At 65.0% G+C, this 57,007-nt stretch carries 59 protein-coding genes and 2 pseudogenes (1 of these 61 cut by a window edge); 57 read left to right on the top strand and 4 right to left on the bottom strand.

Features of this window, described 5'->3' with window-relative positions; genetic code table 11:
- The 34 genes and pseudogenes from rpsE to P4L93_03590 form a co-directional block, all read left to right on the top strand.
- A protein-coding gene (rpsE, locus tag P4L93_03755) for a 30S ribosomal protein S5 (protein MDR3686059.1) crosses the window boundary here: on the top strand, window positions 1-105 show its final stretch. It extends 408 nt beyond the left edge of the window; 105 of the gene's 513 nt are visible here — the last part of the coding sequence; the start codon falls outside the window, past its left edge; the stop codon is at window positions 103-105.
- 3 nt (window positions 106-108) lie between these two features.
- The gene (gene rpmD / locus P4L93_03750; GenBank protein MDR3686058.1) at window positions 109-306 is read left to right on the top strand and encodes a 50S ribosomal protein L30; all 198 of its coding nucleotides are present in this window, start codon (window positions 109-111) and stop codon (window positions 304-306) included.
- A 159-nt stretch (window positions 307-465) separates the two neighbouring features.
- A complete protein-coding gene (gene rplO / locus P4L93_03745) occupies window positions 466-915 on the top strand; it encodes a 50S ribosomal protein L15 (protein MDR3686057.1) in 450 nt (149 codons plus the stop codon).
- The gene (gene secY, locus P4L93_03740) at window positions 909-2,165 is read left to right on the top strand and encodes a preprotein translocase subunit SecY (GenBank protein ID MDR3686056.1); all 1,257 of its coding nucleotides are present in this window, start codon (window positions 909-911) and stop codon (window positions 2,163-2,165) included. Before rplO ends, secY begins: the two co-directional genes overlap by 7 nt.
- A gap of 36 nt (window positions 2,166-2,201) precedes the next feature.
- A complete protein-coding gene (locus P4L93_03735) occupies window positions 2,202-2,831 on the top strand; it encodes an adenylate kinase (GenBank protein MDR3686055.1) in 630 nt (209 codons plus the stop codon).
- A 7-nt stretch (window positions 2,832-2,838) separates the two neighbouring features.
- Window positions 2,839-3,588 carry a type I methionyl aminopeptidase gene (gene map / locus P4L93_03730; GenBank protein MDR3686054.1) on the top strand — a complete coding sequence of 250 codons (750 nt, stop codon included), beginning with the start codon at window positions 2,839-2,841 and terminating at the stop codon, window positions 3,586-3,588.
- Between the two features lie 93 nt (window positions 3,589-3,681).
- Window positions 3,682-3,903: a translation initiation factor IF-1 gene (infA, locus tag P4L93_03725; protein MDR3686053.1), complete on the top strand. Its 222-nt coding sequence runs from the start codon at window positions 3,682-3,684 to the stop codon at window positions 3,901-3,903.
- Window positions 3,904-4,031: 128 nt separating this feature from the next.
- Window positions 4,032-4,145, top strand: a complete 114-nt coding sequence (rpmJ, locus tag P4L93_03720; protein ID MDR3686052.1) for a 50S ribosomal protein L36 — start codon at window positions 4,032-4,034, stop codon at window positions 4,143-4,145.
- Window positions 4,146-4,162: 17 nt separating this feature from the next.
- Window positions 4,163-4,537, top strand: a complete 375-nt coding sequence (gene rpsM, locus P4L93_03715) for a 30S ribosomal protein S13 (protein ID MDR3686051.1) — start codon at window positions 4,163-4,165, stop codon at window positions 4,535-4,537.
- Window positions 4,538-4,539: 2 nt separating this feature from the next.
- Entirely contained in the window at window positions 4,540-4,941 is a 402-nt protein-coding gene (rpsK, locus tag P4L93_03710) for a 30S ribosomal protein S11 (protein ID MDR3686050.1), read from the top strand.
- 19 nt (window positions 4,942-4,960) lie between these two features.
- Window positions 4,961-5,587 (top strand): 30S ribosomal protein S4, encoded by a 627-nt coding sequence (gene rpsD / locus P4L93_03705; GenBank protein MDR3686049.1) that lies wholly within the window; start codon window positions 4,961-4,963, stop codon window positions 5,585-5,587.
- A gap of 23 nt (window positions 5,588-5,610) precedes the next feature.
- The gene (locus P4L93_03700; protein ID MDR3686048.1) at window positions 5,611-6,549 is read left to right on the top strand and encodes a DNA-directed RNA polymerase subunit alpha; all 939 of its coding nucleotides are present in this window, start codon (window positions 5,611-5,613) and stop codon (window positions 6,547-6,549) included.
- 10 nt (window positions 6,550-6,559) lie between these two features.
- Window positions 6,560-6,904 (top strand): annotated as a pseudogene (gene rplQ / locus P4L93_03695) (50S ribosomal protein L17).
- 112 nt (window positions 6,905-7,016) lie between these two features.
- Window positions 7,017-7,832, top strand: coding sequence for an energy-coupling factor transporter ATPase (locus tag P4L93_03690; protein MDR3686047.1), 816 nt, complete (start codon window positions 7,017-7,019; stop codon window positions 7,830-7,832).
- On the top strand, window positions 7,823-8,662 hold the full coding sequence (locus tag P4L93_03685) for an ATP-binding cassette domain-containing protein (GenBank protein MDR3686046.1): 840 nt from the start codon (window positions 7,823-7,825) through the stop codon (window positions 8,660-8,662). Before P4L93_03690 ends, P4L93_03685 begins: the two co-directional genes overlap by 10 nt.
- On the top strand, window positions 8,659-9,453 hold the full coding sequence (locus P4L93_03680) for an energy-coupling factor transporter transmembrane component T (protein MDR3686045.1): 795 nt from the start codon (window positions 8,659-8,661) through the stop codon (window positions 9,451-9,453). The genes P4L93_03685 and P4L93_03680 overlap by 4 nt, the downstream gene beginning before the upstream one ends.
- Window positions 9,450-10,280 (top strand): tRNA pseudouridine(38-40) synthase TruA, encoded by an 831-nt coding sequence (gene truA, locus P4L93_03675; GenBank protein MDR3686044.1) that lies wholly within the window; start codon window positions 9,450-9,452, stop codon window positions 10,278-10,280. Before P4L93_03680 ends, truA begins: the two co-directional genes overlap by 4 nt.
- Window positions 10,281-10,428: 148 nt before the next feature.
- A complete protein-coding gene (rplM, locus tag P4L93_03670) occupies window positions 10,429-10,863 on the top strand; it encodes a 50S ribosomal protein L13 (GenBank protein MDR3686043.1) in 435 nt (144 codons plus the stop codon).
- A gap of 3 nt (window positions 10,864-10,866) precedes the next feature.
- Window positions 10,867-11,265 carry a 30S ribosomal protein S9 gene (gene rpsI / locus P4L93_03665; GenBank protein MDR3686042.1) on the top strand — a complete coding sequence of 133 codons (399 nt, stop codon included), beginning with the start codon at window positions 10,867-10,869 and terminating at the stop codon, window positions 11,263-11,265.
- An 88-nt stretch (window positions 11,266-11,353) separates the two neighbouring features.
- Complete coding sequence (glmM, locus tag P4L93_03660) at window positions 11,354-12,688, top strand: phosphoglucosamine mutase (GenBank protein MDR3686041.1); 1,335 nt, start codon at window positions 11,354-11,356, stop codon at window positions 12,686-12,688.
- A 500-nt stretch (window positions 12,689-13,188) separates the two neighbouring features.
- Complete coding sequence (glmS, locus tag P4L93_03655) at window positions 13,189-15,015, top strand: glutamine--fructose-6-phosphate transaminase (isomerizing) (protein ID MDR3686040.1); 1,827 nt, start codon at window positions 13,189-13,191, stop codon at window positions 15,013-15,015.
- 4 nt (window positions 15,016-15,019) lie between these two features.
- Complete coding sequence (locus tag P4L93_03650; protein ID MDR3686039.1) at window positions 15,020-15,508, top strand: holo-ACP synthase; 489 nt, start codon at window positions 15,020-15,022, stop codon at window positions 15,506-15,508.
- A 60-nt stretch (window positions 15,509-15,568) separates the two neighbouring features.
- A complete protein-coding gene (locus tag P4L93_03645) occupies window positions 15,569-17,101 on the top strand; it encodes an NAD(P)H-hydrate dehydratase (GenBank protein ID MDR3686038.1) in 1,533 nt (510 codons plus the stop codon).
- A gap of 36 nt (window positions 17,102-17,137) precedes the next feature.
- Window positions 17,138-17,605, top strand: coding sequence for a CBS domain-containing protein (locus tag P4L93_03640; protein ID MDR3686037.1), 468 nt, complete (start codon window positions 17,138-17,140; stop codon window positions 17,603-17,605).
- A gap of 5 nt (window positions 17,606-17,610) precedes the next feature.
- Window positions 17,611-18,720 (top strand): alanine racemase, encoded by a 1,110-nt coding sequence (gene alr / locus P4L93_03635; GenBank protein MDR3686036.1) that lies wholly within the window; start codon window positions 17,611-17,613, stop codon window positions 18,718-18,720.
- A 171-nt stretch (window positions 18,721-18,891) separates the two neighbouring features.
- Entirely contained in the window at window positions 18,892-19,263 is a 372-nt protein-coding gene (locus tag P4L93_03630; protein MDR3686035.1) for a V-type ATPase subunit subunit G family protein, read from the top strand.
- Window positions 19,264-19,299: 36 nt separating this feature from the next.
- A complete protein-coding gene (locus tag P4L93_03625) occupies window positions 19,300-21,336 on the top strand; it encodes a V-type ATPase 116kDa subunit family protein (protein MDR3686034.1) in 2,037 nt (678 codons plus the stop codon).
- 110 nt (window positions 21,337-21,446) lie between these two features.
- Window positions 21,447-21,656 (top strand): ATPase, encoded by a 210-nt coding sequence (locus P4L93_03620; GenBank protein ID MDR3686033.1) that lies wholly within the window; start codon window positions 21,447-21,449, stop codon window positions 21,654-21,656.
- A 44-nt stretch (window positions 21,657-21,700) separates the two neighbouring features.
- Window positions 21,701-22,279 carry a V-type ATP synthase subunit E gene (locus P4L93_03615; GenBank protein ID MDR3686032.1) on the top strand — a complete coding sequence of 193 codons (579 nt, stop codon included), beginning with the start codon at window positions 21,701-21,703 and terminating at the stop codon, window positions 22,277-22,279.
- Window positions 22,276-23,370, top strand: a complete 1,095-nt coding sequence (locus tag P4L93_03610; protein ID MDR3686031.1) for a V-type ATPase subunit — start codon at window positions 22,276-22,278, stop codon at window positions 23,368-23,370. The genes P4L93_03615 and P4L93_03610 overlap by 4 nt, the downstream gene beginning before the upstream one ends.
- Entirely contained in the window at window positions 23,363-23,695 is a 333-nt protein-coding gene (locus P4L93_03605; protein MDR3686030.1) for a V-type ATP synthase subunit F, read from the top strand. The genes P4L93_03610 and P4L93_03605 overlap by 8 nt, the downstream gene beginning before the upstream one ends.
- A 1-nt stretch (window position 23,696) precedes the next feature.
- Window positions 23,697-25,457 (top strand): V-type ATP synthase subunit A, encoded by a 1,761-nt coding sequence (locus P4L93_03600; protein ID MDR3686029.1) that lies wholly within the window; start codon window positions 23,697-23,699, stop codon window positions 25,455-25,457.
- A gap of 3 nt (window positions 25,458-25,460) precedes the next feature.
- Complete coding sequence (locus tag P4L93_03595) at window positions 25,461-26,906, top strand: V-type ATP synthase subunit B (protein MDR3686028.1); 1,446 nt, start codon at window positions 25,461-25,463, stop codon at window positions 26,904-26,906.
- Between the two features lie 3 nt (window positions 26,907-26,909).
- Complete coding sequence (locus P4L93_03590) at window positions 26,910-27,563, top strand: V-type ATP synthase subunit D (protein ID MDR3686027.1); 654 nt, start codon at window positions 26,910-26,912, stop codon at window positions 27,561-27,563.
- An 81-nt stretch (window positions 27,564-27,644) separates the two neighbouring features.
- Here the strand turns inward: P4L93_03590 and P4L93_03585 are convergent, their stop codons facing one another.
- Window positions 27,645-28,016 (bottom strand): hypothetical protein, encoded by a 372-nt coding sequence (locus P4L93_03585; GenBank protein ID MDR3686026.1) that lies wholly within the window; start codon window positions 28,014-28,016, stop codon window positions 27,645-27,647.
- A 176-nt stretch (window positions 28,017-28,192) separates the two neighbouring features.
- On the opposite strand from P4L93_03585, the gene P4L93_03580 reads away from it, so the two are divergent.
- From P4L93_03580 to P4L93_03550, 7 genes and pseudogenes are all read left to right on the top strand, one after another.
- Entirely contained in the window at window positions 28,193-28,708 is a 516-nt protein-coding gene (locus tag P4L93_03580) for a nitroreductase family protein (GenBank protein MDR3686025.1), read from the top strand.
- The gene (locus tag P4L93_03575; protein MDR3686024.1) at window positions 28,699-29,442 is read left to right on the top strand and encodes a uracil-DNA glycosylase; all 744 of its coding nucleotides are present in this window, start codon (window positions 28,699-28,701) and stop codon (window positions 29,440-29,442) included. The genes P4L93_03580 and P4L93_03575 overlap by 10 nt, the downstream gene beginning before the upstream one ends.
- Window positions 29,442-29,960, top strand: a complete 519-nt coding sequence (tsaE, locus tag P4L93_03570) for a tRNA (adenosine(37)-N6)-threonylcarbamoyltransferase complex ATPase subunit type 1 TsaE (GenBank protein MDR3686023.1) — start codon at window positions 29,442-29,444, stop codon at window positions 29,958-29,960. The genes P4L93_03575 and tsaE overlap by 1 nt, the downstream gene beginning before the upstream one ends.
- Window positions 29,957-32,271, top strand: a pseudogene (tsaD, locus tag P4L93_03565) (tRNA (adenosine(37)-N6)-threonylcarbamoyltransferase complex transferase subunit TsaD). Before tsaE ends, tsaD begins: the two are co-directional and overlap by 4 nt.
- A 253-nt stretch (window positions 32,272-32,524) precedes the next feature.
- On the top strand, window positions 32,525-32,815 hold the full coding sequence (gene groES, locus P4L93_03560) for a co-chaperone GroES (protein MDR3686022.1): 291 nt from the start codon (window positions 32,525-32,527) through the stop codon (window positions 32,813-32,815).
- 57 nt (window positions 32,816-32,872) lie between these two features.
- Window positions 32,873-34,507, top strand: coding sequence for a chaperonin GroEL (groL, locus tag P4L93_03555; protein MDR3686021.1), 1,635 nt, complete (start codon window positions 32,873-32,875; stop codon window positions 34,505-34,507).
- Between the two features lie 163 nt (window positions 34,508-34,670).
- Window positions 34,671-35,069: a hypothetical protein gene (locus P4L93_03550; GenBank protein MDR3686020.1), complete on the top strand. Its 399-nt coding sequence runs from the start codon at window positions 34,671-34,673 to the stop codon at window positions 35,067-35,069.
- On the opposite strand, the gene P4L93_03545 is transcribed toward P4L93_03550, so the two are convergent.
- A complete protein-coding gene (locus P4L93_03545) occupies window positions 35,066-36,211 on the bottom strand; it encodes a glycosyltransferase (protein MDR3686019.1) in 1,146 nt (381 codons plus the stop codon). The two genes, P4L93_03550 and P4L93_03545, sit on opposite strands and share 4 nt — an antisense overlap.
- A gap of 205 nt (window positions 36,212-36,416) precedes the next feature.
- On the opposite strand from P4L93_03545, the gene ychF reads away from it, so the two are divergent.
- From ychF to P4L93_03485, 12 genes are all read left to right on the top strand, one after another.
- A complete protein-coding gene (ychF, locus tag P4L93_03540; protein MDR3686018.1) occupies window positions 36,417-37,481 on the top strand; it encodes a redox-regulated ATPase YchF in 1,065 nt (354 codons plus the stop codon).
- A gap of 324 nt (window positions 37,482-37,805) precedes the next feature.
- On the top strand, window positions 37,806-38,978 hold the full coding sequence (locus P4L93_03535; protein MDR3686017.1) for a GuaB3 family IMP dehydrogenase-related protein: 1,173 nt from the start codon (window positions 37,806-37,808) through the stop codon (window positions 38,976-38,978).
- Window positions 38,978-40,534, top strand: a complete 1,557-nt coding sequence (gene guaA, locus P4L93_03530) for a glutamine-hydrolyzing GMP synthase (protein ID MDR3686016.1) — start codon at window positions 38,978-38,980, stop codon at window positions 40,532-40,534. The genes P4L93_03535 and guaA overlap by 1 nt, the downstream gene beginning before the upstream one ends.
- Window positions 40,535-40,714: 180 nt before the next feature.
- The gene (locus tag P4L93_03525; protein MDR3686015.1) at window positions 40,715-41,263 is read left to right on the top strand and encodes a hypothetical protein; all 549 of its coding nucleotides are present in this window, start codon (window positions 40,715-40,717) and stop codon (window positions 41,261-41,263) included.
- Between the two features lie 105 nt (window positions 41,264-41,368).
- Window positions 41,369-42,646 (top strand): D-alanyl-D-alanine carboxypeptidase, encoded by a 1,278-nt coding sequence (locus P4L93_03520; GenBank protein MDR3686014.1) that lies wholly within the window; start codon window positions 41,369-41,371, stop codon window positions 42,644-42,646.
- A gap of 95 nt (window positions 42,647-42,741) precedes the next feature.
- Window positions 42,742-43,023, top strand: coding sequence for a chorismate mutase (locus P4L93_03515; protein ID MDR3686013.1), 282 nt, complete (start codon window positions 42,742-42,744; stop codon window positions 43,021-43,023).
- Window positions 43,023-43,820 carry a 3-deoxy-7-phosphoheptulonate synthase gene (gene aroF / locus P4L93_03510; GenBank protein ID MDR3686012.1) on the top strand — a complete coding sequence of 266 codons (798 nt, stop codon included), beginning with the start codon at window positions 43,023-43,025 and terminating at the stop codon, window positions 43,818-43,820. The genes P4L93_03515 and aroF overlap by 1 nt, the downstream gene beginning before the upstream one ends.
- Before the next feature lie 554 nt (window positions 43,821-44,374).
- On the top strand, window positions 44,375-44,500 hold the full coding sequence (locus P4L93_03505; GenBank protein MDR3686011.1) for a hypothetical protein: 126 nt from the start codon (window positions 44,375-44,377) through the stop codon (window positions 44,498-44,500).
- 13 nt (window positions 44,501-44,513) lie between these two features.
- Window positions 44,514-45,758, top strand: a complete 1,245-nt coding sequence (locus tag P4L93_03500) for a family 1 glycosylhydrolase (protein ID MDR3686010.1) — start codon at window positions 44,514-44,516, stop codon at window positions 45,756-45,758.
- A gap of 40 nt (window positions 45,759-45,798) precedes the next feature.
- On the top strand, window positions 45,799-48,066 hold the full coding sequence (locus P4L93_03495; GenBank protein MDR3686009.1) for a UvrD-helicase domain-containing protein: 2,268 nt from the start codon (window positions 45,799-45,801) through the stop codon (window positions 48,064-48,066).
- 65 nt (window positions 48,067-48,131) lie between these two features.
- The gene (locus P4L93_03490; GenBank protein MDR3686008.1) at window positions 48,132-49,757 is read left to right on the top strand and encodes a putative manganese-dependent inorganic diphosphatase; all 1,626 of its coding nucleotides are present in this window, start codon (window positions 48,132-48,134) and stop codon (window positions 49,755-49,757) included.
- Between the two features lie 8 nt (window positions 49,758-49,765).
- Window positions 49,766-50,467 (top strand): phosphatase PAP2 family protein, encoded by a 702-nt coding sequence (locus P4L93_03485; protein ID MDR3686007.1) that lies wholly within the window; start codon window positions 49,766-49,768, stop codon window positions 50,465-50,467.
- Here the strand turns inward: P4L93_03485 and P4L93_03480 are convergent.
- Together P4L93_03480 and P4L93_03475 are read right to left on the bottom strand one after the other, a co-directional pair.
- On the bottom strand, window positions 50,464-52,224 hold the full coding sequence (locus P4L93_03480) for an ATP-binding protein (protein MDR3686006.1): 1,761 nt from the start codon (window positions 52,222-52,224) through the stop codon (window positions 50,464-50,466). The genes P4L93_03485 and P4L93_03480 overlap by 4 nt on opposite strands.
- Complete coding sequence (locus tag P4L93_03475; GenBank protein MDR3686005.1) at window positions 52,221-52,943, bottom strand: response regulator transcription factor; 723 nt, start codon at window positions 52,941-52,943, stop codon at window positions 52,221-52,223. The genes P4L93_03480 and P4L93_03475 overlap by 4 nt, the downstream gene beginning before the upstream one ends.
- Before the next feature lie 234 nt (window positions 52,944-53,177).
- Here P4L93_03475 and pstS point away from each other — a divergent pair, with 234 nt between their 5' ends.
- The 4 genes from pstS to pstB form a co-directional block, all read left to right on the top strand.
- Complete coding sequence (gene pstS / locus P4L93_03470; GenBank protein ID MDR3686004.1) at window positions 53,178-54,284, top strand: phosphate ABC transporter substrate-binding protein PstS; 1,107 nt, start codon at window positions 53,178-53,180, stop codon at window positions 54,282-54,284.
- Between the two features lie 102 nt (window positions 54,285-54,386).
- On the top strand, window positions 54,387-55,358 hold the full coding sequence (pstC, locus tag P4L93_03465) for a phosphate ABC transporter permease subunit PstC (GenBank protein ID MDR3686003.1): 972 nt from the start codon (window positions 54,387-54,389) through the stop codon (window positions 55,356-55,358).
- Window positions 55,355-56,236: a phosphate ABC transporter permease PstA gene (gene pstA, locus P4L93_03460; GenBank protein ID MDR3686002.1), complete on the top strand. Its 882-nt coding sequence runs from the start codon at window positions 55,355-55,357 to the stop codon at window positions 56,234-56,236. Before pstC ends, pstA begins: the two co-directional genes overlap by 4 nt.
- A partial coding sequence (pstB, locus tag P4L93_03455; GenBank protein MDR3686001.1) for a phosphate ABC transporter ATP-binding protein PstB occupies window positions 56,233-57,007 on the top strand: 775 nt, incomplete at its 3' end. The genes pstA and pstB, both read left to right, overlap by 4 nt.

The following is a 57,007-nucleotide window of genomic DNA, read 5'->3' as shown; positions in this document are numbered from 1 at the left end:
ATGGTCAAGGCCGCCGCCGAGGGCCTGCGTTCGCTGTCCAGCCCGCAGGACGTGGCGCGTCGCCGCGGCATGTCGGTTGGCCGGATCTACGGGTGGGAGGAGTAGTCGATGGCAAAGAAAGAAGCTGTCAAGACGCTTAAGATCACTCAGATCAAGAGTTACATCGGCACTCCTCAAGATCAGAAGCGCACCGTCAAGGCACTCGGTCTCAAGCGCATCGGCCACTCGGTCGAGCAAGCTGACTCCGCAGTGATCCGCGGAATGGTGTTCAAGGTCAAGCACCTCGTCAAGGTCGAGGAGCTCTAAGGACCTTCTGAATTGAGCAGTACTGGAGGCCCGGCTCACGCCGGGCCTCAGGGCGTCTGATACGATGCCAGTCTATGGAAGTCAGTCGGCGGCGAGCGGCCGGCAGCACGAGGCGACAAGGTGCTTCGTGACAGCGAAACGAAAGGGAGTACTTCAAAGATGCAGATCAACGACCTCTTCCCGGCCCCGGGCTCGCGCAAGAAGCGCAAGCGCGTTGGCCGCGGTAACGGCAGCGGCCACGGTTCCACCGCCGGTCGCGGCGACAAGGGCCAGGGCTCGCGTGCTGGCGGCACCAAGGGTCCCGGCTTCGAGGGTGGCCAGACGCCGCTTGCCATGCGTCTCCCCAAGCTCCCCGGCTTCAAGAATCGCAACCGCGTTGAGTTTGCGGTCGTCAACGTCTCCCGCCTCGAGATGCTCTACGCCGACGGCGACGTCGTCGATGGCGAGTCGCTCGTAGCCAAGGGCGTCACCAAGTCCGTCACGGAGCCGGTAAAGGTTCTGGGCGATGGCGAGATCACCAAGAAGCTCACGATTCGCGTCGACAAGGTCTCCGGCCCGGCGAAGCAGAAGATCGAGGCTGCGGGAGGGACGGTCGAGGCACCGTGCTAACCGCGATCTCCAACGCTTTCCGCGTACCGGAGCTTCGCCGCAAGATCATCTTCACTCTGGCGATGATTGCGCTGTACCGTCTCGGCGCCTTCATCCCAGTTCCGGGCATCGATCCGGCGAGGGTGCTTGCGGTTATCAACAGCAGCGCGGCCCTCGGACTTCTCGGCCTGTTCTCGGGCGGAGCGCTCGAGAAGCTCGCCGTGTTCTCGCTGGGCATCATGCCCTACATCACGTCGTCGATCATCATGCAGCTGCTGCAGGGCGTCATCCCGAAGGTCGAAGCTTGGGCCAAGGAAGGCGAGTCCGGCCAGCGCAAGATCACGCAGATCACACGCTACATGACGCTGGGTATCGCGCTTCTCGAGTCCATCGGACTTCTCGCGACGTTTCGAGCAGCCATGTCCGGCAACGCGACCATGCCGCTGTGGGTGACGCAGATCGTTATCGTCATCACGCTGATTGCGGGCACGGCATTCATCATGTGGATGGGCGAGCTCATCACGCAGCACGGTATCGGCAACGGCATGTCGCTGCTCATCTTCGCGAGCATCGTCTCCCGTTTTCCGCTCGCCATTGCGCAGTCGGTCACCTTCGGCAACGGTGTCTTCACCGGCCTGCTGCTGATCATGACTCTGTTCATCATCGCGGCGATCGTCACCATGGAGCGCGCACAGCGTCGCATCCCGGTACAGTACGCCAAGCGGGTCGTCGGTCGCCGGGTCTACGGTGGCTCGGGCACGTACATCCCGCTGAAGATCAACGGCGCCAACGTCGTGCCGATCATCTTCGCCTCGGCGATCCTGTTCTTCCCGTCGCAGATCGCGCTGATGCTCCCCTCCGTGGGCTGGCTCCAGCAGACGGCCAACGCGATGGCAAAGGGCCCCATCTACTGGGTGCTCGACTTCGCACTCATCATGTTCTTCACGTACTTCTACACGGCCCTCGTGTTCAACCCCATCGACCTCTCCGACAACCTGCGCAAGAACGGCGGGTTCATCCCAGGGGTTCGTCCGGGCAGCGCAACCACGCGCTACATTGAGAACGTGCTGAACCGCATCACGCTTCCGGGCGCAATCTTCCTGGGCGTCATCGCGGTCATCCCGAACATGATGTTCTACGCCACGAACAATCAGCTGGTTCAGCAGTTCGGCGGTGCGTCGATCCTGATCATGGTCGGCGTCGCCCTCGAGACGATGACCCAGCTCGAAAGCCAGCTGAAGATGCGCCACTACGAGGGCTTCTTCAAGTAGGTTGCACGGCGAACTGACCACAAGGAGGGGCACGAGATGAACGTCGTCTTGCTCGGAGCGCCGGGTGCCGGAAAAGGCACGCAGGCGCAAAAGATGATCGACGCGTACGGGATCCCACAGATCTCGACCGGCGACATCCTGCGCGCATCGGTTGCGGCCGGCACGGAGCTGGGCCTTGAGGCCAAGCGCTATATGGACGCCGGAGATCTGGTTCCCGACGAAGTGGTCATCGGTCTGGTCAAGACCCGACTCGCCGAGCCGGATGCCGAGAAGGGCTTCATCCTCGACGGCTTTCCGCGCACGACAGCTCAGGCCGAGGCCCTTGATGCCGAGCTCGAATCGTTGGGCAAGGCGATCGAGTCGGCCATCGCGATCACGGTCGATCCCGAGGTGATCGTTGCTCGGCTCACGTCGCGGCGGGTCTGCCGCGCGTGCGGTGCAATCACCAGTGCGTCCTCTGGTGCCGCATGTCCAAAGTGCGGTGGCGAGCTCTACCAGCGCGACGACGACAACGAAGCGACGGTTCGCAACCGCCTCGACGTCTACGAGCGTTCGACCGCGCCATTGATTGACTACTACCGAGCCAAGGGCCTTCTGCACGAGATCGACGGCGACCGACCGGTCGACGCCGTTTTCGCCGAGGTCCAGGCCGCTCTGGAGGGCTAGGCGTCACGTGATCGTGCGCAAGTCGCAAGCCGAGATAGAGATCATGCGAGAGGCCGGGCGCGTAAGCGCCCGGGCTCTTCGTTTGGTGGGGGAGGCCGTCGCCGCAGGCGTCACGACCTTCGAACTCGACGAGATCGCCGAGTCGGCCATTCGCGCCGACGGCGGCGTTCCCGCATTCAAGGGCTACCATGGCTTCCCCAAGACGCTTTGCACCTCCATCAACTGCCAGGTCGTTCACGGCATCCCGTCCGAGATGATCAAGCTGCGCTCAGGCGACATCATCTCCGTCGATGTGGGCGCGATTGTCGACGGCTACTACGGCGACAACGCCCGCACGTTCCCGGTCGGAGTGATCAGCGACGAGGCGACTCGGCTGCTGGCGGCTACCAAAGCGTCCCTTGATGCTGGAATCGAGCAAGCGCGCTCAGGTAACCACCTGTTCGATATCGGCGCCGCAGTTCAGGGAGTGGCCGAAGGTGCGGGGTTCTCGGTGGTTCGCGAGTACGTCGGCCACGGGATCGGGCGCAACATGCACGAGGACCCCAACGTCCCCAACTACGGCGTCGCCGGCAAGGGCCCACGCCTCGAGGTGGGGATGGTGCTCGCGATCGAGCCGATGGTCAACGCCGGAAGCGCGAGCGTCGATGCACTTCCGGATGGCTGGACGGTGGTCACGCGCGACGGTCGGCTCTCGGCGCACTTCGAGCACACCGTGGCGATCACGGCTGACGGTCCGATCCTCCTGACGGTGGAATAGTGCGACGGCCTGACAGTTTGGTATAGACGGCAACATGACAACTAAGATAAGATATCCGCTTGCGGGTTCAGCCCTTGTGAGGAGCAGCCTTTCGTGACGAAGCGCGACGATGCCATTGAGCTCGAAGGAACGGTAGTAGAGCCCCTTCCCAACGCGATGTTTCGCGTGGAGCTTGAGAATGGGCACAAGGTGCTCGCGCATATCTCGGGTAAGATGCGCATGCACTACATCCGAATCCTTCCGGGTGACAAGGTGGTCGTTGAGCTTTCTCCGTACGACCTCACCCGAGGCAGGATCACCTACCGCTACAAGTAGGAACGAACGTTGTCCTTCAGCTAGTGGACACTCCCGGCGGCGTGTTACCGGGCTTTTGAATGGGAAAAACGGCGCCTGCGGCTGGGCGTTCAGATAGATCTGAAGATCAGCACCGAAAGGAAAGAACGATGAAGGTACGTCCTTCGGTCAAGAGAATGTGTGACAAGTGCAAGGTCATCCGGCGCCACGGGCGCGTTCTCGTCATTTGCGAGAATCCCCGTCATAAGCAGCGCCAGGGCTAGCAGGAGGGAGTCAACCGTTGGCCCGAATCGCAGGTGTCGACCTTCCGCGCGAGAAGCGCGTCGAGATCGGCCTGACCTACATCTTCGGCATTGGTCTTACGACCAGCCAGACTATCGTTCGCGAGACCGGTATCAACCCGGCGACTCGCGTCCGCGACCTCACGGAAGAAGAGGTTGTCCGTCTGCGTGAGTTCATCGATCGCAACCTCAAGGTCGAGGGCGACCTCCGCCGCGAGGTCTCGCAGAACATCAAGCGCCTCATGGAGATCGGCTGCTATCGCGGCCTTCGCCACCGCAAGGGCCTTCCGGTCCGCGGTCAGCGCACGCACACGAATGCGCGTACCCGTAAGGGTCCGCGTCGCCAAATCGGTGCGAAGAAGAAGGGCAAGTAGCAATGGCAGCCAAGAAGAAAGTGGTCCGGACTCGACTGAAGCGCTCAGAGCGCAAGAACATCGCAGTCGGTCAGGCCCACATCAAGAGTACATTCAACAACACCATCGTCAGTATCACGGACCCCTCGGGCAACGTGATCTCCTGGCAGTCTGCCGGCACTGTGGGCTTTAAGGGCTCGCGCAAGTCGACGCCGTTCGCGGCGCAGATGGCTGCTGAGGCGGCTGCCAAGATGGCGCAGGAGCACGGGCTTCGCAAGGTGGCAGTGTTCGTGAAGGGCCCTGGTTCGGGTCGCGAGACCGCAATTCGTTCGCTTCAGGCCGCCGGCCTGGAGATCTCGAGCATTCAGGATTGCACTCCCGTCCCGCACAACGGCTGCCGTCCGCGCAAGCGTCGTCGCGTGTAACTCGGGAGGAACCTAGCTTATGGCTCGATACACCGGGGCGGACTGTCGTCTGTGCCGCCGTGAAGGCATCAAACTGTTCTTGAAGGGCGATCGCTGCTACTCCGACAAGTGTGGAGTAGAGAAGCGCCCGTATCCCCCTGGTCAGGCTGGCAAGAAACGCCCGCGTGACTCGGAGTATCGCGTTCAGCTTCGCGAGAAGCAGCGCGCAAAGCGTATGTACGGTCTGCTCGAGAAGCAGTTCCGCGGCTACTACACCATCGCATCTGCCCAGAAAGGCATCACCGGTGAGAACCTGCTGCGTATCCTCGAGAGCCGACTGGACAACGTTGTCTACCGTCTCGGCTTCGCGAAGTCTCGTGACGAGGCTCGCCAGGTCGTGCGTCACGGTCACATCACCGTGAACGACCACCGCGTCGACATTCCTTCGTACCGAGTTCGTCCCGGCGAGGTCGTAGCGGTTCGCACGAAGTCCAAGGACCTGCTGGTCATCAAGACGGCGCTCATCTCTTCGGAGAAGATTGAGGTTCCGGGCTGGCTCGAGGTCGATATCGAGAAGCTGCAGGGCAAGGTACTGTCGCTGCCGACGCGTGAGCAGATAGACGCACCGGTTCGCGAGCAGCTGATCGTCGAGCTTTACTCGAAGTAGCGGGAAGCCAAGGAGGCTATTTGATGACAGAGTTCATGAGGCCCCAGGTTACCGTCGACCGTATCGACGATCGCGTAGCTCGCTACGTCGTCGAGCCGCTCGAGCGTGGCTTCGGGTACACCCTCGGCAACTGCATGCGTCGCGTGCTGCTGTCGTCGCTCCAGGGTGCTGCTGCGACCTCGATTCGTATCGAGGGCCAGCAGCATGAGTTCGCTTCGATCGAGGGCGTCCGCGAGGACGTCACCGACGTGGTGCTCAACGTGAAGGGGCTCGTCTTCCGCGAGACCGGCATTGGTGCCGGCGACGCGGTTGCGACGCTGTCCGTCACGGGCCCAGCAGTTGTGACCGGCGCGGACCTGAAGGTCCCGTCGGAGTTCGAACTGGTCAATCCGGAGCACGTCATCGCCAACCTGAACAAGGGTGCGAAGCTCGAGATGGGCGTTCGTATCGGCGTGGGTCGCGGTTACGTCTCGGCCGACCGCAACAAGCGTCCGGAAGATCCGATCGGCGTCATCACCGTCGACTCGTTGTTCAGCCCGGTCTCGCGCTGCACCTACGTGGTTGAGAACACCCGCGTCGGCCAGCGTACCGACTACGACAAGCTGACCATCGAGGTTGAGACGAACGGCTCGGTCGATCCGGGCGATGCCGTCGCTCGTGCAGGCCGCATCATCGACGAGCACATGATGCTCTTCGTCGAGCAGGCCGGTACGCCGATCGAGGGCGAGGGCATCTTTGCCGCCGCCGTCGACGAGGGCGAGAGCGTGCTGGACACTCCGATCGAGGAGCTCGACCTCTCGGTCCGCTCGTACAACTGCCTGAAGCGTCAGGGTGTCAACACCATCGGGCAGCTCAACGAGTGCTCGGAGAACGACCTGCTCAACATCCGGAACTTCGGCGCCAAGTCGATCGAAGAAGTCAAGGACAAGCTCCAGCAAATGGGCTTGGGCCTGAAGCAGTAGGAGAGCTCATATGCGACACAAGGTTAAGGGCCGCAAGCTCGGCACCGATGCGAGCCACACCAAGGCCATGCTCAAGAGCCTCGCGCTTGCGCTGTTCAAGAGCGAGCGCATGAAGACGACCGAGACGCGGGCCAAGGAAGTTCGTGGCCTCGTCGACAAGATCATCACGTGGGCGAAGAAGGGCGACGTGCACTCCCGTCGTCTGGCAATCGCTGCACTCGGTGACAAGGATCTGGTCGCCAAGATCTTCAACGACAAGGAGCGCTACGAGGGTCGCCCCGGCGGCTACACGCGCATCTTGAAGCTCGGCCCCCGTAAGGGCGACTCGGCCCCCATGGTCATCATGGAGCTCGTCGACTAGGTCAAGCTTGTGAACGGCACCAGCTGTACGATATGAGGGCCTCCTTTCGGGGAGGCCCTCTTCATGTCTCCCAACCGCCCGACGTGCCAGGGAAGATCGCGCTGACGTGATCCGCTTTTCCGACATCAGCTTCTCCTACGCCGGGGCACAGGGTGCGCCCGCACTGTCCCGTGTCAGTTTCGACGTTCAGCCCGGCGAGCAGGTTGCGGTGCTCGGCGCGAACGGCTCGGGCAAGTCCACACTGGTGCAGCTCGCCAACGGGCTGCTGCTTCCGGACTCGGGCACGGTCACCGTCGACGGCATCGACACGCGCGACGTGTCTCGCACTCGAGACGTGCGCGAGCGTGTCGGGATGGTGTTCCAGCGGCCTGACGACCAGATAGTCGCCACGAGCGTTGAAGACGACGTCGCCTTCGGGCCCGAGAATCTCGGGCTGCCGCGCGAGCAGATTCGCGAGCGAGTCGACGAGGCGATTGCGGCCGTGGGGCTGCCAGGCCTCGAGCGCCGAGAACCCCACCTGCTCTCTGGCGGCCAGAAGCAGCGCCTTGCGATGGCTGGTGCGCTCGCGATGCGGCCAGCCTACCTGGTGCTGGACGAGCCCGCCTCGATGCTCGATCCCGACGGGCGGCGCGACGTGCTCGCGATCGTGCGTGCGCTGCGTGCATCGGGAACGGGCGTCATGCACGTTACGCACGACCTCGCCGATATCGTCGACGCGGATCGCGCTATGGTGCTCGACGCCGGCCGCGTGGTCTTTGCGGGTTCGGTCGTCGAACTCTACGGTCGCGCGGAGCTGCTGGCGGCCAGCGGCCTGGAGCTGCCACCTCTTGCGCGGCTCGCGGTTGCGCTGCGGGTTCGGGGCGCTCGGCTACCCTCCGGCGTCATGGACGTCGAGACGATTGTGGGGTCGCTGTGGCCCTGACGCTGACTAACATCGGCTACCGCTACCCGGTTGCCTCGGCGCCTTCGGACGCGCCTGCGCTCGATGGCGTCTCGCTGACGGTCGAGCCGGGCGAGCTCGTGCTGGTGCTCGGCGCGACGGGCTCGGGCAAGTCGACGCTTCTTCGCATCGCCTCTGGGCTGCTCGGCGCGAGTGCCGGCGGGGCGGCGATCGACGGGGAGCCGCTCACTGGCCGCTCGGCCCGCGGCGCCGTGGGCATGGTCTTCCAAGACGCCGAGGCGCAACTCTTCGCCGAGACGGTCGCCGACGACGTCGCATTTGGGCCGCGCAACCTTGGGGCGAGCACGTCGGACGCAGCCGCTGTCGCTCGCGACGCACTGCGCCGTGTTGGGCTCGATCCGGACGTATACGGCACGCGCTCGCCGTTCGGGCTGTCCGGTGGAGAGGCACGCCGAGCAGCGATCGCCGGCGTGCTGGCTATGTGTCCGCGCTACCTACTGCTCGACGAGCCAACCGCCGGTCTAGACGCGCGCGGGCGCACCGCCGTGCGGACGCTCATCGGCGCGGAGCGGAAGCGCAGCGGGATAGTGGTCGTGAGTCATTCGGCAGCCGAGTTCCTCGGCGAGGCAGATCGAGTGCTGTTGTTGGCGGGCGGACGCACGGCGTTCGAGGGAGCGGCAGATCGGCTCGTCGCGGATCCAAGCGCGTTCGAGCGAGCCGGACTCGCGGCGCCCGACGTGTTGCGCGTGCAACTGCTAGCGACGCAAGCGGGCGCTACCCTAACGGGGTTCTCGCTCGAACCCGATGCGGCCGCGAGCCTGTTGACGCCCGAAGGCGGGTGGAGTCGATGAGCGTTCCGGTCCCCTTCGGGCAGTACGTCCCGGGCGATTCACCGGTGCACGCGTTGGACCCACGTGCCAAGCTCGGGCTCGCGCTGGCCTTCACCGTTGTGCTGTTCTCGGCGCGGGGTTGGCTTGCCATGGGAGCCGCTGCGATCGTTGTACTGGCCGTCATCGCGCTCTCGCGCGTGCCTTGGCGGCTCGTAGCTCGCGGCCTCGTGCCCATCCTCTGGCTTCTAGCCTTCACGCTGGCCGTGAACGCGCTGCTGTGGCGGCCGGTCTCCGCGCTGCTCACGCTCGGGCCGATCGGCATCTCGGGACCCGGCCTCAGCCGCGGACTGTTCTTCGCGTCTCGTATCGTGCTACTGGTCCTGGGAACCTCGCTCGTCACGCTGACTACCTCCCCGGTTGCGCTCACCGACGCACTGTCTCGCCTCATGCGGCCACTGCGCTTCGTGCGTGTCCCAGTCGATGACGTCGCGATGATGTTCTCGATCGCCCTTCGCTTCATCCCCACCACCGCCGAGGAGGCCGAGAAGATCATCGTGGCTCAGACGGCGCGCGGAGCGGTCTTCGACGAGGGCGGGCCGGTCAAGCGCGCACGGGCGTGGGTGCCGGTGCTCGTGCCCTTGTTCGTCAACCTTTTCCGACGCGCAGACGACCTTGCTATCGCTATGGAGTCTCGGTGCTACACGGGACAGGGGCGCACGCGTTTGCACGAAGCGCGCATGAGGTTCGCGGACTGGACCGCACTGGTAGTCGGCGTGACTGTGGCGCTGGCGGCGGTGATACTGCTCCCGTGAGCGAATCAACTACACCTCCCGGCGCCGGCCTCGGTGCCACACCCGCCGAGTCGGGCGCTACCGCGCTGACCGTTGCGTACAACGGCCAGCCGTTCGCTGGGTTTGCTCGGCAGCCAGGACAAGATACCGTGCAGGGCCGCCTCGAAGTGGCGCTCTCGACGATTCTGCGTCGCGAGATCGTGACGGCGTGCGCCGGGCGCACCGACGCCGGCGTACACGCGCTGGGGCAGGTGGTCAGCTTCCCGACGATAGGCGGCGAGCCCGACGACGTAGCGCTGCTGCGATCCCTGAACGCGCTGGTGGGCGAGGACATCTCGGTGCGCGAGGTTCGACGAGCGCGGCAGGGGTTCTCGGCGAGGTTCGACGCGGTATCCCGCGAGTACCGCTATCGGCTCGTGAGCGGGCCGGTGCCCCCGCTGTTCTTGAGCCCGGTCGCGTGGTGGGTTAAGACCCCGCTCGATGTCGAGGCAGTGCGCGCCGCCGCGAGCCACCTCGTCGGGGAGCACGACTTTCGCTCGTTCTGCGTCACAATCTCGGCTGCGGGCAAGCGCACCACGCGCCGAGTCACATCCATCGATCTGTTCGTCGAGCAAGCTTTGGGCGAGGAGTGCCTCACCGTGAGGGTCGTGGGCAACGCGTTCTTGCACTCCATGGTGCGTACCATCGTCGGGACTCTGGTCGAGGTGGGTAGCGGCAGGCGTGACCCGCAGTGGGTGCTCGATGCGCTGGAGGCGCAGCGACGCGCCGCAGCCGGGCCGACGGCGCCCGCGAACGGACTCATGTTGTGGTCTGTGGGCTACCCAGAAGAGGTGTGGGTGCGCGGCTGATTTCGCGGCTTGGTGGCCGATGGCCACACCCGGCGGCGTGTGCTCGTTGACGCGCCGGAGTGGCGCGGCTACTATGGGTGGGTTCGTTTCAGCAGCCCCGTGAAGGTTCGAACCGAACACATATCGTAATCGTTCGTTGGAGGACTTTGTGAAGACCTACCACGCCAAGCCCGGCGAAGTCGAGCGCGAGTGGCTCGTCGTCGACGCGACTGACATGGTGCTCGGCCGACTCTGCACTGAGATCGCTCAGATTCTCAAGGGCAAGAGGAAGCCGCAGTACACACCGCACGTCGATACCGGTGACTTCGTCATCGTCATCAACGCCGAGAAGATTCGTCTTACCGGCAACAAGGCCGAGACTAAGATCTACTACAGCCACTCCGGTTGGATCGGTGGGCTGAAAGAGGTCTCGTTCGCTCGGATGCTCGAGAAGCACCCGGAGCGGATCATCGAGAAGGCCGTGAAGGGCATGCTGCCGAAGAACACTCTCGGTCGTGCCATGAACCGCAAACTCAAGGTCTACGCCGGCCCTAACCACCCGCATGGCGCGCAGAAGCCGCGCGAGATCACCCTGGAGGGCTAAGGCATGGCTGAGAACAAAGCTGTCTACTACGGCACTGGTCGCCGCAAGACCTCGGTCGCCCGCGTGCGACTGGTCCCCGGCACCGGACTGATGACCGTCAACAAGAAGACCGGCCTCGAGTTCTTCGGCCGTCAGGCCCTCGTCAACTTCGCCGAGACGCCGTTCAAGGTGACCGAGACCACCGGTCGCTTTGACGTCATCGCCCAGTGCCACGGCGGCGGCACGTCCGGCCAGGCCGGCGCGCTGCGTCACGGTATCGCTCGTGCACTCCTGCAGGCCGGCGACGAGTATCGTCCCGAGCTCAAGCGTGCCGGCTATCTGCGTCGCGACCCACGTATGGTCGAGCGCAAGAAGTACGGTCTGAAGAAGGCCCGCAAGAAGCCGCAGTTCTCCAAGCGCTAGGCGCGGCAGACCGCACCATCGCATTTGGACGGGGCTCGTCGCACACTGTTGCGGCGGGCCTCGTTTTCTTCTCTTAGGGGGCACACGGATGACTCGACTCTTCGGAACCGACGGCGTGCGCGGCATCGCGAATGCGGAGCTAACGCCAGAACTCGCCTTCAAGCTGGGGGAGGCGGCCGGGCACTTCCTCGGTGACAAGGGGCGCGGGCGCATCGTTGTAGGTCGCGACACGCGACGCAGCGGCGAGATGCTCGAGGCCGCGCTGGTCGCTGGCATCTGTGCCGGGGGCGCTGACGCGTTGCTGGCAGGCATCATCCCGACGCCGGCGGTTGCCCTGCTCACGCGCGATCTGGGTGCCGATGGCGGCGTGGTCATCTCGGCGTCGCACAACGCGCCTGAATACAACGGCATCAAGTTCTTCAGCCGAGACGGCTTCAAGTTGCCCGACGACCTTGAGGACGAGATTGAGACGTTCACACAGGCCGAGCGCGACTGGGAGCGCCCCGTCGGCGACGGAGTGGGCGTTGCCATGCCGATCGACGGCGCGGTCGAACGCTACATCCAGCACTGTGTCGCCACAATCGACGGCGACCTCACGGGCCTGAAGATCGCGCTGGACTGCGGTCACGGCGCCGCTTCGGTTGCAACACCCGAGACGCTGCGCCGTCTCGGCGCCGAAGTCGTCGCGATCAACTGCGACTGGACCGGCATGGACATAAACGTCGGCTGTGGCTCGACACATCTGGGCCCCGTCACCGAACTCGTCAGATCCACCGGCGCCGACCTGGGAATCGCGCACGACGGCGATGCCGATCGGGTCCTGGCGGTCGACGAGACCGGCGCCGAGGTCGACGGCGACGCGATCATGGCGATTACGGCCGCGCAGATGCACGACGCCGGCGAGCTGCCCCTCGACACTGTGGTATCGACCGTCATGGCCAACCTCGGATTCGAGCTGGCGATGAAGGAGCGCGGAATCACCGTCATCAAGACGAAGGTGGGCGACCGCTACGTGCTCGAGCAGCTGCAGACGTCGGGTGCGGTTCTCGGCGGCGAGCAGTCGGGTCACATCATCTTCCTTGAGCACAACACCACCGGCGACGGTCTGGTCACGGCGCTGCAGCTCGCGCACGTGATGCGCGCCACCGGCAAGCCTGCAAGTGAGCTTCGCCAGGTCATGCGCCGCTTCCCGCAGGTGCTGGTCAACGTCCGTGTCGCCGACAAGACGCGCCTGGCCACGAGCGCGGTACTCGCCGAGGCGGTCAAGCAGGCCGAGGACGAACTCGGCGACTCTGGGCGCGTGCTGGTCCGCGCGTCGGGCACCGAGCCGCTCGTGCGTGTGATGGCCGAGGCAAGCGAGCAAGAGGTCGCCGCCGACGTGGTCGACCGTCTCGTGGAGATCGTGAAGTCGGAGCTGGGATGATTCCCGGCGAAATGCCGCCAGAGAGCTGCTTGGACGCCGAGGCGCAGCTCTGTCACCACGCCGAGAGCCATCCAGGGATCACGCGTCTTCTGGCCGAGCGCTAGTGCCCTCTCGTCACGGCTCCGTCACTGTTACTGCACAGGCCTCCTGCTACACTGAGGTCCTTGGAAGCGTCGACCGGAGGAGCCGCCTACGAACTCAAGATCGCACCATGTAGCGCCGGGACTGGCAGCAGCGGAGAGTTCGCGCGCCAGTTGACGAGGAGAGGGCTCATCGAAACATTCGGCGGATGGCTCTCCGGCCCCAACCGGGGTCGTGACGTTGTCGACAAAGCCCGCGAGCGATCGCGGAACAAAGCGGCAACGCACCGGTTTTCCCACCACACACTCAGGGGCACACTGCCCCGGCTCTCGGCACGAGGCGTCGCCGCGGGCTCGCTGCGGTATATCGACCGCGACTGACCGGTCACTTCTCTAATCGACACGGAGGTCTAGAGACTTATGTGTGGAATCGTCGGATACATCGGCCCACGCCGAGCGAGCGACGTGCTGCTCGGCGGGCTGGCTCGACTGGAGTACCGCGGCTACGACTCGGCGGGAATCGCCGTGCTGGAGAATGCACAGCTCAACGTCGTGCGCCGTGTAGGCAAGCTCGTCAATCTGCGCAACGCACTGGAGGCCTCGCCGGTAACCGGCTCTCTGGGCATCGGGCATACTCGTTGGGCGACGCACGGGCGTCCCAACGAGGAGAACGCGCACCCACACACGGACTGCACCGGCAAGATCGCGGTGGTCCACAACGGCATCATCGAGAACTACGCCGAGCTGCGCGAAGAGCTGGCGTCCAACGGCCACATCCTGCGCAGCGAGACCGACACCGAGGTGATCGCGCATCTTATCGAGAGCTACTACCAAGGCGACCTGGTAGCAGCGGTCACGCGCACGATCTGTGAGCTGGACGGAAGCTTCGCGCTCGCGGTTGTTCACGCTGACGACCCCAACGAGGTCGTCGCGACGCGCAAAGAGTCGCCGCTGATCATAGGTATCGGAGAGGGCGAGAACATCGTCGCAAGCGACATCCCGGCCGTGCTCGAGTACACGCGCGAGGTCATGGCCCTGCGCGATGGCGATGTTGCCAGCGTCACGACGCAGGGCGTGGTCGTCACCGACAGCGAGGGCGCAGTCGTCGTGCCCGAGATGATGCACGTCGAGTGGGACCTCGACGCCGCCGAGAAGGGCGGCTACGAGGACTTCATGCTCAAGGAGATCAACGAGCAGCCCAAGGCTATCCGAGAGACGCTTCGCGGGCGGTTGGGCGACGACGGCCAGATCCAACTTTCCGAGCTGGCGATGACGCCCGAGGACGTCTCGGCGATAGACCGCGTCTACATCATCGCGTGCGGCACGTCGCTACACGCCGGCATTGCGGCTAAGAACCTCATCGAGATGTGGGCTCGCATCCCGGTTGAGGTCCAGTGCTCCAGCGAGTTCCGATACGGCGACCCGATCGTCGACGAGGAGACGCTGTGTGTCGCCATCACGCAGTCTGGTGAGACGGCCGACACGCTGGCTGGAGTCCGCGAGGCGCGCGACCGTGGCGCCAAGGTCATCGCGGTCACCAACGTTGTCGGGTCCCGCGTCACGCGCGAGTCGGACGGCTGCATCTACACGCACGCGGGGCCCGAGATCGGCGTCGCCGCGACCAAGACGTTCACGGCGCAGATCGCCGCGCTGACCGTGCTCGCACTCAAACTCGCGCAGGCGAAGGGCACGATGTCTGACGAGCGCGTTGCGTCGCTGTTCGAGGAGCTCTCGCACATCCCCGACGTGGTCGAGGCTATCCTCGAGGACCTCGGAGATCTGGGCGGGGCCGCCGAAGCGTTCGTCGATGCCAAGAGCACGCTGTTCCTTGGCCGCGGGTTTGGGGTCTCCGTGGCCATGGAGGGGGCGCTCAAGCTCAAGGAGATCTCCTACATCCACGCCGAGGCGTACCCGGCCGGCGAGATGAAGCACGGGCCGATTGCACTGATTACCGACGAGATGCCGGTTGTGGTCGTGGCGACGCAGGGTCGCGTCTACGAGAAGGTTGTGAGCAACATCCAGGAGGTGCGCGCTCGTGGTGCGAGCATCGTCGCGGTGGCAACCGCCGGCGATCAGGACATCTACCAGCACGCCGAGCACGTGCTGCAGATACCGGCCGTCAGCGAGGTTCTCTCGGCGATTCCGGCGGTCGTTCCGCTGCAGCTCTTGAGCTACCACATCGCCAAAGCGCGGGGCTGCAACGTCGATCAACCCCGCAACCTCGCCAAGTCTGTGACGGTGGAGTAGTCAGGTGATCACCGGACTGGGCGTCGATATCGTCGAGATCGATCGGATGCGCGATGCACTGGCTCGTCATCCGCGTATGAAGGAACGGCTGTTCTCCGCCGAGGAGCGCGCGTATTGCGAGAAGCGCAGCCGCCCGGAGGTGCACTACGCGCTGCGCTTCGCGGCCAAGGAAGCCGTGCTCAAGGCGCTGGGGACCGGGTTCTCAGGCATGCGCTTCACCGACGTGGAGGTCGTGCGCGAGAGCAACGGCCGCCCCGTGCCGCGACTGCTGGGCAAGGCCGCCGAGCGCGCCGAGGAGCTGGGCATCGTCGAGATGCACCTCTCTCTCTCGTTCACGCACACAACGGCCGTGGCTTCAGCCGTCGCCATCACCGAGGGCGCACGGCCGCGCAAGGACGAGCGACCCGATCCGATGGCCAAGCTCGCCGCCGACTTCAAGGAAGCGCGCGCGCTGCTTGACGACGTCCCAAGCAGGGGAACAGATTCGGAGTAGCGAACCGGGGTGGCTCGCATGCGGGCCACCCCGCCAATTCTGCCGATGAGGAGTGGCGCCGTGATCCGAGCACTCACCGCCGAGCAGGTCCGGGCCGTTGAGGCGCGCGCCGTCGCCGAGCAGGGCGTCGAGCTCGCCACGCTGATGCGAGCCGCCGGCGCGGCCGTCGCAGCACAAGTCGCCGCGCGCGACGAGCACGGCTCCGTCTTCGTACTCGCTGGCTCGGGCAACAACGCGGGAGACGGCTGGATCGCCGCACACGATCTGCACGCGCAGGGGCGTGCCGTGCGCGTGCTCACGACGCGCAATCCACGCGACCTGAAGGGAATCGCCGCCGAGGCTGCGAAAGGCGCGATGGTCGCCGGGGTGCACTGGCGCGTTCCCACCGCTCCACTCAGCGCCGAGGACCTGCACGGCGGCGACGTCATCGTCGATGCGCTCCTCGGCATCGGTTCGAGCGGGGCGCTTCGCGAGCCGCTGGACTCCTGGGTGCGCGCGGCCAACGAGAGTGGCGCCTACGTGATAGCCGTCGATGTCCCAACCGGCATCGACGCCGACAAGGGCGCCGTTCTCGGCGATGCGATTCGCGCTGACTGCACCGTCACGTTCACCGCTCCCAAGTGCGGGTTGCTGCTGTTCCCGGCCGCCGCCTACGCTGGCGAGGTCGTTGTCGCCGACGTCGGCATCGAGCCTCGTTTCGTCGCCGAGCTCGCCGAGGCGCCCGAGGTCTGGACCGCCGAGGAGTACGCGGCGCTGCTGCCGCTTCCAGCGGCCGACACCCACAAGAACGCGCGAGGGCGCGTGCTGGTCATCGCCGGCTCGGGGCAGTTCCCGGGCGCGGCCGTGCTCGCGACGCGCGGAGCGATGCGGTCGGGCGCAGGCTACGTCACGCTCGCGGTGCCAGACGGCGTCGTGGCGACCGCACAGGCCCATCTGCTTGCCGCGCCCGTGGTGGGGCTGCCACAGGGCCGCACGCACGCGTTTTCCTCGGCAGCCGCAGACAAGGCGATCGCGCTGGCTCGGGAGTTCGACGCGGTGGTGCTTGGGCCGGGGCTGACGATGGCCGACGGCGCAGCTGCGACGGCGCGCGAGATAGTGTCGCGTCTCGACAGGCCGCTCGTCATCGACGCGGACGCACTCAACGCGCTGGTCGACGCGCACGAACTCGTCGAGCGGCGCAGGCAGCCAACCATCATCACCCCCCATCCTGGCGAGCTCGCCCGCCTGCTGGGCACGACGGCGGCCGACGTTCAAGCCGATAGGGTATCCTCGTCAGCGAAGCTTGCGGGACCCGGACGGGTGGTCGTGCTCAAGGGTGCGGGTACCGTGACCAGCGGCGATGGTCGACAGGTCATCAACACGTCGGGATCGCCCGCGCTTGCCACTGCGGGGACCGGTGACGTTCTAGCCGGCGTGATCGGTGGGCTGCTGGCGCAGGGGCTCTCGGCGTTCGACGCAGCCGCACTCGGCGCATACCTTCACGGTCGCGCAGGCGAGGCCGCGGCGGCCGACCTGACGCCGCTGTGCGTTACGTCCGAAGACGTGCCAGAGTATCTGCCTGTCGCCGCGGCCGAGTTGCTCGGCAGCTGGTAGCACGAGGTCTCGCACCGCGAACGAGGAGGACCCAAGATGGTCGACAAAACAGTGCGCGACATCATGACCGCCAACCCAGTGACGGTTCCCTCGTCCATGAGCGTCACCGATGCGGCTCGGCTGATGGTCGATCGGCATATCGGCGCGCTACCCGTGGTCGACGGCGGCAAGCTGACCGGCTTGGTGACCGAGGGCGACCTCATCATGAAGGACATCAAGCTCGAGTACCCCACCTACATCCATCTGCTCGACGGCTTCATCATGTATCCGCCGTCGACGAGTCGCTTCGAGCGCGAGTTGAAGAAGGCCGTCGCCGCCACAGTCGCCGATGTGATGACCGCCGAGCCACACACGGTGCAGGCGAGCTCGAGCGTCGAAGACGTCGCAACGCTTCTGGTCGATCGCGACGTCTCGCGACTGCCCGTACTCGATGGCGACAAGCTCGTTGGCATCGTCACCAAGTCCGACGTGTTGCGCTCGATGATTGCGGGAGCCGAGCAGTGACGAGCATGCGTTGGGCCTGGACCGAGATCGACACGGCGGCCATCGCCAGGAACGTGGCGACGCTCAAGGCGCTGACTCGGCCGGGCACGCGCTTCATGGCCGTCGTCAAGGCCGATGGCTACGGTCACGGCTCGGTACGAGCGGCGCGCGCCGCGCTAGCCGGGGGGGCTGACTGCCTGGGAGTCGCCACCGTCGCGGAGGCCGTCGAGCTGCGAGACGCGGGCATTTCGGCACCGGTGCAGCTGCTCTCCGAGCCACCCGAGGCTGCGATCCCCACGCTGCTCGAGCGCCAGATCGTCCCGACGGTCACTACGCGAGAGTTCGCGGTCGCGCTGGGCAAGTGTGCCGCCGCGCGCGACATCGAGGCGCCGTTCCACCTCAAGATCGACTCGGGAATGAATCGCATCGGCATCCATTCCGAGGACGCCGCGCCGTTCGCTCGCAACCTCGCCGACTTTCCCGGTCTGAGGCTGGAGGGTACTTTCACGCACCTCGCTACCGCCGATGTCGCGGGCGACTGGGAGGTCACGCGTCAGCTACAGCGCTTCGAGAAGGCACTCTCCGAGATGCGCACCGAAGGCGTGAATGCTGGAATCGTGCACGCCGCCAACAGTCCGGCGACGATCCTGTATCCCGAGGCGCACTACGACATGGTTCGATGCGGCATTGCGATCTACGGCCTGCATCCCAGCCACGCCACCGAGAAGGTCATCGGTCTGGCGCCCGCGATGTCGGTCAAGGCTCGCGCGACGCTGGTCAAACGCGTGGCCATGGGCGAGAGCGTCAGCTACGGCTTCACGTGGACCGCCTCGGCTCCTACCGTCGTTGCCACCCTGCCGCTCGGCTACGCCGACGGCGTTCACCGCGTTCTGTCCAACGAGATGGACGTTCTGCTCGGCGGAAAGCGCTGCCGGCAGATCGGGCGCGTATGCATGGACCAGCTGATGGTCGAGGTGCCGCGCGACATCGACGCGAAGCGCGGCGTCGAGGCCGTGATCGTCGGGACGCAGGGCGCTGAGAGCATCCGCATGGAGTCGCTTGCCGAGAAGGCCGGGACCATCAACTACGAGCTAGCATGCGCATTCGGAATGCGTATGGAGAGGCTCTACCGGTAGGTCACGGCCCGTGGTTCGCCCCAATTCGTGCGATTCGGGCGCCTTTCTCGGAAAAGATGCATTTCCGAAGCGGTATCTCGGCAGGAGCCCACCCCCTCGATAGCGAAACACCCATCGAGGCGCGTTATGCGCTTCCACCAACGCACGCGCTACATGATGAGGGGGACTGCTGTGGACGACAGTAAGGTCGTCGAAGAGATTCGGCTGCACCAGGAGACGATCGCATCGGATGCGAACACTCCGTTGCACCTCATTCGCGAGAAGGAACTGGAGATCTCGGGCCAGGTTCTGGCCGCCAAGCGTGAGGCTGACGAGATTATCGCCACCGCTCGCAAGAAGGCCGCTGAGCTCGTGAACATCGCAGAGAGCGAAGGCGGTGCCGGTGCGGCCAGCCGGGACGCCGAGATTCGTGCGAAGGCAGACGCCGAAGCTAACACGCTTCGCACCGACGCCAAGGCAGAGGCCGATAGGATTCAAGCTCAGGTCGATGCGCGCCGCGATGATGCGGTGCGTCTTGTGCTGGACGCCGTGTCCGTTGTCTAGCAGCGGGCTCGACGGGACGTACCGACACCGGGGAGGGTGGTCGACGTGCTAGTCCCGATGGCAAAGGTCGAGATCATAGGCCCGAAGGGCTTGTTTCTCGACGTCGTGAGTGCGCTTCACGAACAAGGCAAGATCCACATCGAGGACCTCTCGAAGAAGATCCAGAGCGGCGAGGTCGCACTCGACCGCATGGAGATCGCGGGCGACGAGGTCAAGACGTACGACCAGCTCGATGAGCTGCTCATACGTGTGCGCGCCATCCTCAAGACGCTCTCGGAGCCTGAGGGAGGCATAGACCCGAAGTCGCGCACGGTCGAGTACGAGCGCCTCTGGCACCTCAAGCCAGACGAGCTCGCTGTCGAGATCTCCTCGGCGATCGGCGAGGTCGAAGAGAAGACGGCGGACTTGGCTTCGCTGCATACGCAGACCGAGTCAGAGCTCGCACTTCTCGCTCGCTACGAGCCGATCCTGTCCAAGATCCAACCGCTCGCAAAGCAGCTGGTCGTCACCGGGCAGTTCGATAGCGTGGCGCTGCTGGTCGAGCGCCGCTACAAGGAGGGCCTCGAGCACCTGCAGGTCGAGCTGGACAAGCTCACGAAGTCGCAGTGCGAGATCCTCTCTACCGATATCGACGAGACGACCACGGCGGCAATCGTCGTCTACGCTCGCCAGTACGCCGAGCCGGTTCACAAGTTCCTCGCGATGGAGAACGTCAACCAGATTCGTCTGCCGCAGGACTTCCAGGAGATGCCGCTCGACGTCGCCTACCAGAACATCCGTCAGCGTCGCGAAGAACTGCCGGCCGAGCTGGACAAGATTCGTAGCGAACTCACCGAGATGGCGCACAAGTGGTACACGAAGCTGGCCACGGCTCGCGACGTGCTGGTCGACCGCATCGACGAGATCGTCGCGATCCCGCAGTTCGGCCGCACCGAATATGCGTTCATGATCGACGGTTGGGTCCCGGTTGCGGATCTTCCCGAGGTTGAAGCCGACCTCAAGAAGCAGTTCGGCGACGACATCGTGGTTTCGCAGCTCGAGATCACCGAGAAGGACTTCGCCAACGCCCCGGTGGCTCTGGACAACCCCGGCTACCTCAAGCCTTTCGAGTCGCTCATGGGTGTCATGGGCAAGCCGATGTACGGCACCTACGACCCGACCTGGATGTTGGCGCTCTTCTACCCGCTGTTCTTCGGCATGATCGTAGGAGACATCGGCTACGGACTCGTCATGCTCGGCACGGTCATCTGGCTGCGCATGAAGTTCCCGGACAACGACGGTGTCCAGCTCGCAACAGCGGTGCTTGGCCCCGCGGCAACCTCGGTAATCATCTTCGGATTCGTCTTTGGCGAGTTCTTCGGCAACCTGCTGGGTCCGCAGTTCGCAAACCTCATCCAGCCGATCTACAGCCTCAACGGAGCCATCGGATTCGGAACCGTTCCGGCTGGCGCCACGCAGCTGTTGCCGTTCGAACGTACCTCGACGGAGATGTTGATTCCGTTCCTCATCATCGCCATTGTGGTCGGGCTCGTGCAGGTGCTGCTGGGTCTAGCACTAGGCATCTATAACGGGATCAAGACGAAGCACTGGTCTCATGTATATGAGAAGGGCGGCATCGTCGCGTTCGTTGTTGGCTTTGTCTTCCTGATCCTGATGGTCGTCTTCGGTGCACTGCTGACCGTGAGCGTTGGCAGCACGTGGGCTCTGGTGCTTCAGGCCGCAGCCGCGCTGCTCCTGTTCATGGGTCTGTTCTACGCAATCAAGGGTGGCTCCATCAACGGAGGCATTGAATCCATCCTTGCGCTGACCCACATTGCGAGCTATCTGCGAATCATGGCCGTCGGCCTCGCCGGCGCCATCTTCGCCACGGCCGTCAACGGGATCGCCATCAAGATGGGCAACCCAGTCATCGGTCTTCTGTTGGCTGTTCCGCTGCAGATTCTGAACTTCGTCATCTGCGCGTTCACGCCAACAATTCACGCGATTCGTCTGAACTTCCTCGAGTTCTTCGGGGGGTTCTTTGAGACGAGTAACAAGGAGTACAAGCCGTTCCACAAGACCGGAGGGGAGTAGCGTACATGATCAGCAAGAGGCTCGCTAAGTATGTGTTCTGGTGCACGTTGTTGGGGGTTCTGGTCGTTCCTGCAGTTGCGTTCGGTGCTGACGCGACCAAGGTCACGACGATGGCAGACGCCGTCAAGACGCTCGGCGCCGCACTGGCCATGGGTATCTCGGCAATGGCAGCAGGCTACGCGCAGGCCAGGATCGGCTCCGCCGGTCAGGGTACCCTCGCTGAGCGTCCGGAAGAGCGCGTCTTCGTGCTCACCCTCACCGCTCTGCCTGAGGTTATCGTCCTGCTCGGCTTCGTTATGGCAATCCTCCTCAACGGCTAGACGAGGGCAGTTCAACCGTCGATCCGTAAGAGAGGGACGTTCCTATGGCCATCGAAGACATCCTGAGAGCGCTGGACGAGCAAGCGCAGGCTGACTCCGAAGCCGTTCTCGAAGAGGCGCGCGAGCATGCGCGGCTCATCGTCGAGGAGGGCAAGCGGGAGGCCGAACAGATTCACGACCGCTTCACTCGTCAGGCCGAAAGTGTCTCAAATGCAGCAGCCGCCAAGACGGTCAACGCAGCGCGTCTTGAGTCGAAGATGATCGTGTCATCCGTCAAGGGCGATGCCGTCGTTGCGGTGTTCGATGCCGCGCTCGCGAAGCTGTCGGAGTCGCGGTCCAGCGGCACGTACGAACAGCTCTTCCTGGCGCTTGCCAAGGAGGCGCTCGAAGGGCTCGAAGGCGCTGTGACCATCGAGGTCGCTCCGGCCGATGCGGCGCTTGCTTCGCGCGCTGCAGAGGCTGCGGGGTTGTCGGCCACGATCGATCCGACGCTGCAGACTGCGGGCGGCTTGGTCGTCGAGGCGTTTGACGGACGCATCGTCCGCCGCAATACCCTCGAGGACCGTCTCGACCGCACGCGTCAAATGCTCCAGGCCGATGTGGCGAAGGTACTGTTCTCATGAGCAAGGCTGTCGTCACGGCAGGCAACACGACGGTCCCCGAGACCGACGCGGGGTATGCAAACGCACGCCTTCGAGGCATGCGTTCGCATCTCTTGCCGCACGCGTTTTACGAGCGTTTGATCGAGCTGCCGGACGTCGCCACGACCGTCAAGACCCTCATGGAGACCGAGTACCAAACTGATCTCGAGGGCGAGGTGGTCCACGGTTTCACCTCCGACGTCATCGATGAAGCGCTTCGAGTGAACATGGTGCGGGCGTACCGCAAAGTGTTGTCCTTTGTGGATCCGAAGGCGCGCAAGCTGCTTTCGACACTGCTCGGTCGCTGGGACGTCTTCAACATCAAGACGATCCTGCGTGGGGCGCACAACCATGTGTCACTGGACGAGATCAAGTCGAACTTCTTCCCGGCCGGCTATCTCGGCGAGGACGAGCTCGAGGCGCTCACTCGTTTCGACGACGTACGCGCGGTCATCGACACGATGGCGATGTGGGGCTTGCCCTACGCTGCGCCGCTGCGTCAGTTCTACCCGGAGTATGCGCGAGACAACGACTTGGCGCCTCTCGAGTTGGCGCTGGACCGGCAGTACGCCGAGTGGGCCTCAAGCCGGCTCACAGGCAATGCTGTGGACGTGTCCGTTGCACGGCGCATCTTGGGGCTGCAGATCGACACGGCGAACCTCGTCATGGTGTTCCGCCTCTTGAAGGCAGACGCCGAGTCCGCCAACGCGAGTAGGTACTTTCTCGAGGGCGGACGTGTAGTTCGCAAGGACCTCTTCTTGGAACTTGCGAAGCTCTCCGACGTGGATGAGGTGCTCGATCGTCTCAAGAGGACTGTGTACGCTTCCGCGCTGGACGCCGCTGCCCTGCGCTACCTCGAGAACGCTTCGATTCCCGTGTTCGAGCGTGCTCTTGAAGAGATGCTCATGCGAACAGCGCTCCAGTCGAGCATTCGCGACCCCCAAGGGGTCGGAGTCGCCATCGCGTATCTCTACGGCAAGCAGAACGAGATCACCAACTTGCGCATCATCGTCAAAGGTAAGGCCGTCGGTATGCCGGCGGACCGGGTGAGGGAGGAGCTGATCCTTGTATAAGCTCGTCGTTCTCACCGATGCCGACACGGCTGACGGGTTCCGACTCGCAGGAGTCGATGTCGAGGTAATGGAGTCACCCGAGATGACCCGTTCTCGGCTAGCGTCACTGCTCGACGATGATGCCACCGGCATCATCGCGGTTCATGAGCGCTTGATGACCGCAGTCGATGAACGGATCCAAAGGAAGATCGATTCGATATACCGGCCGATCGTGGTCTCCCTGCCGATCAGGGAGAAGCTTGAGATAGGTGAGGACCACCGGGCCTACCTCTCAAGGCTCATCAGGCGAGCGATCGGCTTCGATATCACGCTGAGGCGGGGATGACATGATCGTCGGAACGATTGCAAAGATCACCGGCCCGGTCGCGGTCGCGGACGGCATGCGGGGCGCCCGTATGTACGATATCGTCCGCGTAGGCGAAGAGGGCCTCATGGGCGAGGTCATCCGCCTTGAGGGCGACACGGCCACGATCCAGGTATATGAAGACACGTCCGGCCTGAAGGTCGGCGAGATCGTCGAGTCGACCGAAGGCCCGCTGATGGTCGAGCTTGGCCCGGGTCTGCTGACATCGATCTACGACGGCGTCCAGCGCCCGCTGCCCGTCATCGCGGCTCAGAGCGGTGACTACATCGAGCGTGGAACGCGGGCCTCGGCGCTTGACCGCGAGAAGCTGTGGGAGTTCACACCGACCGTCGCCGTTGGCGACATGGTCGGACGCGGCGACGTCGTCGGGACGATTCCCGAGGGCCAGACCATCCTGCACAAGGTCATGGTTCCGCCGAACACCAAGAACTCCAAGATCGCCAGCGTCATCTCGGCTGGCAAGTACAACGTAGACACGGTCGTCGCGACGCTCGAGGATGGCACCGAGATCTGCATGAGCCAGCGCTGGCCAGTACGTCAGGGACGTCCGTACGTCAAGAAGATGGACCCGACCACGCCGTTTACGACGGGCATGCGGATCCTGGACACGTTCTTCCCGATCGCCCTGGGCGGCAACGCGATCATCCCGGGCGGTTTCGGCACAGGCAAGACGGTCACCCAGCAGTCGCTGGCCAAGTGGGCCGACGTCGACATCATCGTCTACATCGGCTGCGGCGAGCGCGGCAACGAGATGACTGAGGTCCTCACCGAGTTCCCGCACCTTGACGACCCTCGTCACGATGCGCCGCTCATGGACCGCACGGTGCTCGTCGCCAACACATCGAACATGCCGGTCGCGGCCCGCGAGGCCTCGATCTACGTAGGCGCCACGCTCGCAGAGTTCTACCGCGACATGGGCTACAACGTCGCGATGATGGCCGACTCTACCTCCAGGTGGGGTGAGGCACTCCGCGAGGTGTCCGGTCGGCTCGAGGAGATGCCGGGTGAGGAAGGATACCCGGCGTATCTGGCCACACGTCTCGCCGCGTTCTACGAGAGAAGTGGTCGAGTCAAGCCGCTCGGCAGCGACGACGACGATCGTATCGGCTCCGTCACGATGGTCGGTGCGGTGTCGCCGGCCGGTGGTGACATGTCCGAGCCGATGACGCAGAACTCCCTGCGAGTCACGGGCGCGTTTTGGGCGCTCGACACCTCGCTAGCCCACCGCCGCCACTTCCCGGCCATCAGCTGGACGAAGAGCTACACGCTGTTCCTCGGCCAGGTGCGCGGTTGGTACGAGACGAACGTTGCCCCGGACTGGCTCGAGCATCGCGAGCGTGCGATGTCGATCCTGCAGAAGGAGACCGAGCTGCAAGAGATCGTGCAGCTGGTCGGCCCGGACGCACTTCCGGAGTCCGAGAAGCTCATCCTCGAAATCGCTCGAATGCTGCGTGAGGACTTCCTCCAGCAGTTCGCATTCGACGAGGTCGATGCGTACTGCCCGCCGGATAAGCAGTACTGGATCCTCAAGACGATCCTGGCGTTCAACGACGCCGCCACCGGCGCTCTGAACCGCGGAGTTGCTCTTCGCGAGATCCTCGACCTGCCCATCCGTGACGAGATCGCGGTGCTCAAGACCACGCCACATGAGGAATCGCTCGCCAAGATGCGAGAGATGACGGCAAAGGTCGTCGAGGACATCGCTGGAATCGAGGTGTACTAGCACATGACCCCGGAAACCGCCGCAGCTGCACACCGCTCGCTGCTCTCCGTCGACTACCGTACGCTGAACTACGTGACGGGCCCGCTGATCTTCGTGCAGGACGTCAAGGGCGTTGCGTACAACGAAATGGTCTCAATCCTGATGCCCGACGACTCGCGTCGCAGCGGTCAGGTACTCGAGATCAGCGGTAACATGGCCGTCATCCAGGTGTTCGAAGGTACGCAGGGTATCGACATCGCCAAGACAGAGGTCCGCTTCCTCGAAGAGGTCGCCAAGATCGACGTCTCGGTCGAGCTTCTCGGCCGCGTGCTTAACGGCACGGGCAAGCCGATCGACGGTGGCGCCCCGATCATCCCGGAGAAGCGCCTCGACATTACCGGCGCGCCGATCAACCCGTACACCCGCGAGCAGCCGGCGGACTTCATCGAGACCGGCATCAGCGCCATCGACGGCCTGAACACGCTCGTGCGTGGCCAGAAGCTGCCGATCTTCTCGGGCTCGGGCCTTCCGGCCAACGAGCTCGCGGCGCAGATCATCCGCCAAGCACGCGTCAAGTCGGGCGAGGAGTTCGCCATCGTGTTCGCGGCGATGGGCATCACGAACCGCGAGGCGGCCTTCTTCCGTCAGCAGTTCGAAGACACGGGCGCACTTGAGCGCGTCGTCTTCTTCCTCAACCTGGCCGACGACCCTACCGTCGAGCGCCTGCTCACCCCGAAGGCTGCACTCACGGTCGCCGAGTACCTCGCGTTCGAGAAGGACCTGCAGGTACTCGTTGTGCTCACCGACATGACCAACTACTGCGAGGCGCTGCGCGAAGTCTCGACGGCACGCGAAGAGGTTCCTGGCCGCCGAGGCTTCCCCGGCTACATGTATACGGACCTCTCGACCATCTACGAGCGCGCCGGCCGCATCAAGGGCCGCAAAGGCTCGGTCACGCAGCTCCCGATCCTCTCGATGCCGGACGACGACATCACGCACCCGATTCCTGACCTCACCGGCTACATCACCGAGGGCCAGATCGTGCTTTCCCGCCAGCTGCACCGCAAGGCGGTCTTCCCGCCGATCGACGTGCTGCCGTGTCTGTCGCGCCTGATGAACCTCGGTATCGGCGAAGGCAAGACGCGCGAGGATCACCGTGCGGTCGCCAACCAGATGTACGCCGCGTACGCGCAAGGTCGCGACCTCCGCAAGCTGGTCGCAATCGTCGGCGAGGAAGCTCTCTCCGACACAGACCGCGCGTACCTGCGCTTCGCCGACCAGTTCGAGGAGCGCATCGTGGGTCAGGGCGACGAAGGTCGTACGATCGAGCAGACGCTCGACATCAGCTGGGAGCTCATGGGCGCGTTGCCGATGGGCGAGCTGAAGCGCGTTCGCGACTTCATCGAGAAGTACCACCCCGACTACGTCGCACTGCAGGACAAAGACGACGCCGCGGCCGCGGAGGCCTAACCCATGGAAGAAGTACGACCAACACGAGCAGAGCTCCTCGAGCGCAAGCAGCAGATCGGTCTGGCTCAGCAGGGCATGGACCTGCTCAAGCAGAAGCGTGACGCGCTGCTCATCGAGTTCATGGGCGTCATGGACGAGACGCTTCGACTCTCGGACTCGATTCAGAAGACCGTTCGCGAGGCCCAGTACTCTCTGGCCGTCGCTCAAGCGGTCGACGGCGTCGTTGCGCTGCGCTCCGCGGGCCTTGCCACGAAGGGCGAGATCGTCGTGGAGATGACCGGTACCAAGATCATGGGCGTGTCGGTCCCGGTCGTGACCAAGGGCGAGAGCCCGATCAAGTCGTCGTTCACACGAGGCTACTCGGTCACCGGCGTCTCCTCACGAGTCGACGAGACTGCCGAGAAGTTCGAGAAGATCCTCGACGTCATCATCGAATACGCCGACATCGAGACCCGCCTGAAGCGACTCGGCGAAGAGATCAACAAGACGAACCGCCGAGTCAACGCGCTCGAGCAGATTACGGTGCCTTCGCTCATCGAGCAGGTCAGCTATATCAGCCAGACGCTCGACGAGCGTGCGCGTGAGGATCTGTTCCGCCTCAAGAAGGTCAAGAAGAAGATCGAGGCGAAGAAGCGCGCGGCGCTGGCCGCGAAGTAACTGCACTACCAGAGCACAAGCAGATGGCCCCGGGATACTCTCCCGGGGCCATCGTTCTTTGCCGTGCGAGTTTGTGGAGCCTTAGGCCTCGTCGGGCTCTTGATAGCTGCCCTGCGACTCGGCCGACACGATCGCATCGATCTCGCGCAAGATCTCGATGTTGTTGCGCGCGTGGCGACGCATCTGGCTTCCCAATGTGAGCATCTTGATGATGTCGCGCGTTGTCACCTGGCCAAAGCGCAGGTCGTCCCAGTGCGCACGAGCTACGTACGACCATAGCTCGCCGAGCACCCACTCAAGCTCGTCGATCTCTTCGCCTGTGAGATCCTTCCAGCCTTGGCCTAGGCCATGCCGGATCAGCTGGATCGCTCTTTCAACAGCCTTGGCCCTCTTGATCTGGAACGCGCGAATACCCAGATCCTCATCGGTCACGTCTGGATGCTTGTCATACATACGGCCCTCACCTCCGATGTAAGCTTTCGACGTGCTCGGCGGTGTCCCTGCGTTGGGGATTGTGTTGGTCTCGGCGTTTGGCATGCAGGGGCTTGAGGGCATGGGCTAGAATGTGACACTTATGGTGGCCGAAAGCCCCTGTCACCAAGGCTCATGCGTTGTCGAAGGAGCGGTCCATGGAGTTCTCCGAGGTCTTGGCCAAGCGGCGCAGTGTGCGCCACTTCAACAGCAAGCTCGATGTCGCCGACGAGGACATCCGCGCGCTGATCGAGGCCGCCGTGACCGCGCCCACTGCCGGCAACATCCAGCCGTGGCGCTTCACGATCGCCCGTTCACTGGAGTCGCGCGAGCGTCTCGGCACGGCGCTGCGCCAGCGTTGGGCGACCGCTGCGCCCGTAGTCATCGTTGTCTCGGTGGATCCTCGGCCGTGCGCTGCGCGTTACTCGGACCGCGGTGAGCGGCTCTACTGCATTCAAGACTCCGCGGCTGCCGTTGAGAACATCCTGCTCACGGCTGTCGACCGTGGCCTAGCCTCGTGTTGGATCGGCGCGTTTGACGCCGACGCCGTGCGCGAAGCTCTGGGCATCCAGGCTCCCATCGAGCCGATCGCGATCTTGCCGGTGGGCTACTCGGCGGAGTCTGCGGGTCGTCCCGCCCGCCGACCGCTCGCCGAGGTCGCGACCTGGATCTGAGCGGGCCGAGTGCTGTGCCTGGCCTCGGCTGCCCAGACCTCGAAGCGCTTCGTACGCACATCGGCGACTGCCACCGCTGCCCGCTGGGTGAAACGCGCACGCGCGTCGTCTTTGGCGTTGGTGACCCACACGCTCGAGTGATGTTCATCGGCGAGGGTCCGGGCAAGAACGAGGACTTGAAGGGCGAGCCATTTGTAGGCGCCGCGGGCCAGTTGCTCAACGAGCTGCTCGCCCACGCGGGGCTCTACCGCGCCGAGGTCTACATCGCCAACGTGGTGAAGTGCCGACCGCCCGGCAATCGAGATCCGGAGCCGATCGAGATCGAGACGTGTACGCCATTCCTGCGCGAGCAGATTCGCCTCATCCACCCAGACGTTCTCGTGACGCTGGGCAACTTCGCGACCAAGTTCGTGCTCAAGACGGAGACGGGCATCACTCGCCTTCACGGACGCCCGCAGAGTGCCGGCCGTTTCACGGTGCTACCGATCTTCCATCCGGCTGCCGCGATCTACGACCGCACCAAGCGCGACGCGCTCTTCGACGACTTCGGCCGCTTGCGCGAGTTGCTCGCCCAGGCGCGCACCGACGGCGCCGACGTCGCGAGAACCGACGAAGCCGCGCAGGCCGCGGTGGTGCCTGCGACTGCGACTGCGCCTCCGGCCGAGGGCCCGCTCGCGACGCCACCGGCCGACTCCGCTCACACCTCGCCCGACGCCCAGACGAGGCTGTTCTGATGGCCCGCGCCGTCGCGTTCGACACCACCAGCCGAGACGCCACCGAGGCGCTCGGCGAGGCACTTGCGCCGCAGCTCAGCGCGGGCGATGTGCTCATCCTGTCCGGCGACCTCGGCGCGGGCAAGACGCAGCTCACGAAGGGTATCGCCCGTGGTCTTGGCGTCGCCGAACCGGTGACCAGCCCGACGTTCAACCTCCTACTCGTTCACGAGGGGCGCCTGCCGCTGTATCACTTCGATCTCTACCGTCTCGAGACCGGCGATCAGCTCGAGGACCTGGACTACTGGGGCACGCTTGAAGCCGACGGAGTGTCGGTCGTGGAGTGGGGCGATCGCTTCGGGGACTCCATGCCCGCCGACGGTCTGATCGTCAGCATCCTGATCACCGACGATGATGCCCGCACTCTGGTGCTCAAACCGCTCGGCGAACGCGGCGCATCGCTTTCGGCCGCGTGGCGAGACGCAGGTGCGGGCCTCAAGGGTGTGTGCGTCGCCAGTGACGTGGAGGCGCGCTCGTGAGAGAGCTCCTGCTGGCGCTCGACACTTCCACCGAGATCACGGCGGTCGGCCTCGCGTGGCTGACCGAGACTACGATCGAGACGTTCGCCTCGGCGGTCGTCGATGCCCCGCGGGCCGCGATGTCGCGCGTTCTTCCGACCGTCGCGTCGCTGCTCGCAGGCAGCAAACTCTCCGTGCACGACGTGAGGGCGGTCATCGTCGGGCGGGGGCCGGGCTCGTTTACCGGCGTGCGCATCGGCGTTGCGACGGCGAAGGGTCTCGCGCACGGCCTCGGCGTTGAGCTGTGGGGCGTCGGCACGCTGGATGCGATCGCGTGGGGCATCGCCGAGGAGCGCACGATGCTGCTTGGGGTGCTCGGCGATGCGATGCGCGGTGAGGTCTATCCGGCGCTGTTTCGCTGCGGTCACGGCCGAGCGGTGCGGCTCGCACCCGATCGTGTCGCCAAGCCCGCCGACGTGGCACAGGAGTGGGCGCGTCTTGGCGAGCCGCTGGTGCTGGCCGGCAACGGCCTGCGCAAGTACGGCGAGCTGTTCGCCGACTCGCTCGGACGGGAGGCGACCGTCGCCGACGAGCGCCTGTGGGCGCCCTACGCGCACGGGCTCTTCCTCGCGTTCGCAACCGCTCGCGCAGCGGGGGAGCTGGGCTCCGGCGCACCGGGCGATCTGCTGCCGCTCTACACGCGACTCTCTGACGCCGAGGAGAACGAGGCCGCAGCCGCCGGTCGCGCTGGTCTGACTCCGCCCAGCGGCGTCGCAGGTGACGGCCGATGAGCGCGAGCGTGCGCGACATGCGCCTCGACGACGTCTCGGCCGTGGCGGCGCTCGAAGCGGCATCCTTCCGCGACCCGTGGTCGGCCGGAGCGTTTCGCGAGGAGCTGCGCGCCTCACGCCGCGCCTATCTGGTCGCCGAGGATTCGGGCCGTGTACTTGGCTACGCAGGTGTGATGCTTGTGGACGACGATGCTCACCTCATGAATCTCGCTGTCGATCCGACTCGCCGAGGTGAGGGCTTCGGTCGCGCTCTGGCTGCCGAGGCGATGGCGCTCGCCTCGGCGATGGGGGCCACGCGCATGACGCTCGAGGTCCGGCCGAGCAACACCGCCGCAATCGCGCTCTACGAGTCGCTAGGACTTGAGCCGGTCGGGGAGCGACCAGGCTACTACGCCGATACCGGCGAGGCTGCGCTCATCATGTGGGGCGATCTGCCGACATCTTCGAGCGGAGCTGCGTCGTCGGCAGCCAGCAAGGCCGCGATGGATGACGAGCCGCCCCATGCCGAGCTGATTCTCGCAATCGAGAGTTCGTGCGACGAGACCGCTGCCGCCGTGATGCGAGGAGGCCGCGAGCTCGTGGCCAACGTCGTCGCGAGCCAGATCGACTTCCACGCCCGCTTTGGTGGCGTGGTGCCCGAGATCGCGAGCCGCAAGCATACCGAGGCGATCGTCAGCGTCGTCGACGAGGCGCTTGCCGAGGCCGGGCCCGCGCTCGGCTTCGACGGGCCGCTGCCGCTCTCGGCGCTCGACGCGATCGCGGTGACCTACGGCCCGGGGCTGGTCGGCGCGCTGGTAGTGGGGCTTGCGTACGCCAAGGGGCTTGCGATGGGAACGGGGCTACCTCTGGTGGGCGTCAACCACCTCGAAGGCCACATCTTTGCCAACGTCTTCGCCGACCCGCTCGTCGCACCGCCGCTGGTGGCGCTGCTCGTTTCAGGCGGGCACACGTCGCTCGTGCACATGCCCGAGTGGGGTGTGTACCGCACGATGGGCGAGACGCTGGACGACGCGGCAGGGGAGGCGTTCGACAAGGTCGCCAAGGTGCTGGGCCTGGGCTATCCCGGCGGTCCAATCCTCTCGCGCCTCGCCGAGACCGGCGACCCGGCTGCCATCGACTTCCCACGCGCGATGATGCGAAGCGGCGACTACGCGTTCTCACTCTCCGGGCTCAAGACCGCCGTCATCAACCACATTCGCCACGAGCAGCAGGCCGGCCACGAGATCGACGTGCCCGACCTCGCAGCGTCGTTCCAGCAGGCGGTCATCGACGTGCAGGTCTTCAAGGCGGTCCGCGCGGTCGAAGAGACGGGCGCCACCACGTTTTGCCTCGGCGGAGGTGTTGCGGCCAACCCCGCGCTGCGCAGCGCGCTGACCGAGGCGATCGAGGCGCTGGGAGTGCACGTTAGCGTGCCGCCGATGATGCTGTGCACGGATAACGCCGCCATGTTCGCGGCCGCCGCACACTACCGCTACCTGCGCGGCGAGCGTCTCGGCTTGGATGCCGAGCCCAATCCGAGCTTGCGCCTCGACACGCAATAGGTGCCAGTTGCCGCACGGACTTGAGCGCTTGGCGCTTAGATTCACACGTTTTTCACACGCCACGACTTGTCCACGTCGCGCACTCCCGCTAGAATCACAACTCGTTGGCAGTCGCGCACGTCGAGTGCCAGCACTCGGGAATCGATAGCGCGCACAGGGGGTAAGAACCAGTGCGCGGGGTTCTCGGCAAGCGTGTCATCTGGCGCCGGCATCCCGGCGCTGAAGTCAGTACGAGTCACTAGGAGGAGCGTCGATGAATCTGAAGCCTTTGGGCGATCGCATCATCGTCAAGGCCGCCGAGGCGGAGACCCAGACCGCCAGCGGCATCATCTTGGCGGACACTGCGAAGGAGAAGCCGACCCGTGGCGAGGTGCTCGCGGTGGGCGAAGGCAAGTACAACGACAAGGGCGAGCGCACGCCGGTCGACGTCAAGGTCGGCGACATCGTCATCTACAGCAAGTACGGCGCGACCGAGGTCAAGCTTGAGGGCGAGGAGTACCTCATCCTGCGCGACTCCGACATCTACGCGATCGTTGCCGAGTAACGACGAAAGCGTTCTTCACCCGAACCCATCCAACCACTGAAAGGGGATTCTGAGGCTATGGCTAAGGAGATCCGTTTCGACGAGGAGGCCCGTCACGGGCTTGCCAACGGCGTCAACAAGCTCGCCGATGCCGTCAAGGTCACGCTCGGCCCGAAAGGCCGCTACGTCGTGCTCGAGAAGAAGTACGGCGCGCCGACGATAACCAACGACGGCGTGACGATCGCCAAGGAGATCGAGCTTGACGATCCGCTTGAGAACATGGGCGCCCAGCTCGTCAAGGAAGTCGCCGTCAAGACCAATGACGTCGCCGGCGACGGTACCACCACCGCCACGCTGCTCGCTCAGGTCATCGTGACGGAAGGCCTGCGCAACGTCAGCGCCGGGGCCAACCCGCTCGCCATCCGCCGCGGTATCGAGAAGGCCGTCGACGCGATCGTGGCCCAGATCAAGACCAACGCCAAGGAGATCGGCGGCAAGGACGAGATCGCGCACGTCGGTGCCATCTCGGCAGCCGACGACGAGATCGGCGCCAAGATTGCCGACGCCATGGATGTCGTGGGCAAGGACGGCGTCATCACCGTCGAGGAGAGCCAGACGTTCGGCATCGACATCGACACCGTCGAGGGCATGCAGTTCGACAAGGGCTACGTCTCGATGTACATGGTCACGGACCCCGACCGCATGGAGGCCGTGCTCACCGACCCGCTGATTCTTATCGCCAACCAGAAGATCAGCAACATCCAGGACCTGCTGCCCGTGCTCGAGAAGGTCATGCAGGCCGGCCGTCAGCTCCTCGTCATCGCCGAGGATGTCGAGGGCGAGGCTCTGGCCACGCTCATCGTCAACAAGCTACGTGGCACGTTTACCTGCATCGCCGTCAAGGCTCCGGGCTTCGGCGATCGCCGCAAGCGCATGATGGAGGACATCGCCATTGTCACGGGTGGCCAGGCCATCATGGAAGAGCTCGGCCTGAAGCTCGAGAACGTCACGCTGGACATGCTCGGCCGCGCCAAGACCGTCAAGATCACCAAGGACAACACCACCATTATCGACGGTGCCGGTGAAGAGGACGCAATCAAGGCCCGCATCAATCAGCTCAAGGCCGAGATCGAGAACTCCGACTCCGACTTCGACCGCGAGAAGCTCCAGGAGCGTCTTGCCAAGCTGTCCGGCGGCGTGGCCGTCATCAAGGTGGGCGCGGCGACCGAGACCGAGCTCAAGGAGAAGAAGCACCGCATCGAGGACGCCCTTCAGGCGACCCGCGCGGCTGTCGAAGAGGGCATCGTTGCCGGCGGCGGCGTGGCGCTTGTCGACGCGCTTCCCGCGCTCGACGCGCTGAGCACCACCGACGCTGACGAGCTTGTCGGTATCAACATCATCCGCAAGGCGCTCGTCGAGCCGATGAAGACCATCGCTGCTAACGCGGGCTTCGAGGGCTCTGTCGTGGTCGAGAAGGTCAAGACGCTGCCTGTGGGCGAGGGCCTCAACGCCGCCAACGGCGAGTATGGCGACATGCTCAAGATGGGCGTCATCGACCCGGTCAAGGTCACGCGTTCGGCTCTTCAGAACGCCGCTTCGATCGCGGCGCTAATCCTGATCACCGAGGCTGCCGTCAGCGACATCCCCACAAAGGACGACGGTGGCGCAGCTGCCGCCATGGGCGGCATGGGTGGCATGGGCGGGATGATGTAGGCACTTCGCCTCATCGCTCCACCCGCGCGCACGCGCAACTCCCAGGGACCCCGGCCGATCAGGTCGGGGTCCCTTCGCAGGTACTGCACGGGCTTGTTCTTCTCGGCACACGTGCCGATAACTCCTGACGAGTCCCGTCCTCGATAAGGAGGTTGTCGTCCGCATGCCAAGAACCGCGTTTTGCAGCAGCTGCAACCGCTACGTGCAACTCTCGCCCGAAGGTGAGTGCACAGAAGGTCACCCGCGCAGCGCGCTTCGTGACGTTCGCGAGGGCAGCCTTCAAAGCGCGCCCGACTTGAGGACCGCCGCCAGTACAGCGATGCCGTCAGCCGAGCTGGCCGCAATCGCGTCCTACGACAACATCTTCGCCAAGCTGGCCGGCAAGGCGATTATCATCGCGCCCGTGGCGCTCATATTGGCTTGGGGCATCTGGAGCGGGATGGCCGAGTTCGGGGGCTCGGGCATGTCGTGGATAGCGAAGCTCTTCTGGTCGCTGTTCTCCCTGTTGCTTACGGTGGGAGGCGCGTTCCTCTACGCCGGGCTCCACAAGCGCCGCCACTAGCTGCCGGTCGCACACCCCAACACCAGTTCCGCCACCCGAGTGGCGGCGTCGGGACGGCGCAGGTCGCAGCATGCCTCGCGCATGCGTTCCAAGACAGGCGTGTCCGCGAGCAACCGCCCAACGCATTCGGCCAGCACATCGGGTCGCTCGACGTAGGCCGACGCTCCCGCCCCAGCCAGCACGCGCGCGTTCGCGCGCTCCTGGCCGAAGGCGGGGCCCACGACGACCGTCGGCAGACCGCAGGCAACGCACTCGGCCGACGCGACACCCCCCGGCTTGATGATGCCGAGATCAGCAGCAGCCATGAGTACGGCCACGTCCTCGACGTAGCGCAGCACGCGGAGGCGCGAGCCCCCCGCTCCCGCGAGCGCGCGACTCATCTCGAATGCATACTCGTCGTCACCTGCGAGCAGGATGATCTCGTCAGCTTGCTTCGCGATCTCGGGCAGTGCGAGCGCGAGCGAGCGCCTGAGCGCCGCGTACGGTGCAGCCTGTTTCGAGCCGGCGAGCACCAGCACCACGCGGCTGTCCGAGCCGATGTCCAGACTCGCGCGAGCTACCGGTTTCGACGGCGGCGCCAAGAACTGCTCTCGGACAGGAATGCCGGTGACGGTTGGCCGCGGCTCGCCGGTCCCAAACGTGAGCGCCGCGGCCTCGCTCGGCACGCACATCATGTCGACCCCGTGCCGCGGCCAGTAGGCGTGGACCTGCCAGTCGGTCACCACCGAAGCGATGGTGCGCGCCTTCAGCCGGCCGGCCCGCCGATTTCGCACCGCGAGTAGCGCCGGAAGTGCGTGGGTGGCTACGACGACATCCGGCTCGAATGCCCGCAGCTCGGCGATGAACTGCGACAGGACCGCCGAGCCGATGGCGCTCGCCAACGGCCGGCCGACCGCTCCGGCGAGCTTGCTTCCCCATACCGCGTCGTAGAGCGCCCCAGCCGCTCCTGTGTACGTGAGCGCCGCCGAGCTGCCCCAAGCGCTGGCTGGCCCGCGGCTCAGGCAGTCGAAGAGCGCAGTCTCGGCCACCGGGGAGGCGACGCTGATGGCGGTTTGGACCGACTCGGCAACCAGCCTGTGACCGGAGCCGACGGCGGCGTAGGCGAGCGCTATTCGGAGCGGTTGGCTCGTGCCAGTACGCATACCGAGGATCTGCCTTTCGGCTGGTGAGCGGCTCAGTTACTCCCACGATACACGACAGGCCGCCGGCGCCAGCGACGGATTGCGACGACCCGGCGTCGAGTGCGTCCCGAACGAGGCAGTCGTCGTGTCGGCCCAGGGTGGTACGATACCCGCTGCCTGACGGGCGCCTCGGCGTCCATGCACCCTTGATGAGTAGGAGCTCTCTGTGTCGCTTTCGCTCGGTATCGTCGGCCTGCCCAACGTGGGCAAGTCCACGCTCTTCACTGCGCTGACTCGCAAGGCCGCCGTTGCTGCGAACTACCCGTTCGCGACGATCGAGCCCAACGTCGGCCTCGTGACCGTGCCCGACTCGCGCCTCGATGCGCTCGCCGAGATCGTCAGCCCGCAGCGCATCATGCCGGCCGTCGTCGAGTTTGTAGACATCGCAGGACTGGTCAAGGGCGCGAGCGAGGGCGAGGGTCTCGGCAACCAGTTCCTCGCCAACATCCGCGAGACCGACGCGATCTGCGAGGTCGTTCGCTACTTCACCGACGAGGACATCATCCACGTCGAGGGCAAGGTGAACCCGGAAAGCGACGTCGAGACGATTCGCACCGAGCTGGTGCTCGCCGACCTCGGCACGCTGGAGCGTGCAACTCCGCGCATCGAGAAGGAAGCCAAGGGCAGCAAGACGGCTGTCGAGAAGCTTGCGGTCATGAAGCGCCTCGCCGAGTGGATGGATCAGGGCCACCGCGCCAGCAAGATGGAGATGACTCCCGAGGAGCGCGATCTGGTCTACGACCTCCACCTGCTCACCATGAAGCCGATGCTCTACGTGGCCAACGTCGACGAGTCACAGGTCGCCGAGACGTTCGCACCTATCGACGGTGTGGTCCCCATCCCGATCTGCGCCAAGGTCGAGGCCGACTTGGCCGAGCTCGAGCCAGAGGAAGCCGTCGAGTACCTCGCCGAGATCGGCCTGTCCGAGCCCGGCCTCAACACCCTGATCCGCGAGGCCTACAAGCTGCTCGGACTTCAGAGCTACTTCACGGCAGGCGAGCTAGAGGTTCGCGCGTGGACGGTACCCGTGGGTGCCAAGGCGCCGCAAGCAGCGGGTGTCATCCACACCGACTTCGAGCGCGGGTTCATCAAGGCCGAGGTCATCGGCTACGAGGACTACGTGACGCTGCGCGGCGAGAAGGGTGCCAAGGAGGCCGGTCGCATGCGCCTCGAGGGCAAGGAGTACGTCATGCAGGACGGCGACGTAGTTCACTTCAAGTTCAACGTGTAGCGATGTCGCGCGGAATCGGCTCTTGGTTGCGGCGCAGGTCAGGGCGGCACGGGATGCTTTCTTCGTGCGATTCCATGCACAATTCGCGCTTTGCGGTTCACTAACCGTCCTCACTACTCTAGAATGTCGACACCGGAGCGCGTGTTAGACGCAACCGGGCCTGCGGGCCATATGCAGCACTGAGTCGGACCAGGCAGCTCGCGCAGATTTCGTGCGATGTGAGCCTGGCCTTTTCGTATCCTGACAGGCCCCACAGCCGCTCTGGCGCACTTCGTTAACCGCCGCCCCGCGGGGCGTGAGACCTTTCGAGGAGGACTCGGCAGCATGGAGATCGAGATCGGACGTGGCAAGACCGCTCGGCAGGCCTATGGATTCGACGACATCGCGATCGTCCCGTCTCGGCGCACGCGCGACCCGCGCGACGTCGATGTCAGCTGGACGTTCGCCTTCAACGGACGCGAGTACAGCTTCCCACTCCCGGTGCTCGCCTCGGCGATGGACGGTGTTGTCGACCCCGCCTCGGCCATCGCGCTGGGCAAGCTCGGCGGTCTGGCGGTCCTGAACCTCGAAGGCATCCAGACCCGCTACGAGGATCCCAACCCGCATCTCGACGCCATCGCCTCGTTCGACAACGAGTGCGCTACGGCCAACATGCAGGAGATCTACACCGAGCCGGTTAAGCCCGAGCTCATCACCCAGCGCATCAAGGAGATCAAGGCCGGTGGTGTTCTTGCGGCCGCATCGCTGACCCCGCAGAACTGCGAGCGCTACCTCGAGGCCGCGCTTGCCGGCGGACTCGACATTCTCGTCATCCAAGGTACGGTCGTCTCGGCCGAGCACGTCAGCAGCTACGACAAGCCGCTCGACCTCGGCGCGTTCGTGTCAAGCCTCGACATCCCGACCATCATCGGCGGCTGCTGCAGCTACCAGGGCGCGCTGCACCTGATGCGCGCCGGTGCTGTCGGCGTGCTGGTGGGCGTCGGTCCGGGCCACGCATGCACGTCGCGTCGCGTGCTGGGCATCGGCGTTCCCCAGGCCACCGCCATCGCTGACGCTGCGGCCGCACGCACTCGCTACCTCGAAGAGACCGGCAAGTACGCCCACATCATCGCCGATGGTGGCATGCGCACCGGTGGCGACCTGGCCAAGGCCGTCGCATGCGGCGCCGACGCCGTCATGATCGGCTCGCCGCTCGCCCGTGCTGCCGAGGCCCCCGGGCGCGGCTTCCACTGGGGCATGGCTACCTTCCACGCCGACCTCCCGCGCGGCACCCGCGTCAAGGGCGGCATCGCCGGCACGCTTGAGGAGATTCTGCTCGGCCCGGCGCACCAGAACGACGGTACGCTGAACCTGGTCGGCGGCCTGCGCACCTCTATGGCCACCACTGGCTACGAGAACCTCAAGAGCTTCCAGAAGGCCGAGGTCATGGTCGCCCCGTCGCTCCAGACCGAAGGCAAGACGTTGCAGCAGTCTCAGGGCGTAGGGATGGGCCGCTAGTGCCCGGCACCGCGCAGCACGAGAGCCAGCCGACGGTCTTCGTTCTGGACTTCGGCGCACAGTACGCGCAGCTCATCGCGCGACGCGTGCGCGAGGCCCGGGTCTACAGCGAGATCGTCCCGTTCGACATAGCAGCCGAGGAAGTCGAGCGCCGCGCACCTGCGGCGCTCATCCTTTCTGGCGGCCCCGCGAGCGTGTATGCCGAGGGCGCACCGCACATGGACCCGCGCGTGCTGGAGCTGGGCATCCCGATTCTGGGTTTTTGCTACGGTATCCAGGAGATGGCGCTAGCGCTGGGTGGCAACATCCCCAAGACCGACATCGGCGAGTACGGATTCGCCGAGCTTTCCGTGCTCGACGCCTCGTGCGAGCTGCTCGAAGGCGTCCCGGCAACTTCGCAGGTGTGGATGAGTCACCGCGACAGCGTCGGCACCGTGCCGGAAGGCTTCAGCGTCACGGCGCGCACCATCACGACCGAGGTCGCCGCTATGGAGGATGCCGGGCGCAAGCTCTTCGCGACGCAGTTCCACCCTGAGGTCGCGCATACCGAGTACGGCCAGCACATCATCCGCCACTTCCTGCACGACATCGTGGGAATCCTGCCGACGTGGACGATGGTCAACATCATCGACGACGCGGTCGAGACCATCCGCGCCAAGGTGGGCGACGCTCGCGTCATCTGCGGGCTGTCCGGCGGCGTCGACTCAAGCGTGGTCGCCGCGCTCCTGCATCGAGCAATCGGCGACCAGCTCACGTGCGTCTTCGTCGACCACGGCATGCTGCGCCTCGACGAGGCAGCTCAGGTCGTCCACACGTTCCGCGACACGTTCAAGATCAACCTCGTGCACGTCGACGCCGAGGAGCGCTACCTCTCGCTTCTGGCCGACGTCACCGACCCGGAGCTCAAGCGCCGCATCATCGGTGAGGAGTTCTGGAAGGTCTTCTTCGAAGAGGCCACCACCCTGGAAGGCGTGCGCTTCCTCGCGCAAGGCACGCTCTACCCCGACGTGATTGAGTCGGGCAACAAGACGGCTGCCAAGATCAAGAGCCACCACAACCTCATCCCGTTCCCCGAGGGCGTGCACTTCGACCTGATCGAGCCGCTTCGCGCCCTGTTCAAGGACGAGGTCCGTGCCGTCGGCAGCGAGCTTGGCCTGCCCGATGAGATCGTCCACCGGCAGCCCTTCCCGGGCCCCGGCCTGGCCGTCCGCATCATCGGCTCGATCACGCGGGAGAAGCTCGAGCTGCTTCGCGCGGCCGACGCAATCGTGCGCGAGGAGATTGGCGCCTGGGACGAGAACCGCGAAGTCTGGCAGTACTTCGCTGTGCTACCGGACATCCGTTCGGTGGGCGTCATGGGCGACGAGCGCACGTACGGCCACCCCATCATCATTCGCGCGGTGGCAAGTGCAGATGCGATGACCGCAGACTGGGCGCGTCTGCCGCACGACCTGCTCGCCAAGATGAGCAACCGCATCATCAACGAGGTCGACGGAATCAATCGGGTCGCCTACGACATCACGAGCAAGCCCCCGGGTACGATTGAGTGGGAGTAGCGCTCGCAACCGCATAGCACGTTCCGAACGCCGGCCAGGGGAGAGGGTCGGCGTTCGTGTTTGTGCGTGAGAACTCCCACAGAGTGCTCTCACGCTCGGCACATGCGAACTGCCGAGAATAACGGGTGACAAGCAAGGCGACCTGTTGGTCGCCATCGCCTATCGGAAGGATTGCTTCCCATGCGCAAGCATCTCGGTAAGAAACTGATCGCCGTTGTCGCAGCCGTTGTCGTTGTCGGCGCCCTGGCAGCCGGGGTGGCATTCGCCGCTCCCGTCCTTCAGCCCGGCCAGACCAGTGCGCCCGGCATGAGCGGAACCTGTACCGATTGCCACACGTACGCCAAGGCGACGTCCATAACTGCACCCGTCGCCACACCGGTGCTGTTCTCGCGCCCGTTCGTCAAGAACGCAAAGATCAAGCGCGGTCGCACGTTCAAGGTCACGGGTTACATCGATCCGTCGCTGAGCACCAGCGCGACCGTCGCCACTGTCACCGTGAGCGTCGACCGGCGTAACTCGCGCGGTAGGTGGGTTGCAGCTCCGAGCTACAACCAGAGCGCCACCGTGTCGGCGACCGGCAAATATGCCGGCAAGTTGAACTACGTCGCCAGTATCAAGATCGGGCGTCTCGGCAAGTACCGTCTGCGCGCCAAGCTGGTCTACCTTGATGCGAGCAGCACCTCGCAGGTCAAGTGGTCCAAGCCCACGAACGTGGTCGTCAAGAGGTAACTGGACTCAACAGAACGAACTCGGGAGGCGGACCACACAGTGGCCCGCCTCCTCGTCTTGGCTACCGAACCGCTCTGGTGTGCGAGCGCGCGGGCACAATCCCACATGGCCTCTCCACACGTCGGCTTGCGTCGCAGTGTATCCTCTGGTCACAGGATTGGAGCCACTCTGAACGCGAACGCTATCGCGCGGCGCTTCGCCGCATTCGCCATAACCCTTTCTCTGGCCGCCGGTGTGCTCGGCGTTCCGGCGACGGCGCTTGCGGCCAAGTCATCGGGGCCGAGCCTGTATGTGCCCGAGGCCTCGGTGATGACGATGGATGGCGTGGTCTTGTGGTCGCGCAACGCCGACAAGCCTCGGCGCATCGCAAGCTGCACCAAGATGCTCACGGCCTTGGTCGTTCGCGACCGCACCAATCTCGACGACGTGATCACCGTCTCCCAGAAGGCTGCGTCGGTCGACGACGGGGCTGTCGGACTAGTGGCGGGCCAGAAGTACACCGTGCGCCAGCTCCTGGGAGTCATGCTCGTTCACTCGGCCAACGGCGCCGCCGAGGCCCTTGCCTCGGGCATCGGCGGGAACGAGAAGCGCTTCGTCGCGATGATGAACGCCAAGGCCAAGGCGTTGGGGCTGAAGCATACGCGTGCGATGGACCCGCATGGCCTTAGTCCCAAAGGCTACTCGACCGCTAATGACCTTTCCGTCATCGCGCGTCGGCTCATGGCCGACCCGCAGCTGCGCGCGATCGTGGGACAGACGCATGCGAGCCTCCCGCGAGGCAAGAGCGGCTGGGCGACGTTCCCCACCACCGACCGACTGCTTGGCACCTACTCCGGCACGGAGGGAATCAAGACCGGCTACACGGACCCCGCCGGCTACTGCTTCGTTGGAGCGTTCAAGCGCAACGGCGTCGAGCTGCTCGGTGTGGTGCTCGGCGCCGAGGCTCCCAATGATCGCTTCACTCAAATGACCAGGATGGTGGAGTGGGGCTTCTCGCATGTGGTTGTGCGCAATGTCGTCTCGACCGATGCGACCATGGGCGTTGTCGACGTCTCAGGTGGAACATCCTCGAGCGTGACGGTGCATGCAAGACGACCACTGGCGATGACGGTCTCTAGCAGTGGTGGCTCCACCACCACGCAGGTGTCGCTCCTGCCGACCGTGAGCGCGCCCGTGCAGGCAGGCCAGACGCTCGGAGCGCTGCAGGTCACCAGCGGCGGCTCGATTGTCGCCAGCGTGCCGCTGGTTGCTGACGAGTCGATCGCCGTTCCACCGCCAGCGCCGGTCGCTACACCGCGCAGCGCGTCCGCCGTCGCCTCGCCCTCGATATGGCAGCGCATCTCCGGCGTCATGGCCGGGCTCGGGCGGATGCTCGGCATCTAGCGACGCTCGTGGCTGCCATATGCAACGAATATCGCTACAATGCGTGAACCGTAAGTGCCGCGGATGGGTGGCACGATTATGCAAGGGGGCACGTCATGACCGACCCGAACCTCGACGCCCAAAGCCAGATAGGCGAGATTCGCGAGCGCATCGACGCAATCGACTGTCAGCTGGTCGAGCTGCTCAACGAGCGCGCCCAGTGTTCGCTCGATATCCGTGTGCTCAAGCCGCAGGCGCGCCAGGGTCTTTACGATCCCAAGCGCGAAGAGGAGATCTTCACCAACGTTGCTAAGTGCAACCGTGGTCCGCTCTACGGCGACGACCTTCGCGAGATCTACGAGGCCATCCTGCACGTCTCCAAGGAGATGAGGGGCTGATGGCCGAGCAGAACGCGCCTGCGATTGGCGCCGTCACCCGCGACGGTGGCATGACCATCATCGCCGGGCCGTGCTCGGTTGAGAGCCGTGAGCAGATGCACGAGGTCGCGGCGTGCCTGTCCGAGCTCGGCATCAAGGTCATGCGCGGTGGCGCCTACAAGCCGCGTACGTCGCCGTTCTCGTTCCAAGGTCTGGAGGAGAAGGGCCTCGAGCTGCTGCGCGAGGCCGCCGACGCCTACGGCCTGCTGGTCGTCACGGAGGTCACCGACTCCGCCCACGCCGAGAAGGTCGCCGAGTATGCCGACATGCTGCAGGTCGGCACGCGCAACATGGCCAACTTCAGCATGCTGAAGAAGATCGGGCAGGTGACGGCCGAGAGCGGAATGCCTGTCGTATTCAAGCGAGGCATGGCCGCCACGATTGAGGAGTGGCTGCAGGCCACCAACTACATCACGATGTTCGGCAACGAGAACGTGATTCTGTGCGAGCGCGGCATCCGCACGTTCGAGACCGCCTACCGTTTCACGCTCGACATCACCGCCGTGCCGGTGGTCAAGAAGCTCTCGCTGCTTCCCATCATCGTCGACGTGTCGCATCCCGCCGGTCAGGTCGACCTCGTTCCCGCGCTCTCTCGCGCGGCCGTGGCGGTCGGCGCGGACGGCATCATGGTCGAGGTGCACCCCAACCCGCGCGAGGCGCTGTGCGATGGCCCGCAGTCGCTGGATCTCGACCAGTTCGCGGCCCTGGTGACCGACCTGCGCAAGGTTGCCTCGGCGGTGGACACCGAGATCCGCTAGCGTTTGCGGCCGCGCGAGCCAAGCAGCAGGACACACACGAACCATTGTCGATGTGTCGCGGCGGTCAAGCGCGCGCTGCAGCGAGCCGATACCAGTCTTGGATCGCGTTGAGCGCGACTCTCCCGCGCGCTCACTGAGAAGTCCTGCGGCACCCGAAGGGGCACGAGCTCACGTAGAAGTTCTCCCGCGGTTTGCTAGAGCTCTGCGGTTGTACAAGCCATGCATGTCCTGCCCCGCCTAGGGTAGAGTCTCCGACGCTTCGGCCATCCGGCCGGAGCGTCGGTGCGTTTGCCAGTTACCACATATTGGGAACTATTGAGGCATAGCGACTTAGGCGGTCGGCCTGGTGCGTAACGTGGCAGGAGCGGCCGTGAACTTGGCGAAGATTAACCACTAGGTAAGCAGCTGCCAACCGGCGTGGCGGCGCCATGATCGCGGTGGAGGGTGGGGTACTCGGCATCGCGTAGGGGTGATACGTGGCTCAGGACGGACTCTTCGGGAACGGATGCCCGCATTGCGGGTCTGTCGGCGCGCGACGCCTTGGGGAGTGCAGCGTGTGCTCCAAGAGCGTCTGCGATCAGTGCGGCAGCATGCAGGTCTCGGCAGGCATGCGAAAGCCCGTTCACCGCGAGTGCCTCAAGAAGGCCGGGCACTTCAAGATGATCAAGTTCGCCCCCTAGCGCCGGTGCGCGCATGGACGACCTCGTCTTTCCCGCAGGTTTCCTCTGGGGTGCCAGCACTTCGGCACACCAGATCGAAGGCGGGAACATACACTCGGACTGGTGGGCCTGGGAGCAGGCCGGTCGCGTTGCCGAGAAGTCCGGACGCGCGTGCGACTCGTGGAACCGCTGGCGCGAGGACCTCGACCTCGCAGCCTCTCTGGGCCTGTCGGTCTTCCGGATCTCGGTCGAGTGGGCGCGCATAGAGCCAGAGCCGGGTCACTTCGACATCGACGTTCTGGCTCACTACGCCGAGGTGCTCCGCGGGATACACGAACGCGGAATGCTGAGCATGGTTGTGCTCTGGCACTTCACCCACCCAGAGTGGTTCTCCCAAGGCGGTGCTCCATGGCTGCGCCCCGACGCCGCGACCGCGTTCGGCCGCTACGCCCGCCGAGTCGCCGAGGCGATGGGCGAACACGTCGACCTGTGGGCGACGCTGAACGAGGCCAACACCTGCGTCGAGCATGCGTTCGTCACTGGCGACTGGCCTCCCGGCCGCACTGGCGACTACGTGACCGCCTACCGCTCCTACCGAGGCCTTGCCGCCGCCCACCACGCGGCTCGCGGCGCGATACGCGACGTGCTCGGGCCGCAGACGTCAGTCGGCCTGACGCACGTGATGCCGTGGGCTCATCCGGCCGCTGGCAGCTGGGGCTCGGGCCTGCGTCGGCGCTTGTACCACTGGGAGGGTGCGCACGCTTTCTTGAGTCTGGTGGGAAGCGACCTGGACTGGCTCGGCGTGCAGTACTACTACGACGCGCCGATGACGCTTGCGGGCATCGATGATGATGACGGCGATCCGCCGCGCACGGACATGGGTTGGCGCATCTACCCGCAGGGCCTTCATGGCGTGCTGCACGAAGCATGGACGCGCTACCGTGTGCCCATGATCGTGACCGAGAACGGGTTGGCCGATGCGGCCGATGTCCAGCGCGGCCGCTTCCTGCTCGACCATATTGCCTGGACGCACCGGGCCATCGAGGAGGGCGTCCCGGTGCTCGGCTACCTACACTGGTCGCTCATCGACAACTTCGAATGGGCGCACGGTTTTGGCCCGCGCTTCGGCCTGGCCGAGGTCGACCACGACACGTTTGTGCGGACGCCTCGGCCGAGTGCGGCGCTCTACGCGCAGATTGCGCGCGGCAACCGCGTGACACCCGCGATGGGGGCCGGTCTGACCTACGCCGACGGCACGTCGACTCTCGGTCCCCGATAGCGCCCCGCGGGCCGCTTTGGGGTGGTAAACTGCCGTTCCTATGGCTATCGATCTCTCCTCACTCAACCCCGCGCAGCACGACGCCGTGATCACCACCGAGGGTCCGCTTCTGGTCCTCGCTGGGGCCGGCTCGGGCAAAACGCGCGTGCTCACGTTCCGCATCGCGCACCTCATCGGCGACCTCGGGGTCAGCCCGCACGAGATACTGGCCATCACGTTTACCAACAAGGCCGCTGCCGAGATGCGCGAGCGCCTGACCAAGCAGCTGCTTGACTATGGCTACAGCGCGCACGGCATGTGGGTGCTGACGTTTCACGCGATGTGCGTGCGCATGCTGCGAGCCGACGCCGAACTGCTCGGCTTCACGCGCAACTTCACCATCTACGACTCCGACGACTCCAAGCGCATGTTCAAGGACGTCATGCGCGAACTCGACATCGACGACAAGGTCTACCCGCTCAACGGCGTGATCCACCGGATCTCGACGGCGAAGAACGAGATGATCACGCCGCTCGAGTTCGCCGCCAAGGCGGTCGCGCCGATGGACAAGAAGGCCGCCGAGGTCTTCGCGCGATACCAGCAGCGCCTTCTCTCCGCCAACGCGATGGACTTCGACGACCTGCTCGTCAACGCCCACACCCTGCTCGCCGAGAACCCGTCGGTGCTCGCGAGCTACCAGCGCAGGTTCCACTACATCAGCGTGGACGAGTACCAGGACACCAACCACGCGCAGTACCGCATCACCAACCTGCTGGCCGCCGCGCACCACAACCTGATGGTCGTGGGCGACGACGACCAGTCGATCTACTCCTGGCGTGGCGCCGACCTGCGCAACATCCTGGACTTCGAGGCCGACTATCCCGAGGCGTGCGTGGTCAAGCTCGAGCAGAACTACCGCTCGACGGCGCGCATCCTGGCCGCGGCCAACGCGGTGGTCGCCAACAATCCCAACCGCAAGCCCAAGACGCTGTTCACAGCTAATGCCGAGGGCGAGAAGATCTCGAGCTACCTGGCCAGCGACGAGCGTGACGAGGCCCGTTTCATCTCGGCAGAGATCGAAAAGCTGCTGCGAAGCGAGGATCGGCGCTACACCGACTTCGCCGTCTTCTACCGCACCAACGCCCAGTCGCGACAGCTCGAAGATGCATTGCTTCGCGCGGGCGTCCCGTACCGGATCGTCGGAGGCACGCGCTTCTTCGACCGCATGGAGATCCGCGACGTCATGGGCTACCTCAAGGCTGTCGTCAATCCCTGCGACGTGATTAGCCTCAAGCGCATCATCAACACTCCCAAACGCAGCATCGGCGGCACGACGGTTGAGCGCGTCGAAGCTGTCGCTAACCAGAGCGACATCACCTTCGAGGAGGCGCTACGCCTCGCCGTGGAAGACGATCAGCACCGCGCGGGGGCTCGGACCGCCATCGCTGGTTTCCTGGCCCTGATGGACGAGCTGCGCGCGATGTCGGGCGACCTGCGCGACGTCGTCGAGATGATCGTCGCAAAGAGCGGCCTCATCGAGGCACTCGAGGCCGAGCGCACCGATGAGGCGACGGGACGGGCCGACAACATCCGCGAGTTCTTCGGCGTGGTTGCCGAGTTCGCCGAGAACCACGACGCGCCCGACCTGCCGGCCTTTATGGAGTGGCTCGCGTTGCGCACCGACCTGGACACGCTTGCCGAGGACGACGAGTACGTCACGCTCATGACCGTGCACACGGCAAAGGGCCTCGAGTACCCGGTGGTGTTCGTTGCGGGTCTCGAGGAGTCGATCTTTCCGCACGCCAACTCGATCTTTGACTCGGACGGCAAGGGGCTTGAGGAGGAGCGGCGCCTCGCGTACGTCGCGATCACCCGAGCTCGCGAGCGGCTCTACCTGACGCACGCAGCATCGCGCTGGATCTACGGCACGACGCAGCACAACCCGCCTTCGCGCTTCATCGGCGAGATTCCCGCCGAGCATGTCTCGGCGTCGGGTGTTGGGTCGATGGGGGTCAGCGGCTCGGGCTTCGAGAAGCGCGGCGACCGCAACGGCAGCTTCGGCCATGGCACGGGTGTCGGCGGCCGCGTCTTCGGCGGAGGTGCGCCGGCGCTCACCGGGACCGGCTTCGGCAGTGGTGCCACACGCGGCGCGGAGCCCAAGAAGGCGACCGAGACGTTCGCCGTCGGCGACGCTGTCGACCACAAGGCGTTCGGCCGCGGGCGCGTGGTCAGCGTGAAGGGCGACGCGCTCGAGATCCGCTTCGACCGCACCGGCGAGACCAAGAAGCTGCTGGTCGGGTACGCTCCCATCGTGAAGATCAAGAGCTAGCCGCGCTGGTTTCTCGGCTGTTCTGGCGCGTCGCACCGCAACCGTTCGCTGACCTCGGAGGACCAATGGGCCCCATCCTCGTCTTCGGCCACAAGAACCCCGACAACGACTCGATCTCCTCGGCGGTCGCCTATGCGCACCTCAAGAACCTCGTCGATCCCGGAAACGTCTACGTTCCGGCTCGGCTCGGCCCGGTGCCTAAGGAGACCCGCTGGGTCTTCGAGCGCTTCGGCGTGCAGCTGCCCGAGGAGATCGCCCACGTCCGTACGCGGGTGCGCGACGTCATGACTGAAGGCCCTATCGTCGTCTCCGCCGAGGAGCCCATGCTCGTCGCAGGGCGTCTCATGCGCGAGCACGGAGTTCGCGGGCTGCCTGTGGTCGACATCGCGGGGCACGCCGTGGGGCTCGTCAGCGAGCGCGTGCTTGCCGAGCGCTACCTCGACGAGACAGAGCTGGCTGGCTTCCAGCGTCAGCCAGTGACCGTCGACCGCCTCGTTCGCGCACTCGACGCGACGCTCGTGACCGGCGACCCGGAGGCGACCATCTCCGGCGACGTGCTGGTTGGCGCCGCCGAGCCGGCGACGGTGGCAGCGCGCGTCCGCGACGGAGACACGGTTATCGTCGGCGACAGGCTCCGCACCCAGCCGATGGTGCTCGCCGCCGGCGTCGCCTGCCTGATCTCGACGGGCGGCTTCGTGCCCGCTAGCGACGTCGTCGAACTCGCCAAGCACAGCGGCGCGGCGCTCATCGTCACGCCGCACGATACCTACTCGGCGGCGCGGCTGGTGACGCTCGCGCACGCGGTGGGCGACATCATGGACACCGACGTTCTGGCGGTGGGCCTGGACACATTGCTCTCCGAGGCGGCCGAGGACCTCATCGCCAGTCCGCACCGCGAGGCTGTGGTCACCGACGAGCACGGGCGCGTCGTGGGCATGCTGACGCGCACCGACGTGGCCCGGGGCGCGCGCCGCCGCGTAGCGCTTGTGGACCACAACGAGGCTGCACAGTCGGCCGTGGGTATCGAGGACGCCGCCGTGGTCGAGATCGTCGATCACCACCGTGTCGGCGACATCCAAAGCGCGGGCCCGATCCTCTTCTTGAACCTGCCGCTCGGCTCGACTGCGACGATCATCGCCACGCGCTTCCAAGAGCTGGGCGTCGAGATTCCCGAGTCGATCGCCGGCATCCTGCTCGGCGCGGTGCTCACCGACACGGTGCTGCTCAAGTCGCCCACGACCACGCCGGTTGATCGGCGTATCGCGTCAGACCTCGCGCGTATCATCGGTGTAGAACCACTCGAGTACGGGATGGACGTCTTCCGCTCGCGCTCGGTTGGCGAGACCTTCTCTGCCGAGAAGATCGTGAGCACCGACGCCAAGGAGTTCCGCGTCGGCGAGCTGCGCATGCTCGTCGCGCAGCACGAGACGGTCGATGTGGCGCCGGTGCTCGAGCACGTCGATGAGGTTCGCGCCGCGATGGAGGCGCAGCTGAGCACCCACGGTTACGATGCGGTGGTACTGATGATCACCGACATCGTGCGCGAAGGCAGCGAGATTCTCGCTGTTGGAGCCAGTCGACCGGTCGAGCGCGCATTGGGGATTTCGCTCGCGACAGGCTCGGCTTGGATGCCGGGTGTACTGTCGCGCAAGAAGCAGATCGCAGCTCGGCTCGTCGACGCAGCAGGATAGGGGAGCGAGTGGCAACACCGGGCAGGGGCACGGGGCTGTGGAGGCGCGATCCGCGCTCGGGCTGGATTGTGGTCGCGTTCGGGGCACTTGCGATGCTGGCGCTGGTGACACTACTGGCGATGTCGTGGCGCGCCTTCTTGCCGCTGGACTCCGCGATCTCGGCGGCGATCCGCTCGACGCGCAACCCGTTCTTGGACCGGGCTGCAGGCTGGGCCACCTTCCTGGGAAGTCTCGAGTTCGTGCTGCCGGCCTCGTTGATTCTGGCAGCGTGGATGATCCGGCGCCGTAACTGGGCCGGCGTCGTCTACATCTTCATGACGGTGGCCGTCGGCTGGTGTCTAGGCAACTACGTGCTCAAGAACATGATTCGCCGGCCGCGTCCGGTGGGCGTGAACATCACGCCGATGCTCTACGACTACTCGATGCCGAGCTCCCATACTCTCGCTGCGTTTCTACTGTTCGCGACGTTTTGCGTGCTCGTGATGCTCAACGTCCCGACCGGCCGTCACGTGAAGCGGTGGATCGCGATCGCTTCGACGCTGATCATCCTCGCGGTGGGGTTCTCGCGTGTGTACCTGGGCGTGCACTGGTTTGGCGACGTAGTGGGCTCGTGCCTCTTCGGCGGGGCGTGGTGGCTGTTCACGACGGCCTGCTACTTCGGCGCGGTGACCGAGGAGCGACGAGCGACCCCGCGCATCTCGGGCGGCTAGTGCGCCCTCGGCATCGTGAGCGTGAACGTGGTGCCCGCGCCGGGCTCTGAGGCCACCGTCACCGAGCCGCCACTGCGCTCCACGACGTGGCGCACGAGCGCGAGGCCAAGGCCGGTGCCGCCGCTCTCGCGGCTGCGCGCACGGTCCACTCGGTAGAAGCGCTCGAAGATGCGGCCGAGGTGTTCCGGTGCGATGCCAGGCCCCGTGTCCGTCACCTTGATGCGGACGCTGTGCTCGCTGGCCCTCACGGTCACCGACACGGAGCCCTGCTCGGTATAGGCGATGGCGTTGTCCAGCAGGTTATCCAGAGCGATGGCCACGTCGGTTGGCTCGGCGGCCATGAACACGTCGACGCCTCGAATCGCCGAGAGGTCCAGATTCAGCGCAAGTCCGTGGCGTCCCGCAGCTCCCCGGTGTCCGGCGATTGCATTGTCGACCGACAAGCGTACGTCCGTGATCGCATCGGGCGCAGGAGCCGACTCGAGGCGTGACAGGTCGAGCAGGTCGGTGACGAGACGCTTGAGCCGGTACGCCTCGGCCTCGATCTGCCGAGTGAACTCGAGCGACTGCGTGATGTCGCCGTCCTCGGCGGCCGTCTCGGCGGACTCGGCAAGCAGCTGGATGCCGGCGACCGGCGTCTTGAGCTCGTGGCTGGCGTTGGCGACGAAGTCGCGGCGCACGCGCTCGAGCCGTGCGCGGTCGGTGACGTCGGAGACGACGGCCAGCGTCCGGGGGTTCTCGGCATCGGGCTCGATGGGCAGGACGACGAGGCGCAGCGTCGTGCCGAGCGGGTCGGGCTCGAGCTCGGCGGCGTACGGGCGCAGCGTGCCCAAGCGCGAGCAGATCGCTGCGGAGAGCGACGCCGGCAGGCCGACCTCGTCGATGGCACTCTCGCGCCAGCCGCTCCCCGGCACCCTGAACAGGCGGCTGGCGGCGTCGTTGGCAAATCGGATGTGATCGCCCTCGAGGAGGAAGACCGCATCGGACAGCCCGTCGAGTGCCGTTCGCAACGTGCGCTGCTCGGACTCGAGCGCATCGAGACGTGAGCGCATCTGTCGGCGTAGCGTCTCGAGCGAGTGTGCGAGCGCCTGAAGGTCGGTGGGGACGGTGGGGATCTCGGTGGAGAGGTTGCCACCTGCCATGCGCTCGGCTACTACGGAGAGCTCCCGCAGCGGGCGCGATGCAGCGCCGCTTGCCCACGTCGCAACAACCACTGCGATGACGAGCGCTGCAAGCAACAGCGCCAACCCAAGCTGCCGAGACGTGCGGGCGATCGAGTCGATCTCGTTCATCGACTGCGAGACCCGCAGCGCGACTTGCTTGCCGCCCAGCATCGCCGGGACGGCGACGTAGAGTTGCTGGATGCCCTCAGTCGCCGAGGTCCGGCGGTCCGAGGTGACGCGGCCGGCCAGAGCCCCCGCAATCTCCGGGCGGTTCAGGTGGTTCTCCATGGTGGCCGGGTTGTTCTCCGAGTCGGCAAGCACTTTGCCGCTCGTTGCGACGATCGTCACCCGGATGTCGGAGTTCTTCGCCACCTGCTTGGCGACATCGGTCGCCGAGGCGGTGGTCTCGGCAGCGTAGAGCGAGGCCGAGTGCGCCACCGCCGTTAGGTTGCGCTGCTGCTGGCGAAGCGCGGTGTCCTGCAGCGGCCCGTAGAGCGACCAGCCCCACGCCAGGGCGAAGACCGCAGCAACCAGCACGTAGCCAAGGATCAGCCGCGCGCGATACGAGTCAGCGATACGCGAGAAGCGGCTCAACGACGGATGCTCTCCTCGGCGATGATGCTCTTGGTGATGGGTTCGAATCGGTAGCCCATGCCGTGGACGGTATGGATGTACACGTACTGCGATGGGTCTTCGATCGCCTGACGCAATCGACGGATGTGCACGTCGATGGTGCGTGAGGAGGGGAGGTGCTCGTAGCCCCAGACCTCATCGGCCAGTATCTGGCGGGTGGACAGCTGCCCCTGGTGCTCGGCGAGCGCGACGAGCAGCTGGAACTCCTTCAAGCGCAGACGAACCTGCTCGCCCGCGACCGACACCCGGAAGCTCCTGGGCTCGATCACCAGGTCGCCGACTTCCATGATGCGGTCGTCGGCTAGCGTCTCCTTGGCACGAACCCGACGCAGGTTGGCGCGCACGCGGGCGAGCAACTCCTCCATCGAGAACGGCTTGGTGATGTAGTCGTCGGCGCCGGCATCCAGGCCTCGCACCTTGTCGCGCTCCGTGTCGAGCGCCGTGACCATGATGATCGCGGTCTCTTTGTCCTCGGCGCGCAGGCGCTCGGCGATCTCGTAGCCGTCCATTCCAGGCAGCATGAGGTCGAGCAGCACGAGGTCGGGGTGGAGCTTCTCGGCGGCCTCGAGAGCCAGCGCGCCATCGGCGACGGCGTCGACGGAGAAGCCGGCGCGCTTGAGCGAGTACTGAACGGTCTGGCGGATGATCGGGTCGTCTTCGACGACGAGGATCGTTGCCACGTGAGGATCTCCTCGCGACTATGGCCACCGGCAATTCTCGGCGGCTAGGTTCCTTGGCGCGGCCATCATGGCACGCGTGAAACACCTCGGTAAGGGATTTTACAAGGCTTTTACATATGTGTTCCAGAGTTAACTTCCGTGTAACCACCTCATACAGTGCTCGCCCGTAGGATTGCTCGAGACGCACTGACGTCTAGCAACTCAATCCGTTAACAGGGACGAAGGGGAGCTCAAGTGAAGCTCAACAAGTGGATGGCGGTTGCCGCAATCGCGATTCTCGCGATCGGTGCTGTCGGTGTGACCGGGTGCTCGAGCAGCACCACGAACTCCAGCTCTTCCACGGCGCCGACGTTTAACGGCGTCTCGCTAACTGGTGCAGGGGCGACGTTCCCCGGGCCCGTGTACTCGCTCTGGACTCAGAACTTCGTCAAGGTTGAGCCCGGCGCAAAGATCAACTATCAGGCGGTTGGTTCGGGTGGTGGCATCACGCAGTTCACGGCCAAGACGGTCGACTTCGGTGCCACGGACGTGCCGCTGAAGTCCTCCGAGGCCTCGGCCATCACCGATCCCTACATCGAGTTCCCGACTGTTCTTGGCGCCGTCGTCGTGGCCTACAACGTTCCGGGGATCACGAGCCCCCTGAAGCTTGATGGCACGACGGTGGCCAACATCTTCCTCGGCAAAATCAAGAACTGGAACGATCCGGCAATTGCTGCTCAGAACTCCGGCGTGACGTTGCCGAACTTGCCGATACAGGTCGCACACCGTGCGGACTCGTCGGGCACCACAGGCATCTTCACCCAGTGGCTTTCGATGCAAAGCCCCGATTGGAAGACCAAAGTTGGCGCCGGCAAGGCGGTCCAGTGGCCCACCGGCCAAGGCGGCAACGGCAACGCCGGCGTGGCCCAGGCCATGACGCAGACCCAGGGCGCTATCGGCTACCTCGAGCTGCAGTACGCTGCGACAACCACCTTGGGTGTAGCGTCGATTAAGGCTCCCGACGGCACGTACGTCGCGCCGACAGCTGATGGAATCGCCAAGGCAGGCCAGGACCTGTCGTTCCCGATCACCGAGACGACCAACATCTTGGACTCCAAGACGCCCGGCGCCTATCCGATCTCAAGCACCACCTACATCCTGATCTACAAGAGCCAGACCAATCAGGACAAGGCCCAGACGCTTGTGGACTTCTGGACGTGGGCACTGACCAAGGGCCAGGCCCAAGTTGGCAAGCTTAACTACGTGCCGCTGCCGTCCACCATCGCACAGGACTCGATCTCCCAGATTGGCCAGATCACGGCAAACGGAACGGCAGTCAAGGCGTCCGCAAGCGTCCAGTAAACACCGCGCGCCGTTACTCGGTACGCACTCAGACCTACAGGGATGTGACTCTTGCCCAATGATCCACGTCGGGCGAAAGAAGTAGCACCCGCGGAGGCGCCGGTGACCCGGCGCCTCCGCATCGGTGATGGCATCTTCCGTTCCTCATCAGTTGCGGTGTCACTCGCGCTCATCGGTTTGCTCGCCGTCATGCTTGGCGTGCTGCTCTACGCGGCCATGCCAACATTTAGAGCATTCGGCTGGGAGTTCATCACCGGCACCCAGTGGAACCCGGTCACCGATGTCTACGGCGCGCTCCCGTACATCTACGGAACGATTGTGACTTCGACGATCGCGATCGCGTTGGCCCTGCCTGTCTCGATCGGACTGGCGCTCCTGTTGAATGAGGTGCGCTCGGGATGGCTGCGCAACCCACTGACGGTGCTGGTCGACTTGCTAGCGGCGATTCCAAGCGTGGTCTACGGCCTGTGGGGCATCTTCGTGATGGCGCCGTTCCTCAACTCGACGCTCGAGCCGGCCTTGGGCGCGACGCTGGGGAGGTTGCCGCTCATTGGGAACCTTTTCCAGCCGACCCCTTCTGCAGGTAACATGCTCAACGCTGGAATCATCCTTGCGGTCATGGTCATCCCTATCATCACGGCTGTTACTCGCGAGGTCATCGCCATCGTGCCGGGGGATTTGCGCGAAGCCGCACTCGCGATGGGCGCCACGCGCTACGAGGCCATCAAGATGGCGGTCCTGCCGTACGCCCGCAACGGAATCGTGGGCGCGACCATGCTCGGACTGGGACGCGCGCTCGGCGAGACCATTGCCGTGGCGATGCTCATCGGTAACGGGTTGGGTATCAGCGCGTCGTTGCTGGCACCTGGCTATACGATTCCCGCCGTCATCGCTAACGAGTTTCGTGAGGCCACTTCGATCGGGTTGCACCGTTCCGCATTGCTGGCGCTGGCTGTGCTGTTGATGGTCATCGCACTGATCCTTGCAGCCGCATCAAGGATGCTCGTTCGCAATACTGCCGAGAGGTTCTCCGTCAAGCCGTCCGAAGTCTTGACAACGTTGGAGACACCATGAACGAGGCGGTGACATCGCACGGCGTCGTGCGCGAGCGCTCAATGGCGAGCAGGAAGCTCAAGGACCGCATCTTTGGTGCTTCGATGTGGGCTGCCGGCGGGGTCGCGCTCGTGCCTCTGGTACTGATCATCACCTACGTGCTACTCAAGGGCGTACCGGCGCTCAACATGGACTTCTTCACCCAGTCTGCGCCGGCTCCGGGTGTGCCGGGAGGTGGTATCTCGCAGGCCATCGTGGGCTCGGCGATAATCGTCGGAATCGGCATCCTTATATCGGTCCCGCTTGGCATCCTGACGGCGATCTATCTGTCGGAGTATGGGCGCGGCAGGCTTGCGTCGGCGACTCGGTTTGTCGCCGAGATTCTACTGTCGACCCCCTCGATCGTCGCCGGTGCCTTCATCTGGGCGGTCGTGGTGACCGCCATGCACTCGTTCTCGGCGGTGGCTGCCTCGATTGCACTTTCGGTGCTGATGTGGCCCATCATCACTCGTGGCGCCGAGGAGACCTTGCGCCTCGTGCCCGACGACTTGCGCGAAGCGGCGCTGGCGCTCGGGGTCCCGCGGTGGAGGGTGGTCTTGAGCATCGTCCTGCCGACGGCTGCCCCGGGCATCTTCACGGTCGTGATGCTCTCAATCGCCCGCGGCTTGGGCGAGACCGCGCCGGTTCTGCTTACAGCGCTGGGGAACGACTTCATGAACGTCGATCCGACGCAGCCAACCGACGCCGTGCCGTTGAGGATCTACACATACGCTCAATCCGCGATCGTGTCTTGGCACGACTTTGCCTGGGGCGGCGCAATCGTGCTGCTGGTGGTCGTGCTCACACTCTCGATCGGGGCTCGCATACTTTCAGATCGTCAACAGCGGAGGCTTAGGTGACCACGACCCTCACGATTGATGGGCTCAGTGCCTGGTTCGGCTCGGACCAGATTCTGAGCGAAGTGAAGCTGTCCATCCGACCTCAGTCGGTGACCGCCATAATCGGACCGTCTGGCTGCGGCAAGTCCACGCTGCTGCGCTGCATCAACCGGATGCACGAGGAGGTTCGCGGCGCTCGGGTCTCGGGCGGCATCCTGCTTGACGGAAACAACATCTATGCAGCCGATTGCGATCCGGTCGACGTCCGCCGACAGATCGGGATGGTGTTCCAGCGCCCCAATCCGTTCCCGACGATGACCGTGTTTGAGAACGTGGTCGCTGGTCTGAAGCTGCGCGGCCGGTATCCCCGTCCCCTGCTCGAGGAGAAGGCTGAGAAGGCCCTTCGCAGTGCTGGGCTGTGGGACGAGGTCAAGGATCGCCTCGGTCAGCCGGGAGGTCGACTCTCCGGCGGGCAACAGCAGCGGCTGTGCATCGCACGGGCGCTCGCGAACGACCCCGAGGTCCTCCTGATGGACGAGCCCGCGTCGGCCCTCGACCCGATCTCGACCCAGCAGATCGAGGACACCGTGCGGCAGCTCAGGGATACGGTGACTATCGTCATCGTCACGCACAACATGCAACAGGCAGCTCGAATCTCAGACGAGACCGCGTTCATGTTGCGAGAGTTCATGGACCGGCCCTCGGAGATGGTCGAGTTCGGAGATACCAAGCTCATGTTTACGGCTCCACACGACAAGCGCACAGAGGCCTACATCACCGGCCGTTTCGGCT

The sequence above is a fragment of the Coriobacteriia bacterium genome, assembly GCA_031292615.1.
Taxonomy (GTDB): domain Bacteria; phylum Actinomycetota; class Coriobacteriia; order Anaerosomatales; family JAAXUF01; genus JARLGT01.
This window is presented reverse-complemented; position numbering and strand designations above follow the sequence as displayed.

Excerpts from the sequence above, each read along its gene's own strand:
- rpmD (MDR3686058.1), top strand. The coding sequence starts at position 109 with ATGGCAAAGAAAGAAGCTGTCAAGACGCTTAAGATCACTCAGATCAAG.
- rplO (MDR3686057.1), top strand. The coding sequence starts at position 466 with ATGCAGATCAACGACCTCTTCCCGGCCCCGGGCTCGCGCAAGAAGCGC.
- P4L93_03735 (MDR3686055.1), top strand. The coding sequence starts at position 2,202 with ATGAACGTCGTCTTGCTCGGAGCGCCGGGTGCCGGAAAAGGCACGCAG.
- rpmJ (MDR3686052.1), top strand. The coding sequence starts at position 4,032 with ATGAAGGTACGTCCTTCGGTCAAGAGAATGTGTGACAAGTGCAAGGTC.
- rpsK (MDR3686050.1), top strand. The coding sequence starts at position 4,540 with ATGGCAGCCAAGAAGAAAGTGGTCCGGACTCGACTGAAGCGCTCAGAG.
- rpsD (MDR3686049.1), top strand. The coding sequence starts at position 4,961 with ATGGCTCGATACACCGGGGCGGACTGTCGTCTGTGCCGCCGTGAAGGC.
- P4L93_03700 (MDR3686048.1), top strand. The coding sequence starts at position 5,611 with ATGACAGAGTTCATGAGGCCCCAGGTTACCGTCGACCGTATCGACGAT.
- P4L93_03680 (MDR3686045.1), top strand. The coding sequence starts at position 8,659 with ATGAGCGTTCCGGTCCCCTTCGGGCAGTACGTCCCGGGCGATTCACCG.
- rpsI (MDR3686042.1), top strand. The coding sequence starts at position 10,867 with ATGGCTGAGAACAAAGCTGTCTACTACGGCACTGGTCGCCGCAAGACC.
- glmM (MDR3686041.1), top strand. The coding sequence starts at position 11,354 with ATGACTCGACTCTTCGGAACCGACGGCGTGCGCGGCATCGCGAATGCG.
- glmS (MDR3686040.1), top strand. The coding sequence starts at position 13,189 with ATGTGTGGAATCGTCGGATACATCGGCCCACGCCGAGCGAGCGACGTG.
- P4L93_03640 (MDR3686037.1), top strand. The coding sequence starts at position 17,138 with ATGGTCGACAAAACAGTGCGCGACATCATGACCGCCAACCCAGTGACG.
- alr (MDR3686036.1), top strand. The coding sequence starts at position 17,611 with ATGCGTTGGGCCTGGACCGAGATCGACACGGCGGCCATCGCCAGGAAC.
- P4L93_03620 (MDR3686033.1), top strand. The coding sequence starts at position 21,447 with ATGGCAGACGCCGTCAAGACGCTCGGCGCCGCACTGGCCATGGGTATC.
- P4L93_03615 (MDR3686032.1), top strand. The coding sequence starts at position 21,701 with ATGGCCATCGAAGACATCCTGAGAGCGCTGGACGAGCAAGCGCAGGCT.
- P4L93_03610 (MDR3686031.1), top strand. The coding sequence starts at position 22,276 with ATGAGCAAGGCTGTCGTCACGGCAGGCAACACGACGGTCCCCGAGACC.
- P4L93_03600 (MDR3686029.1), top strand. The coding sequence starts at position 23,697 with ATGATCGTCGGAACGATTGCAAAGATCACCGGCCCGGTCGCGGTCGCG.
- P4L93_03595 (MDR3686028.1), top strand. The coding sequence starts at position 25,461 with ATGACCCCGGAAACCGCCGCAGCTGCACACCGCTCGCTGCTCTCCGTC.
- P4L93_03590 (MDR3686027.1), top strand. The coding sequence starts at position 26,910 with ATGGAAGAAGTACGACCAACACGAGCAGAGCTCCTCGAGCGCAAGCAG.
- P4L93_03585 (MDR3686026.1), bottom strand. The coding sequence starts at position 28,016 with ATGTATGACAAGCATCCAGACGTGACCGATGAGGATCTGGGTATTCGC.
- P4L93_03580 (MDR3686025.1), top strand. The coding sequence starts at position 28,193 with ATGGAGTTCTCCGAGGTCTTGGCCAAGCGGCGCAGTGTGCGCCACTTC.
- tsaE (MDR3686023.1), top strand. The coding sequence starts at position 29,442 with ATGGCCCGCGCCGTCGCGTTCGACACCACCAGCCGAGACGCCACCGAG.
- groES (MDR3686022.1), top strand. The coding sequence starts at position 32,525 with ATGAATCTGAAGCCTTTGGGCGATCGCATCATCGTCAAGGCCGCCGAG.
- groL (MDR3686021.1), top strand. The coding sequence starts at position 32,873 with ATGGCTAAGGAGATCCGTTTCGACGAGGAGGCCCGTCACGGGCTTGCC.
- P4L93_03550 (MDR3686020.1), top strand. The coding sequence starts at position 34,671 with ATGCCAAGAACCGCGTTTTGCAGCAGCTGCAACCGCTACGTGCAACTC.
- P4L93_03545 (MDR3686019.1), bottom strand. The coding sequence starts at position 36,211 with ATGCGTACTGGCACGAGCCAACCGCTCCGAATAGCGCTCGCCTACGCC.
- P4L93_03535 (MDR3686017.1), top strand. The coding sequence starts at position 37,806 with ATGGAGATCGAGATCGGACGTGGCAAGACCGCTCGGCAGGCCTATGGA.
- P4L93_03525 (MDR3686015.1), top strand. The coding sequence starts at position 40,715 with ATGCGCAAGCATCTCGGTAAGAAACTGATCGCCGTTGTCGCAGCCGTT.
- P4L93_03520 (MDR3686014.1), top strand. The coding sequence starts at position 41,369 with ATGGCCTCTCCACACGTCGGCTTGCGTCGCAGTGTATCCTCTGGTCAC.
- P4L93_03515 (MDR3686013.1), top strand. The coding sequence starts at position 42,742 with ATGACCGACCCGAACCTCGACGCCCAAAGCCAGATAGGCGAGATTCGC.
- aroF (MDR3686012.1), top strand. The coding sequence starts at position 43,023 with ATGGCCGAGCAGAACGCGCCTGCGATTGGCGCCGTCACCCGCGACGGT.
- P4L93_03500 (MDR3686010.1), top strand. The coding sequence starts at position 44,514 with ATGGACGACCTCGTCTTTCCCGCAGGTTTCCTCTGGGGTGCCAGCACT.
- P4L93_03495 (MDR3686009.1), top strand. The coding sequence starts at position 45,799 with ATGGCTATCGATCTCTCCTCACTCAACCCCGCGCAGCACGACGCCGTG.
- P4L93_03490 (MDR3686008.1), top strand. The coding sequence starts at position 48,132 with ATGGGCCCCATCCTCGTCTTCGGCCACAAGAACCCCGACAACGACTCG.
- pstA (MDR3686002.1), top strand. The coding sequence starts at position 55,355 with ATGAACGAGGCGGTGACATCGCACGGCGTCGTGCGCGAGCGCTCAATG.